The 57,671-nt window shown below is 49.0% G+C and carries 50 protein-coding genes and 1 pseudogene; 21 read left to right on the top strand and 30 right to left on the bottom strand.

Annotated elements, in window-relative coordinates:
* Positions 1 to 352, top strand: a 352-nt coding sequence (locus tag J5I83_RS08440) for a Bax inhibitor-1 family protein (protein WP_304054937.1), incomplete at its 5' end; no start/stop codon positions are given.
* Between the two features lie 92 nt (positions 353 to 444).
* Positions 445 to 624: a hypothetical protein gene (locus J5I83_RS08445; RefSeq protein ID WP_304054940.1), complete on the top strand. Its 180-nt coding sequence runs from the start codon at positions 445 to 447 to the stop codon at positions 622 to 624.
* 531 nt (positions 625 to 1,155) lie between these two features.
* Here the strand turns inward: J5I83_RS08445 and J5I83_RS08450 are convergent.
* From J5I83_RS08450 to J5I83_RS08460, 3 genes are all read right to left on the bottom strand, one after another.
* Complete coding sequence (locus J5I83_RS08450; RefSeq protein ID WP_304054943.1) at positions 1,156 to 2,655, bottom strand: carboxypeptidase M32; 1,500 nt, start codon at positions 2,653 to 2,655, stop codon at positions 1,156 to 1,158.
* A 264-nt stretch (positions 2,656 to 2,919) separates the two neighbouring features.
* A complete protein-coding gene (locus J5I83_RS08455; protein ID WP_304054945.1) occupies positions 2,920 to 3,606 on the bottom strand; it encodes a Kazal-type serine protease inhibitor family protein in 687 nt (228 codons plus the stop codon).
* Positions 3,607 to 3,906: 300 nt separating this feature from the next.
* Positions 3,907 to 4,509, bottom strand: a complete 603-nt coding sequence (locus J5I83_RS08460; RefSeq protein ID WP_304054948.1) for a DUF4202 domain-containing protein — start codon at positions 4,507 to 4,509, stop codon at positions 3,907 to 3,909.
* Between the two features lie 187 nt (positions 4,510 to 4,696).
* Here J5I83_RS08460 and msrB point away from each other — a divergent pair, with 187 nt between their 5' ends.
* From msrB to J5I83_RS08510, 10 genes and pseudogenes are all read left to right on the top strand, one after another.
* Positions 4,697 to 5,215: a peptide-methionine (R)-S-oxide reductase MsrB gene (gene msrB / locus J5I83_RS08465; protein ID WP_304054951.1), complete on the top strand. Its 519-nt coding sequence runs from the start codon at positions 4,697 to 4,699 to the stop codon at positions 5,213 to 5,215.
* A 53-nt stretch (positions 5,216 to 5,268) separates the two neighbouring features.
* Positions 5,269 to 5,352 (top strand): annotated as a pseudogene (locus J5I83_RS14540) (transcriptional regulator); the annotation flags it as partial.
* 154 nt (positions 5,353 to 5,506) lie between these two features.
* Positions 5,507 to 5,791 (top strand): NadS family protein, encoded by a 285-nt coding sequence (gene nadS, locus J5I83_RS08475; RefSeq protein ID WP_304054956.1) that lies wholly within the window; start codon positions 5,507 to 5,509, stop codon positions 5,789 to 5,791.
* A 155-nt stretch (positions 5,792 to 5,946) separates the two neighbouring features.
* Positions 5,947 to 7,071 carry a hypothetical protein gene (locus J5I83_RS08480; protein ID WP_304054959.1) on the top strand — a complete coding sequence of 375 codons (1,125 nt, stop codon included), beginning with the start codon at positions 5,947 to 5,949 and terminating at the stop codon, positions 7,069 to 7,071.
* Between the two features lie 24 nt (positions 7,072 to 7,095).
* Positions 7,096 to 7,464, top strand: a complete 369-nt coding sequence (locus tag J5I83_RS08485; RefSeq protein WP_304054962.1) for an STAS-like domain-containing protein — start codon at positions 7,096 to 7,098, stop codon at positions 7,462 to 7,464.
* Positions 7,457 to 8,083, top strand: a complete 627-nt coding sequence (locus J5I83_RS08490; RefSeq protein WP_304054963.1) for a hypothetical protein — start codon at positions 7,457 to 7,459, stop codon at positions 8,081 to 8,083. Before J5I83_RS08485 ends, J5I83_RS08490 begins: the two co-directional genes overlap by 8 nt.
* Before the next feature lie 366 nt (positions 8,084 to 8,449).
* Positions 8,450 to 8,716: a type II toxin-antitoxin system Y4mF family antitoxin gene (locus J5I83_RS08495; protein WP_304054965.1), complete on the top strand. Its 267-nt coding sequence runs from the start codon at positions 8,450 to 8,452 to the stop codon at positions 8,714 to 8,716.
* Entirely contained in the window at positions 8,709 to 9,980 is a 1,272-nt protein-coding gene (locus J5I83_RS08500) for a type II toxin-antitoxin system HipA family toxin (protein WP_304054968.1), read from the top strand. The genes J5I83_RS08495 and J5I83_RS08500 overlap by 8 nt, the downstream gene beginning before the upstream one ends.
* 633 nt (positions 9,981 to 10,613) lie before the next feature.
* Complete coding sequence (locus J5I83_RS08505) at positions 10,614 to 11,762, top strand: HD domain-containing phosphohydrolase (protein WP_304054970.1); 1,149 nt, start codon at positions 10,614 to 10,616, stop codon at positions 11,760 to 11,762.
* A 525-nt stretch (positions 11,763 to 12,287) separates the two neighbouring features.
* Positions 12,288 to 13,712 (top strand): hemolysin family protein, encoded by a 1,425-nt coding sequence (locus tag J5I83_RS08510; RefSeq protein WP_304054971.1) that lies wholly within the window; start codon positions 12,288 to 12,290, stop codon positions 13,710 to 13,712.
* A 111-nt stretch (positions 13,713 to 13,823) separates the two neighbouring features.
* Here the strand turns inward: J5I83_RS08510 and J5I83_RS08515 are convergent, their stop codons facing one another.
* From J5I83_RS08515 to J5I83_RS08590, 16 genes are all read right to left on the bottom strand, one after another.
* Positions 13,824 to 18,041, bottom strand: a complete 4,218-nt coding sequence (locus J5I83_RS08515; RefSeq protein WP_304054975.1) for a DEAD/DEAH box helicase — start codon at positions 18,039 to 18,041, stop codon at positions 13,824 to 13,826.
* A 48-nt stretch (positions 18,042 to 18,089) separates the two neighbouring features.
* Positions 18,090 to 18,281 (bottom strand): hypothetical protein, encoded by a 192-nt coding sequence (locus J5I83_RS08520; protein ID WP_304054977.1) that lies wholly within the window; start codon positions 18,279 to 18,281, stop codon positions 18,090 to 18,092.
* A 613-nt stretch (positions 18,282 to 18,894) separates the two neighbouring features.
* Positions 18,895 to 19,728, bottom strand: a complete 834-nt coding sequence (locus J5I83_RS08525; protein ID WP_304054978.1) for an NYN domain-containing protein — start codon at positions 19,726 to 19,728, stop codon at positions 18,895 to 18,897.
* A 325-nt stretch (positions 19,729 to 20,053) separates the two neighbouring features.
* The gene (gene ycaC / locus J5I83_RS08530) at positions 20,054 to 20,680 is read right to left on the bottom strand and encodes an isochorismate family cysteine hydrolase YcaC (protein WP_304054979.1); all 627 of its coding nucleotides are present in this window, start codon (positions 20,678 to 20,680) and stop codon (positions 20,054 to 20,056) included.
* A 125-nt stretch (positions 20,681 to 20,805) separates the two neighbouring features.
* Complete coding sequence (locus J5I83_RS08535) at positions 20,806 to 21,672, bottom strand: pirin family protein (RefSeq protein WP_304054981.1); 867 nt, start codon at positions 21,670 to 21,672, stop codon at positions 20,806 to 20,808.
* A gap of 159 nt (positions 21,673 to 21,831) precedes the next feature.
* Positions 21,832 to 23,496 carry an MFS transporter gene (locus J5I83_RS08540; protein WP_304054982.1) on the bottom strand — a complete coding sequence of 555 codons (1,665 nt, stop codon included), beginning with the start codon at positions 23,494 to 23,496 and terminating at the stop codon, positions 21,832 to 21,834.
* Complete coding sequence (locus J5I83_RS08545; RefSeq protein WP_369683407.1) at positions 23,463 to 25,472, bottom strand: amidohydrolase; 2,010 nt, start codon at positions 25,470 to 25,472, stop codon at positions 23,463 to 23,465. The genes J5I83_RS08540 and J5I83_RS08545 overlap by 34 nt, the downstream gene beginning before the upstream one ends.
* A gap of 86 nt (positions 25,473 to 25,558) precedes the next feature.
* Positions 25,559 to 27,049, bottom strand: coding sequence for a glucose-6-phosphate dehydrogenase (zwf, locus tag J5I83_RS08550; protein WP_304054983.1), 1,491 nt, complete (start codon positions 27,047 to 27,049; stop codon positions 25,559 to 25,561).
* A 1-nt stretch (position 27,050) separates the two neighbouring features.
* Positions 27,051 to 27,959 (bottom strand): phosphogluconate dehydrogenase (NAD(+)-dependent, decarboxylating), encoded by a 909-nt coding sequence (gnd, locus tag J5I83_RS08555; protein WP_304054985.1) that lies wholly within the window; start codon positions 27,957 to 27,959, stop codon positions 27,051 to 27,053.
* Positions 27,960 to 27,984: 25 nt separating this feature from the next.
* Positions 27,985 to 29,802, bottom strand: coding sequence for an adenosylcobalamin-dependent ribonucleoside-diphosphate reductase (locus tag J5I83_RS08560; protein ID WP_304054986.1), 1,818 nt, complete (start codon positions 29,800 to 29,802; stop codon positions 27,985 to 27,987).
* Between the two features lie 290 nt (positions 29,803 to 30,092).
* Positions 30,093 to 31,793 carry a multicopper oxidase family protein gene (locus tag J5I83_RS08565; RefSeq protein ID WP_304054987.1) on the bottom strand — a complete coding sequence of 567 codons (1,701 nt, stop codon included), beginning with the start codon at positions 31,791 to 31,793 and terminating at the stop codon, positions 30,093 to 30,095.
* Positions 31,794 to 32,024: 231 nt separating this feature from the next.
* Entirely contained in the window at positions 32,025 to 33,380 is a 1,356-nt protein-coding gene (locus J5I83_RS08570; protein WP_304054988.1) for a nicotinate phosphoribosyltransferase, read from the bottom strand.
* On the bottom strand, positions 33,377 to 33,961 hold the full coding sequence (locus J5I83_RS08575) for an isochorismatase family protein (RefSeq protein ID WP_304054989.1): 585 nt from the start codon (positions 33,959 to 33,961) through the stop codon (positions 33,377 to 33,379). Before J5I83_RS08575 ends, J5I83_RS08570 begins: the two co-directional genes overlap by 4 nt.
* A 66-nt stretch (positions 33,962 to 34,027) precedes the next feature.
* Positions 34,028 to 34,468 carry a universal stress protein gene (locus J5I83_RS08580; protein WP_304054990.1) on the bottom strand — a complete coding sequence of 147 codons (441 nt, stop codon included), beginning with the start codon at positions 34,466 to 34,468 and terminating at the stop codon, positions 34,028 to 34,030.
* Positions 34,469 to 34,487: 19 nt separating this feature from the next.
* Positions 34,488 to 35,915 carry an RtcB family protein gene (locus J5I83_RS08585; RefSeq protein WP_304054991.1) on the bottom strand — a complete coding sequence of 476 codons (1,428 nt, stop codon included), beginning with the start codon at positions 35,913 to 35,915 and terminating at the stop codon, positions 34,488 to 34,490.
* 17 nt (positions 35,916 to 35,932) lie between these two features.
* The gene (locus tag J5I83_RS08590; RefSeq protein WP_304054993.1) at positions 35,933 to 36,358 is read right to left on the bottom strand and encodes an archease; all 426 of its coding nucleotides are present in this window, start codon (positions 36,356 to 36,358) and stop codon (positions 35,933 to 35,935) included.
* A gap of 203 nt (positions 36,359 to 36,561) precedes the next feature.
* Between J5I83_RS08590 and J5I83_RS08595 the strand changes: the two genes are divergently transcribed.
* Entirely contained in the window at positions 36,562 to 37,683 is a 1,122-nt protein-coding gene (locus J5I83_RS08595; RefSeq protein ID WP_304054996.1) for a 3-deoxy-7-phosphoheptulonate synthase, read from the top strand.
* A gap of 180 nt (positions 37,684 to 37,863) precedes the next feature.
* Complete coding sequence (gene ispH / locus J5I83_RS08600; RefSeq protein ID WP_304054999.1) at positions 37,864 to 38,847, top strand: 4-hydroxy-3-methylbut-2-enyl diphosphate reductase; 984 nt, start codon at positions 37,864 to 37,866, stop codon at positions 38,845 to 38,847.
* Here the strand turns inward: ispH and thiO are convergent.
* The gene (gene thiO, locus J5I83_RS08605) at positions 38,844 to 39,956 is read right to left on the bottom strand and encodes a glycine oxidase ThiO (RefSeq protein ID WP_369683408.1); all 1,113 of its coding nucleotides are present in this window, start codon (positions 39,954 to 39,956) and stop codon (positions 38,844 to 38,846) included. The genes ispH and thiO overlap by 4 nt on opposite strands.
* 243 nt (positions 39,957 to 40,199) lie before the next feature.
* Between thiO and J5I83_RS08610 the strand changes: the two genes are divergently transcribed.
* The 6 genes from J5I83_RS08610 (at position 40,200) to J5I83_RS08635 (ending at position 46,668) form a co-directional block, all read left to right on the top strand.
* Positions 40,200 to 40,715 carry a GspH/FimT family pseudopilin gene (locus J5I83_RS08610; RefSeq protein WP_304055001.1) on the top strand — a complete coding sequence of 172 codons (516 nt, stop codon included), beginning with the start codon at positions 40,200 to 40,202 and terminating at the stop codon, positions 40,713 to 40,715.
* Entirely contained in the window at positions 40,709 to 41,149 is a 441-nt protein-coding gene (pilV, locus tag J5I83_RS08615; RefSeq protein WP_304055003.1) for a type IV pilus modification protein PilV, read from the top strand. The genes J5I83_RS08610 and pilV overlap by 7 nt, the downstream gene beginning before the upstream one ends.
* Positions 41,150 to 41,151: 2 nt before the next feature.
* Positions 41,152 to 42,171 (top strand): PilW family protein, encoded by a 1,020-nt coding sequence (locus tag J5I83_RS08620; protein ID WP_304055004.1) that lies wholly within the window; start codon positions 41,152 to 41,154, stop codon positions 42,169 to 42,171.
* Between the two features lies 1 nt (position 42,172).
* Complete coding sequence (locus J5I83_RS08625; protein ID WP_304055007.1) at positions 42,173 to 42,709, top strand: PilX N-terminal domain-containing pilus assembly protein; 537 nt, start codon at positions 42,173 to 42,175, stop codon at positions 42,707 to 42,709.
* Positions 42,710 to 42,721: 12 nt separating this feature from the next.
* Positions 42,722 to 46,108, top strand: coding sequence for a pilus assembly protein (locus tag J5I83_RS08630; protein WP_304055008.1), 3,387 nt, complete (start codon positions 42,722 to 42,724; stop codon positions 46,106 to 46,108).
* A 95-nt stretch (positions 46,109 to 46,203) separates the two neighbouring features.
* Positions 46,204 to 46,668: a type IV pilin protein gene (locus tag J5I83_RS08635; protein ID WP_304055010.1), complete on the top strand. Its 465-nt coding sequence runs from the start codon at positions 46,204 to 46,206 to the stop codon at positions 46,666 to 46,668.
* Positions 46,669 to 46,694: 26 nt separating this feature from the next.
* On the opposite strand, the gene ppx is transcribed toward J5I83_RS08635, so the two are convergent.
* The 3 genes from ppx to rpiA all read right to left on the bottom strand — a co-directional run bounded on the left by ppx (position 46,695) and on the right by rpiA (position 49,705).
* A complete protein-coding gene (gene ppx / locus J5I83_RS08640; protein WP_304055013.1) occupies positions 46,695 to 48,218 on the bottom strand; it encodes an exopolyphosphatase in 1,524 nt (507 codons plus the stop codon).
* A gap of 46 nt (positions 48,219 to 48,264) precedes the next feature.
* The gene (gene phoU, locus J5I83_RS08645) at positions 48,265 to 48,972 is read right to left on the bottom strand and encodes a phosphate signaling complex protein PhoU (RefSeq protein WP_304055015.1); all 708 of its coding nucleotides are present in this window, start codon (positions 48,970 to 48,972) and stop codon (positions 48,265 to 48,267) included.
* A gap of 73 nt (positions 48,973 to 49,045) precedes the next feature.
* The gene (rpiA, locus tag J5I83_RS08650; RefSeq protein WP_304055018.1) at positions 49,046 to 49,705 is read right to left on the bottom strand and encodes a ribose-5-phosphate isomerase RpiA; all 660 of its coding nucleotides are present in this window, start codon (positions 49,703 to 49,705) and stop codon (positions 49,046 to 49,048) included.
* Positions 49,706 to 49,904: 199 nt separating this feature from the next.
* Between rpiA and mutL the strand changes: the two genes are divergently transcribed.
* A complete protein-coding gene (mutL, locus tag J5I83_RS08655; protein WP_304055020.1) occupies positions 49,905 to 51,683 on the top strand; it encodes a DNA mismatch repair endonuclease MutL in 1,779 nt (592 codons plus the stop codon).
* 85 nt (positions 51,684 to 51,768) lie between these two features.
* On the opposite strand, the gene J5I83_RS08660 is transcribed toward mutL, so the two are convergent.
* From J5I83_RS08660 to sugE, 7 genes are all read right to left on the bottom strand, one after another.
* Positions 51,769 to 51,957 carry a hypothetical protein gene (locus J5I83_RS08660; protein WP_304055022.1) on the bottom strand — a complete coding sequence of 63 codons (189 nt, stop codon included), beginning with the start codon at positions 51,955 to 51,957 and terminating at the stop codon, positions 51,769 to 51,771.
* 208 nt (positions 51,958 to 52,165) lie between these two features.
* Positions 52,166 to 52,525 (bottom strand): cytochrome c3 family protein, encoded by a 360-nt coding sequence (locus tag J5I83_RS08665; RefSeq protein WP_304055024.1) that lies wholly within the window; start codon positions 52,523 to 52,525, stop codon positions 52,166 to 52,168.
* A gap of 3 nt (positions 52,526 to 52,528) precedes the next feature.
* The gene (locus J5I83_RS08670; protein WP_304055027.1) at positions 52,529 to 53,113 is read right to left on the bottom strand and encodes a hypothetical protein; all 585 of its coding nucleotides are present in this window, start codon (positions 53,111 to 53,113) and stop codon (positions 52,529 to 52,531) included.
* A 48-nt stretch (positions 53,114 to 53,161) separates the two neighbouring features.
* A complete protein-coding gene (locus J5I83_RS08675) occupies positions 53,162 to 53,344 on the bottom strand; it encodes a hypothetical protein (RefSeq protein ID WP_304055030.1) in 183 nt (60 codons plus the stop codon).
* Between the two features lie 36 nt (positions 53,345 to 53,380).
* A complete protein-coding gene (gene lon, locus J5I83_RS08680) occupies positions 53,381 to 55,753 on the bottom strand; it encodes an endopeptidase La (RefSeq protein ID WP_304055031.1) in 2,373 nt (790 codons plus the stop codon).
* 182 nt (positions 55,754 to 55,935) lie between these two features.
* Complete coding sequence (locus J5I83_RS08685) at positions 55,936 to 57,219, bottom strand: DUF2130 domain-containing protein (protein ID WP_304055033.1); 1,284 nt, start codon at positions 57,217 to 57,219, stop codon at positions 55,936 to 55,938.
* A gap of 65 nt (positions 57,220 to 57,284) precedes the next feature.
* On the bottom strand, positions 57,285 to 57,596 hold the full coding sequence (sugE, locus tag J5I83_RS08690; RefSeq protein WP_304055089.1) for a quaternary ammonium compound efflux SMR transporter SugE: 312 nt from the start codon (positions 57,594 to 57,596) through the stop codon (positions 57,285 to 57,287).
* Positions 57,597 to 57,671 lie beyond the last annotated feature (75 nt).

The raw sequence follows: 57,671 nt of genomic DNA on the forward strand, positions 1-57,671 counted from the left end.
TATCATTACATTGTCACTAGCGGGCACAGGTGCGATATTCATGGGATTATCCGCGTATGCCCTTGCCACACGAAAAGATTTTAGTTTTCTGGGTGGATTCTTGATGGTAGGCTTTTTGTTAGTTTTACTTGCTGCTCTGGCAAATATTTTCTTACAAATACCTGCAATGTCATTAGCGATATCAGCGGTAGTTATCCTCATCATGAGTGGTTTCATTTTATATGACACGAGTCGTATTATTCATGGTGGCGAAACTAATTATGTGTTAGCAACAATCGGGCTATATATGACAATTTTCAATATCTTTATCAGCTTGTTGCAAATTTTAGGGATTATGGGTAACGATGATTAATTGTCGGCTACTTTAAATAGCTATTCAAAGCCCCGGCCAAACCGGGGTTTTGTTTTTAGAGCGGAATAAACGGAAGGGAAAGAGGTCTGGATATGGATTGGATGCAAATTGCCTCTGCATTAGCGTTAATAATGTTCTTAATAATTTTATTTCCTGCAGCGCTGGAAATGATGAAAAACAGCCCTAAAGCTACCTCCTCGGATTGGAAGGCTGTTATCGTCCCTCTGATAATAATTATTTTGTTTATTATGTTGTTAATTAGGTTGGTTTAAGTCAAGTTTTTCTGGTAGGAGCTTAAGCTTGTCAACCATTCTCAGCTGACTTTTTTATTGTCAGTTCTCGCGTGTTCTCTGGGCGTATGCAAATTCCTGCGAACTTCGAGGCTTCACTAAATCCCACAAATTCGCTCATTTTCTCCCTCTTTACCTCATTATTCTCTCCACCCCTACTCACCATTCAGGGATGAAGTCCCCAAGTTGATGTTTTTATTTAATTCAATATATTACGCACGGACGAAAATCAAATGGCTTATTTTCAACATTGATCCAGATACGGAGAGGAAACACTTCAGCTCAAAAATGGAGATTGGTGCGTCTTGGTTGGTTTCGGCGGATGTGCATGGTCTCGGGGGCCCTGGAGTTGCTCACTTTTTTTGATCCGTGCAGATTATTATGATTGGCCGTGGGTGCTGGATTTTGCCAAAATCTTGGCTGAAGAGTTAGGTCGGGAATACAACAGCCGGATCTGCCGAGGTAGAAGCTTTTGAAGTTGAGTGCATTCATCGCTCTCATTGGTACGAGTCTCTATAAATATTTCCGCTTCAAGTATGCAAGAAAGGGGCTCGACGACAGGTCCTGGCCAGTCACGCGTCGGATCAGCTCCTGCGGGAAAAGACTTGAACCGTACTGATAGATATTTTCCTTCAACCATGAATGCATGGTACTGAAATTTCCGTGCGTCATCGCCTCTGTAATTTCTGGATGAACCTTAAGAGCAGCGTCGTAACACTGCGCGCTAAAGAGATTTCCAATCGTATAACCCTGAAACATGCCACCGACACTTCCGTAATACCAATGGACATCCTGAAGGCAGCCCTGTGCGTCGGACTCTGGACGTACGCCGAGATCGGACTCGTACCGGTCGTTCCACGTGCCAGGCAGATCCATCACCTTGAGTGAGCCGTCCAAAAGCTGCGATTCTATGTCGAAGCGAATCATGACGTGCAGATTATAGGTCACTTCATCGGCCTCAGTTCGAATCAACGAGGATTCCACGTGATTGATGCCGCGATAGAATTCATCCAATGAAACATCCCGCAGCGTATCGGAAAAATGGGCTTGCAGGTGAGGATAAAAATATGTCCAAAACTCACGCGACCGACCCACCAGATTTTCCCACAGCCGGCTTTGACTCTCGTGAATTCCGGCGGAAGTGCCGTGACCCAGAATGGTTCCGTCCAGGCTTGGCGAAAGTCCCAGTTCGTAAAAGGCATGACCGGACTCATGAATGGTACTGAAAATGCCGTCACAGAGATTCGTCTCATCGACCCGGGTCGTGATGCGAACGTCCCCGGCGCCAAGCTTTGTCATGAACGGGTGATGGGTAAGATCCTGGCGTCCACGATTGAAGTCATAACCGATACGCTTGGCCAGCCAATTCAAAAACTCCATTTGCCGGGACTTAGGATAAACCCGTGATAAAAAATCGGTACGCGGCCTCTCGCGAGACGACAACTCTCGCACCAATGGCACCAGATCCTGTCGGAGGTCGGCAAAAAGCGTCTTGAGACTCGCAGTAGTCATGCCGGGATCAGCGTCTTCGATGTGCGGGTCCATGGGATGGGCCCATGCGGTTTCACCGGAGTTGAAAAAATCCGAGATGGTCCGTGAGTACGTGACAGTCTTTTCCAGAAATGGCGCCACAGCATCGAAGTCATTCGCTTTCCGTGCGTGAACCCAAACGTCGTAAGTCTCAGCCATGTGTTGAAGAAATTCAGCCTTGAAAGCAGAAGGGATTTTCGACGCCCGGGCAAACTGCCGACGGGCCAGATGTAGGAACGCCTGGTCGTCTGCAGACAACGTTGCATCTGGCAATCCTGACGCGGTTTCCAGAAGCGCGGCCACAGCCGGGTCGATCAGTTTTTCATGGGCGGCTTTTTCGACCGTGGCGATCATGCGACCGCGTGACGCTGTTCCACCCTGAGGCATGTGAGTAGACATGTCCCACTGGAGCACGGAGCCTGCCCGCCGCAGGTCATCGATTTCGGCAAACCGTGCCTTCAAAGACTGGAGAGCTGGATGCATGGAAATATTGTCCTCTCTGAAATGAGCAGTGAATAGGAAAAACAAAAGTTCTTGTTCATAGAAAATGAAAGTACCACCATCAAATATTATCGGCCATCTATCTAACCGGTTTATTTGTATCTACTCCGGTGTATCTGGGTAGGTTAATGAGGATTCAAGCGGACTCCACGCTTTCAAGAAATCCAGCGCATTTATTTTTTCTCTCTTTGCACCATTTTTCTCTCTAGTGTCACCACCAAGAAACGTGTGAAGTCCGCCGCAGGCTTATGGTTGAGATAGTTTACATTCACCCACATAATCAATGGAAACACCTGCTGCTGCCGCCTCGCATGGATTACCATAGGTTATTCCATCGCAACCACAGACTGGTTCATACTGTCTTGTGCAAGCTGTAGGTTTGTCCTTGCAGACGCCCTCTATGTCGGCAATCTTGCAATGACCGATACCGAAATCACAGTATTGTTGCGTGCTTGCACACTGCTTCCCTTGGATTCCACCACAACTTTGTGGTTGATGATTAACATCAATAGGTTCACAAGCTTTGGTTAATTCTACGTTGTAGAAAGTACCAGATGGAGGATGAATAGAGTTTAGCCTATGTATAAAATTATTGAATTTTTCTGTCGTCGCACTAAAACCCGCCTCTGCACATAAAGACAAGCCACCTTCAATAAAAATAGGTCCTCCTGCTCTAGGGCTATATACATACAACGTATCGACAGCTCCATCCTTAAACGCATGCCCGATAACCTTGCGAACTTTGTGTTCAGAAGCATCATCAACAGCGCCTCCAGTGCCCCCAATGCTAACATTAACGGCACGATGTTCCGCAAAGACGGATACTGTATTAAGCAAGAGTGTTCCAACGATAAAGACATATGCGAGTCCCTTTATTTTTCTACCACTTATTAAAACACAGGAACTCATTAACCAAGTTAGGAGCGTGTTCATAGTATTACCTCCGCAAGTTGAAAAAGAATCTATTTAAATGTAAATTCCTCAACGAAGAAATATTGATACATCTCTCTATAATCTCAAAGTCTGCACCGCTATTCCGATTGGCAATTACTGCAGTATTTCTTTATTTATCCATCCATTAATATTAATAAGGATTGTTTAGCTTACCATACCAGCTAAATCCGATCCTTTTTTGATGCTGAATTGCTGTCATAACCTTTCACTTTCATCTCATTTCCTGCTGCATGGCGGAACCACTTGGGTGATGTCTTATTATCAGATACGACAAGTACGTTATTCAGATACTGCCTTCTTGATTATTGCAGCCAGTGAATCTGGAAATTTAATGTGCCCAGAGAGCGCGTACTGACGAGCCCGGACGGACATCTTGTTCCAAATCTTGCGAATGATATCAAGCCACTTCTGTTCGTCGTATTCAGGGTGTTTATTAGCGAAGTCGAGCAGGTAGTGTTCGAGAAAAACCAGTCCGGCAACATCTTCCAATAGCTGGGTATCCGGATTGGCCTTAAGCGATTTCTTACCAACAGCCTGGGTTACACGCGCAATAAATTCATTTTCATATCCCGCCTTGGCAAGCAAATCGGCAATTGTGTCAGCATGAAATTTGTATAGCCCAGCACGCCATTGATGATAACCTTTACGATTTATCGGATAATCGCTGCGTGGCGATTTCCAGCGCTGGATGTGTTGCGCGCTTGCCGCCAGTCTCATAGCGTCATCGGCATCGGGTGCATAGCGTTCGAGCATGTCTGACATGCGGTGCGAATAAAGCAATTCTTTCGGCCAAGCTTTTCCTTCGCAGATTTCCTGGTTCGGGTCTTCACTATTGGCCGCATCTATCAGTTCTTTCGCTTTATCGAAGCATTGCTTTGTCATATGGTTAGCTTGCCGATCCGGTATTCTGTTAGCGATGAAAGATTAAAACATATTTACAGCGGACAGTTAAAAAACAATGCACAGATAGATGCATGCGCTATTGAAGCTATGAATAAATTATAATTGAAACAAGCGGTTCTTACTGGAACCATCAAAAAAGCACTCTTGCAGATTTAGAGAAAACTTCATGAAACGACGCACTTTGTTACAAACACTCGGCCTAGCAGCCGTATTTCCGCTAATGCCCGCATGTTTTCGCGCACAAGTGGTGGGAGAAGCAACCAATCCTATTGCGCCCCTCAACAAACCCCATGAGGAATGGCGCAAATTACTCTCAGCCAGGGCTTATCAAATACTGTTTGAAGAAGCCACCGAACGCCCGGAATCCAGTAATCTGGGTTATGAGGATCGTGACGGCACCTTTATTTGCGCCGCCTGTTATCTACCATCGTTTGAAAGCGCCAATAAATACGAAAGCTGGACGGGTTGGCCAAGTTTTACCCAGCCTATACCCGGGCACGTAGCGACTAAAATCGACTTCAAGATGATCTGGCCACGCACGGAATATCACTGCGTGCGCTGTGGCGGTCATCAAGGCCATGTATTTAGTGATGGCCCGCCTCCACGTGGAGAACGCTGGTGTAATAATGGGATTGCGCTAAAGTTTGTGCCAAAAGACGAGCCACTGCCAGCGCTTAGAAGCTGATAAGGTCAACCCTCTCGGTTTGATGCACAAACTATTTAACACCGAAACAGATTATGGACATCAAACCAATCAAAACTGATACTGATTATCGCGCAGCATTGAAAGAAGTTGAAACACTCATGACGGCTAAGCCAGAAAAAGTAGCAGCGTTCGAGTTATATGCTTTTTGGCCACCGTTGAGATTATTCATCTGGCACTTGCTTACCCTAAGAATGTAAAAGACAACTTAACCAACGCTGAAAAGGCTGAGCTGAAAAAATTGACCAAATTACTCAAGGATGAGGTTTGAGCATGAGCGTTTTTAACGAATTAAAAACTTCTCTGCAGGAGGCTGTCGATATTAAACAGGGTGTGAAATCACCGTCTCGTGTGGCTCGCTTTGAAGTCGTCGATGTAAAAGCTCTGCGCTCGCAACTGAATGTCTCTCAGCAAGAGTTCGCCGCGGCACTGGGTACCAGTGTCGACACCATCAAAAGCTGGGAAAACAAGCGACGCAATCCGACTGGCTTAACAGCAAAGGTACTCGCAACTATTCAAGATCACCCCAAATTCTTTTACGAGCTGGCATCACACTAAACTCTGATCTTGGCGCCGCCTTTCAAATGACGCCGGAGTTGGTGCTCGCATCATCCAATCTTGACCTGGCCCCAATATGGAAACTCGACTGGAATCCTTAATTCATAAATGTAGTTTTTTAAAACCATGTTTATCAACATAAGAAACAAATTCTTATGAAAAAACTTTCAAGAAAGCAGCGAGAGATTGATGTAAAGAATGGCATAAAACATCGCCAGGGAATGACTAAATCAAAAAAAAGAAAATCAATTAATTACTCAAACGGTTCAGAAGTTAATGATTGGATTGATAGTCATAGAGAAAAAGGGCTGAATGTCGAAATTAATAAAAATAGAGTTACCATCATTTTGCCGGAGCGATTAAACTTTTTTCATGATTACAAGTTAACAGTTCTCCATCTGAATGCTATTAGAAAGCTGATAACAAACAAATCTACATCACATAAAACCTATAAATTAGATAAAGTTAAATTTGATTATTTGAAATCTGTATCGACTTCGGCTTCATTGGTTTTAACAGCAGAATTATCTAAGTGGGATGATGCCGTTAGAAATAATCTGAAACCAAATATAAAAAATTGGAATCCAGATATACTGGTTAATTTTAATGAACTAGGGTTCTTTGATCTATTTAAGAATAAACCAAGCAACATTAGCCAGTTTGAAAGTAATGCTTCACATAATAGAAAAATAATCAAATATACAAAAGGTCGGTGTGGCGACAATGAACAGACAAGAGTTTTGAAAGAAAATATCACTAATATTATTGGTGATGAAATTAAGAAATGGAGGTTCTTACATAGTGGATTATCAGAAGCAATAGTTAATGTGACTCATCATGCATACCCAAAAGAGTATGGATTTTCTGAAATTGATAGGAATTGGTATTATACAGCGTCATACAACACAACTAAGAAAGAGCTAAAGGTTGTGTTTTATGACCAAGGTATCGGAATTCCAAAGTCACTGCCTGCCTCAGATTTATGGGAAAAATTATTAGAGTTCTTATCGATATTTCCCCTTGCTGACAGAAAAAAAGACGAAGTGCTTTTGAAAGCAGCTGTTGAGCTTGATAGAACAAGAACAGAAGACTCGGACCGAGGAAAAGGATTACAAGATTTGATGGAGTTTATTCGTCAGCGCGGTGACGGCTATTTATCTATTCTTAGTTTGAAGGGTTTGTACAAGTTGCAGATTAATAATGGTATTGAATCAATAAAATCTGAACGCTTTGATTATCCGGTTCATGGCACTTTAATAATTTGGTGTGTCACAGTATGACTATAAATTTGAATGGACGAAAAAATGAAAACACTTAATATTGGAAAAGATTTTTCCCCAGATCCAATAGGACGGTATAGGTCAGACGGTAACAGAAGCGGCGAAACATTCAGAGAAGATTTTCTTAAACCAGCGCTTCAAAGCCTTGAGTCTGGTGAAAAATTAGAAATAATTATTGATGATGGAGTAGAGAGTTACGGTTCATCCTTCTTGTCAGAAGGATTCGCTGGTATGGTGAAATATGGATTTATTACAAGCGATGAACTTCTCGAAAAAATTAAAATTACATATACCAATGATGACTTTGAATTTTTCAAAAACAAGATATTGGAATATATAAGCAAAGCAAAATATAAATCAAGAATCTACAAGCCGACAAAAAAATATGAGTGAAGACAAAGATACTGAAAATCCTGCTTTTACCTCAACGTTCGATCATATATTTTCTTTTTCACGATTAAATCACGACTGCCAGGCTATTCATGATGTTATAAAAGAAAATATTTTGGCAAATGAACACCTACATACCTCAATTGAATTGCTCAATTCAACTCTAGTTTCTCAGTCAGAGAATAACTCTTTTATAAAACCATTCATACCTATTATTTCGGTAATAATAGGGGTGATTCTCGGATTTATTTCTACCCGCTTTCACTGGGAATGGACTGAAAAAGAGAAAAAGAAAACAGATTCATTTACTAAAATTTCCACTTTAATTAGTGAGCTTGAAACATTATCAGTGGAATATTGGACAAAAGACCACTGCGAAGATGATGAAAAAACCGAGATCTACATAAAATCAAAAATCAGACTTCTAACCAAATATGTGAAATCTATTGACGCAAAACAAAAAACAATAAAACAAGAGCTTGATAATTTCACGTCTGACATATTCGATCTGGTTACAGGAGATGAATTCGAATCAAAAGATAGAAGAGCATCTAAGAATAAAGCGATCTCCATTTCATATCGATGCACAGACATTAATGCCGCTGTCGCAAGTCATTGTTAAAATTTGATCAAGTAGATGATCAAAACCACGCACGGGTTTTATCTGGCAAATATGCGTAATAGTCACAGTAGTGTTACTTTCTTCTTTTGTACATAATGTACGATCTCGTGGTTACATCCTACCTTCCGAACGAGTTGGCAGGCGTCGCGCTGTTTCGCCCGCGAGTCAAGCGATATCACTGGCTAAATCAATCTCCGCGCCTTTTGCATCGATTAGATAGCGTATTCTCCGCAGCATGTTTGCCACATTCCCTATCGGGAATAATTTGATAGAATATCGACTGGCTCCTTAGTAATTTTCCCGATCAGGTAAATTTCCTTGCGCTGAAGCGTCCTTAATCTTATAATTTCCCGAACGGGAAAGTTATTGACCAAAACCATGATTCCTATCGATTCTACACAAGCGCTCGGTGCAGCGCTGAGGGCAGCACGCAAGCAACTGGACCTAACGCAATCCGATCTGGCACTGGCTGCTGGGGTGGGTTTGCGTTTTGTAGTCGATCTGGAAGCAGGAAAACCCTCTGTGCGGCTAGAGCAGGTGCTCCGTGTGATCGATGCCCTGGGTGGCCAAGTACAGATCGCCGGATTGCCAGATTTACTGACAGCAGCCAAGGCAGCACGTCATGATGCATGAACTCGAAGTCTGGTTGCTCGCTGATAAGGTCGGTACCCTGTCACTGGCGGGCGGGCGGCTGAGCTTTTGTTATCACGCCAGTTGGTTGGCCAACTGCGACGCGGTAGCACTATCGCGCTCATTGCCGCTTCAGGCGGAACCCTTTGATGACATCCATACCCGACCTTTCTTTGCCGGACTGTTACCGGAAGGACATTTGCGGCGATTGATCGCGCAGCAGTTTCAGGTATCGGAGCAGAATGATTTCGCTTTGCTGAATGCGATTGGCGGTGAGTGCGCCGGAGCCATCACGTTCTTACCAAAAGATGCAGCCCCTCAAATGGGCGGCAAGGGAGAAGTGCAGTGGCTGGACGATCAACGGCTGGCCGACATCCTGGATGAGTTGCCCCGTCGCCCGATGCTCGCCGGTCAGCACGGGCTGCGCTTGTCACTCGCAGGCGCTCAGGACAAGCTGCCGGTGGTGTTTGATGGGCAGCGCTTTGGCTTGCCCCTGAGAGGACATCCCAGCACACATATTCTGAAACCGCCGATTCATGCCATTGAGAGCAGTGTGGTCAATGAAGGCTTCTGCCTCGCGTTGGCCCATACGATGAAGTTGCCGGCCGCCGAAGCACAGGTTCATCAAGCTGGTAACCGCCGTTTCCTGCTGGTCACGCGCTATGACCGCCAGCTCGATACAGAAGGCAGGCCGACGCGCTTGCATCAGGAGGATTTCTGCCAGGCACTCGGCGTAGTGCCGGAAATGAAGTATCAGAACGAGGGGGGGCCCGATTTGAAAGCCTGCTTTGATCTGCTGCGGCGTGTCACCCGCCCCAGTGCGCCCCAGGTGCTACGCTTGCTGGACTACGTGGTGTTCAACGCACTGGTCGGCAACCACGATGCACACGCCAAGAACTTCTCGCTGCTGTATGTGGCCCCGCCATCCAAAGTTTCGCCAACTCTGGCACCACTTTACGACGTGCTGTCGACTGCCATCTACCCGAATCTCACTCCAAAGATGGCAATGAAACTGGGCAGCAAGTATAAGTTCAGCGAAGTTCAAGCCCGGCACTGGGAACAATTTGCCGAGGCTGCCGGGTTGGCACGCGCACTGACCCGTAAGCGCATTCTTGGTATAGCGCAGGCACTGCCAACGGCTGCGCGCGCCTTGCAAGCTAGCCCCAAGTTCGCGGGGGAGCCCTTGCTTGATCAGATCGTCACTCTGATTGAGCAACGCGCAGCGCTGACTGCTCGAGGCCTGACTGAAGGTGATGATTCCGCCTGACGAACGCGTGTTCGATTCAGATTCGGGAATTGAACTGAACTCGGAAAGCAACTGAGTTTGAAGCCCATTTCCGGCGAGCAATCCAGCCAGAAAACCTGCTTGATTGCTCGCTCCCATGTCGCATGGTTTGAGTACTTTTCGATCGAATTCACAATGGTTCATACCAGCCCACAACGCTTCGATTCCGTACTTTCAATAGAGGTTTGGTGCGGGTTCCGACCCCACCATCACCAAAGACCAACCCTTCATCTGGTTGGTTCTTTTCGCCTACTCTCGCGTATTTGCGCGGGCTCATGCGTATTCTTGCGGACTTCTAGGTTCCCCAAAATCCCACAAATTCGCCCACTTTTTCTCTCTTTGCGTCATTATTCTCTTCACCCTTACCCGTCTTGCAAGTGCGAAGTCCGCAAGTATCTAAAATAACATTCATATATATGATAGCTTACAATCTGGCTAATCAACTCAACTGTTTTTTTTAGCATTGGTAGACGAAGGAAACAGCTTATATTTCAGTAAATGGAAAATTCTGGAAATCGCCTGATCATTTCTACTCATACTAGTGTATAGGTTGCATGGTAAATCGTTTAGAATGTTTTTCAAATCAACCGAAAAATCTTCCTTACCAGAAATTTTATGCATCAGCAAAAAGATCTTTTTACGCATCAGGATACCCTAGCTAATTTGCACGAAAATATCCCACTAACGGAAAAACTGCGTTTCTTGCATCAAATTATTCGCCAGGATTTTCCATTCCTTGATCGTTTGGCAATAGCACTATTTGATGAAAAAACGCAAATTCTCAAAACTTACACGCACAGCACTGACGGAAATGATAGCCCGGTAACAACATATGAAGCGCCACTCAGCTCGGCGCCTTCGTTGCACGCCATCATCGCGCATCGCCGTCCTCGTTTGGTGCAGGATCTTAATATTTTTTCCCAAGGCACGCATGAGCACACCAAGCGCATCGCTGCCAAAGGGTACAAATCCAGTTACACCATGCCGCTGTATCAAGGCAGAACCTTTATTGGTTTTTTGTTCTTTAACTCGTTGCAGGAGCATCCTTTTACACCACAATCGTTGCGTCAGATTGATATTTATGGGCATTTGGTCGCACTGATGGTGATCAATGAACTGACGGCAATCCGCACACTAATTGCCGCAGTTCGCGCAGCACGCAGCATGACGCATTATCGTGACTTGGAAACTGGCTCGCATATCGACCGCACCGCGCACTATGCACGCCTGATTGCTCGCGAACTTGCCAGTAACTATGACATTACAGATGAGCAGATTGAGCATATTTTTCTGTTTTCACCGATGCATGATGTGGGCAAAATCGGCATTCCGGATAATATTCTGCGCAAACCCAGTCGGCTTGACGACAGTGAACTCGATGTAATGAAAACACATCCGGAAAAAGGCCGCGAAATTATCGACGCCGTGCTGAAAGATTTCAGTTTAGGCACTTTCGGTCATGTCGATATTCTGCGCAATATTGCGGAATATCATCATGAAGCGATGGATGGTAGCGGCTATCCCAAGGGTTTGAAAGGCGATGAGATTCCAATTGAAGCACGCATCAGCGCGGTTGCGGATGTGTTTGACGCTTTGACATCGCGCCGCGTGTACAAAGCAGCGTGGACAAATGAAGAAGCTTTTGCAGTCTTGCAGAAAATGTCGAATGTCAAACTGGACCGCGATTGCGTCAATGCATTGATCAACAATCTCGATAAAGTAATAGCGATCCAGCAACAGTTCCGCGATGAAGAATTGATTTAATGGTTTTGTCGCATTAACCGCAAAAAAATGTATGTTTTGGATGAACGGATTTAAATCTACGCCTTCAAAACTAGGCGCGGCCTCTCATCTGTTAAATATTCATTAGTCAAATAGGTGCAGTAAATCGCTATTATCTTTGCATCTATTGTCATTGATCCCAAGAAATTCTCAACTTTCCGCAATTGCTAGCAATCTTCCGCACCCGTGTTCACCTCCCTTAATCTCCACCATCAAATATTATCAACCATCTATCTAACTGATTTTTTATACCCACCTCTACGTGTCTACGCAGGTTATTGGGGGTTCTTACGGGCTTCAAAGTTTCAAAAAATCTTACAAATTTGCCCACCTTTTCTCTCTTTACCTTATTTTTCTCTGACCTCGCTGTCAATAAATTATTGAAGTTCGCAAGCGTCTAATATAACATCCATACAGATCAATAGCTTACAAGTGGACTAATCAATTAGTTTTTGTTGGCATAGGTAGGCGAGGGAAACAAGCTCGCATTCAAAGAATGGAAAGAGCGTGGAACGCCTTCAACCAAAGCCGATTGTATTGAAACTTGGTCAAGCTAATAAATTAATAATTTTTATTAATACCCGAGCGCAACTGGGCGCTCTAATTATGGAAATTGCGCTACTTCTTGGACTTATTATTCTTAACGGCATTTTTGCCATGTCTGAGATTGCTTTTGTCATGGCACGCAAGGCACGCCTACAGAAGCTTATCAATGCAGGTGATAGCGCTGCCAAGGCTGCTTTGGAACTAGGCAGCGACCCTAACAAGTTTCTCTCCACCGTGCAAATCGGTATCACTTCGATTGGCGTTATGAATGGTATTGTCGGTGAAGCAGCACTAGCCGGACCTTTGAGTGCCTGGCTCACTACACTAGGCATACCCTCGCCCCATGCCGGCTATCTAGCTACTGGCCTCGTGGTCGTGAGTATCACTTACTTTTCTATTGTACTGGGCGAACTTGTTCCTAAACGTTTAGGGCAAATTAACCCTGAACTACTTGCACGGCTAGTGGCTCGCCCCATGATGTTACTTGCGACCCTAACGAAGCCTTTTGTATTTCTACTCTCGACTTCGACGCAACTCTTACTGCGTCTATTCGGTATTAAAGACACTAACCGACAAGTGCTGACGGCGGAAGAACTGTATCTGATGCTGGAAGAAGGCTCGGAAGCTGGTATTATCGAGCGGCAAGAACACCAAATGGTAAAAAACGTATTCCGCCTGGATGATCGCCAGATCGCATCGCTCATGGTGCCACGTAGTGAAGTCATCTATTTTGACGCTAACGAAAGTCTGGAAGAAAATCTGCAACGCTTTGAGATGAGCCCGCATTCGCGCTTTCCAGTAGTGCGCGGTAACTGGAGTAATATCTTAGGAGTAGCAAGCGCACGCCAAATGCTGGCGCAGACCTTGCGTGGCGGACAACCGAATCTGACCGAAGGCCTGCAGCCCGCGGTCTTCGTTCCTGAGTCACTCACCGGCATGGAACTGCTGGAAGAATTTAAGAATTCCGGTGTGCAGATGACTATAGTCGTGGATGAATACGGCGAAGCACAGGGTATCGTGATGTTGCAAGATGTGATGGAAGCGATTACCGGTGAGTTCAAGCCGCGCAGAATTGAAGAATCCTGGGCGATATCCCGCGATGATGGCTCGTGGCTAATCGATGGTCTGATTCCGATTCCTGAGCTTAAAGATCGGCTCAAGATCAATCAAGTGCCGGAAGAAGAACGTGGTCGCTACCACACGTTAAGTGGTATGGTGATGCTGCTTTTGGGCAAAATCCCGCAAACCGGCGATCGGTGCGAGTGGGAAAACTGGATCTTTGAAATCGTCGATCTCGATGGCTTGCGTATTGACAAAGTGCTGGCAATGCCTAAAACCGCTCTTGATGAAAAAAATGATGCGGACAAGACGGGACGCGCTGAATGAGGTATGCAGTGTAGTTTGGAGTTCTTCCGGAAAATGCGTATCTGGTGAGTGGGTCCTTCTTGAGAGAACTCAAGAGCAGGAATTACAGCCACATCTCCAGAGCAACCAAACTTATCCGAGTTGAATCAAGTTCAGCAACTCCTGGGCGCTGATCTTACCGCTGATTTCACCGCCTTCCAGGACGCTGTCGGCAAGATCGCGCTTGTGCTTGTGCAGCGACACGATCTGCTCCTCAATGGTGTTTTTCGTCACCAGCCGGTATACGGTGACGGGGCGTTGCTGGCCGATGCGGTGGGCGCGATCGGAGGCTTGATCCTCGACAGCCGGATTCCACCAGGGATCCATGTGGATGACATAGTCCGCCGCCGTTAAATTCAGGCCTACGCCACCGGCTTTTAGGCTGATGAGAAAGACATCGCCCTGTCCTGCCTGGAAGGCATCTACCCGCTTCTTGCGTTCCGCTGGCGGGGTTTGGCCGTCCAGGTATTGATAGTCGATGCCTTTTCCATCCAGATAGCTACGAATAAGATTGAGATGGTCGACGAACTGACTGAACACTAAGGTTTTATGGCGATTATCGAGAAGCTCATCCACAACTTCGCCAAACAACGCCAGCTTGCTGCTGGGAAGACCCAGATCCGGCGCTACCAGCTGCACATTGCAGCAGGTCCGGCGCAGCTTAGTGATCGCTGCTAATACTTTGAAGCGTTTATCTTCCTCGGATCCCTGAGTTTCATTCAGTTCGTTCAAGAGCTTGCGGCGCAAAGCTTCGTAAAATACTGCTTCCTGCTCGCTCAACTCCACTTGCAGCTCGATCTCGGTGCGCGGCGGCAGCTCATCCAGCACTTGTGCCTTGGTTCGCCGCAGGATGAAAGGTTGAATCATACGTTTAAGCCGCTGGCGCGCTTCACGATCCTGGTTGCGCTCGATAGGCCCTGCGAAGCGGCGGTTGAAGCTTTCCAGAGAACCGAGCAGGCCAGGGTTGATAAATCGGAATAGATTCCAAAACTCACCCAGATGGTTTTCCACCGGTGTTCCGGTGGTGATGATCTTGAACAAGCCCTGAAGGGCCATGGCCTGCTGGGAACGTTTGGTGGCCGGATTTTTGATGAGTTGAGCCTCATCCAGCACGATGGTTTGCCAGGTGGGTACGGCCAGAAGCTGACCGACGGATTCCTGTTGCAATAAGGCATAACTGCAAATTAAAAGGTCCATTGGGCGTAAACCCTCGATCAGCTTTTGCCGATCACCGCCACCCAGGATTTGAACGTTGAGAGTCGGCGCAAAACGTTGCGCCTCGCTCTGCCAGTTCGTGCAAACCGAAGTCGGCGCAACCACCAGAGCAGACCCCTGGTTGGCCCGGCTCAGGATTATAGCCAAGGCTTGCAAGGTTTTCCCCAAGCCCATATCATCGGCTAAGCAGGCACCCACGCCCCAGGCGGCCAGGCGGGACAGCCATTCGAAGCCGTCACGTTGATAATCTCGCAACTCCGCCTGCAAAGTGGACGGGAGCTTCGCTTGGATTTGTTCTGCCTGACGCAATCGCTCCAATTGCGCTCGCCAGGCGGAATCACCTTGAAACTCACCCACTTCTTCAGCGATTTCATCCATGACCGGCAACGCCAACGCATGGAGTCGCTGTTCCTTGCCGTGTTTTTCCGAATAAGCACGTAGATCGCCCAAACGTTTTTTGAACGCTTCCGTCAGGGCCAGAAAGCGGCCTTCATCGAGGCGGATGAATTTACCCCGAACGCCTTCCGTCAATTCCAACAGGCGCTGCATATTCAACACCTGTCCGTCGTCCAGCTTGAGCTCACCGCTGACGCTGAACCAGTCACGTTGCTGTTTGACCTTAATGCTGAACTGACTTAATCCAGCCTGTCCCAACGCCTTGAGTTTCTCGCCTTGTGGCCATTCGATCTGGGCCTTATCACCTGCCTCCTGCAGTTCCAGCAAAAACTCCAGGCTACTTTCTGTATCTGCCAACAGCCAGTGAAAAGCCGTCACCTCTTGCGCTTGATTGCCGAGACTGGGGCAGAGCGCGATGAGTTCGTTCGCTAGTTTCCGCTCGAGCTTGAGATCGCGCAGGGTTTGCAGGCGCTTGCCACCGATTTCCGCAATCAAGCTGGAGCCACCGGAACCGGGGGTGCAATACGAACCCTGTTCGCCAAAGGGGCGGGTCAGGATAGCGACGCGTAGTCCCTCGCCTTCTGGAATCAGTTGCACGTGGGGACGCGCATGCGCCACAACTGTCTCGGCGGCAGCCAGTTCTCCGCCACCGATGTCTGAATGGATGGTCACCAGGGCGGATACTGAACCCAGGCTGGCCAGAATGCGCTCCTGGGCGGAGACCGGAGCTTCGATTCCCTTACCGATGATTTCCGCGAGACGATGGTGCTCCGGTTTCAGTTCGACAATCTTAAGGCGGGTCAGGCCGTCTTCAGCCAGCACCACGCTCTCTTCCTCATCGCACAGCGGCCAGAATTCGACTTTGACTTGCTCGCCCCTGGGCTTTTTCCTGACCCGTAATTCCGGCTCGGCAGCGACCAGCTCCACGGCGACGCCACTATCCTTCCATGACACGTTGGACGCACCCACCATCGCTAGCCAACCGCGGTTGGACAAGGAATAACTCCCTGTATACCGGTCGGAGGCGATATGCGCGGCCACGCGACGATCCTGTGCGGAAAAATAGCTCGTCGATTCAGCCATTTCGGCAACCTTCTTCATCGACAATGACTTGCCCTTACTCCAGCCGCCACTGGCGTTGCGTTTCTGTTCCCGCGCCTCCAACGCAAAGCCAAGATAGGCGCGCTCGCGCGACAGCAACCAGGCCAGGCGATATTCGGCTGTTTCGTCCCTCTTGCCTGCAGCTGCACCACGCACCACGGTATTCTTGATGGCGTTCAGGGCGCGTTCCCAAGGCTCCTCGTGTTGGCTACGATTGACCAGCAGTCTAATACTCTTGGCGTGCTCGAAGGCATCGACTGCTCTTTTCATATCGGCCTGCTTTGGTTCGATCCGCGCGATCAATGCCGCTAGCTCTGCTGCAAGCCACCCGTAACCGCAATGGGCGGCTTGTTGCTGATAAGCTTTCGTCTGCGACAGATAGTGTGATAATTTTGTGGCCTGCTCGTATTGGTGGAGCAACCACAAGCCGATCCAGAAAATCCAGGGATTCATAGGACCGTACCGTAAGATCTGCTCAAAACGCATGTTCAATTGTGTCAGAGCGCCGGGTTGATTTTGTTCCAACGCTGGAACGAGCCTCATCAGCATATAAACAGAGCCAAAGGAATGATCTTCAGTAATCATCTCCAGAAGTTTTTGGGCCTCTTCCAGGTCGCCCGCTTGGTTGCGCTGAAACAAACCCAGCACGAAGAAGAACCCCACAACCCCTGGAAAGAATGCCCTGCGTTTGCCTTGCTCCTTGCGCAACAAGCTCAGCCCTTCCCGATAATACCGCAGCGCATTGTCATGATCCCCTTCCAGCAGCAAAAGCAATCCCCGAGAAGCACGTTCATGGTAACTGACCGGGCAATGGGACAACGCGGCCTGTGCAGCCTGCATCTCACCCCTTAAAATCGAGATCAAGGTCATGCTGAGTTGCCAATCTTCGGGCACAGACGCAGCTGCTCCCTCACATGCTTCGCGCAACAGATCGAAGGCCGCTGCATCCAGTTCCCAACCTCCTGCCTGCCGCAATAGGATCAACGGCAAGGCAGGTTCTCTGATTTTCGCGGGTAGGCGCACAAACCATTCGCGCTCGAAGGGGTTGTCGCAAACCATTGCGTAAATTGGCGCGGGTGCAGACCAGCGTTGTAGCGGACCGTTCCAGTAGGAATACTTCAGTCGTTCCAGCATCCCGAACAAGCGATCGATGTACAGCTCGTCCGCTCGGTAAATGCCAATACGTACTTCCCGAATCAGTTCGTCATCATCGTGAAACTGGATGTCATCCTTGGCGGTTTTCTGAGAGCCTACTTGCAAAGGCACGGCGAGACGCACCAGCTCGACATAACGTTCGAACGCACCGCTTGCGACGAGCTCGCGCGTCACCAGTTCGACAATCAACCTATTGCACCTTAGGCGTTGATTATTCCATGATGTTTTTTCTACTTCGAGCAGAGCGCTGCGCTGCAGGGATTCCAGTTTGATTTTGGCTGCCTCGCCTGCACCCAAAATCTTGCGCAATGGTGTTGTGATCTGCGATTTGCTAAGCCCACCCCAAGCTACCGCCAGCAAATTGACTGCAGCCTGTTCCGTCGGAGTACATTGCTGGTAACATTCAAACAGCTGTCGACGTTCCTCCTCGATCGAAGTTGACATGGACTGATCTCTAATAGATTTTTGCACCTTTGGCGCTGTCGATCACCATTAGGGCCGAATCGACGGTGGTGAGAATACGATAAGCATCCTCCAAAAAACCTCGTGACCAGGGATATTGCGCAGATTCAGGATGCATTTCTTGTGTCCGAATTGAATGACCGAGGTGGTGATAGAAATACCACTCTGTTTTTCAATATCTATCAAACCGGAAGTCACGTGACGAGATGCCTTGCGACTCATGGCCAAATCCACGCATTGGATAACATAGCCGAACAAGAGCAGATTTTGGGTGAAAAATGATGGCGAAGGTGTGCCAGCGACTCAACTCAGCAAGCAACTCAGACATAAATCATTGGGAGTAAATTGAAAATAATATCGCATCAGTTCGTTTACAGTTGAACTCATGTACAAGTTTGATTCTGTCTCATTATCAACAAAAGTGCATATTTCAGATGAGCAGATCTGCCGTCTTTAAAAAGCCAGGCGGATTTATTCTGCAAACGCATAAAATTATCCTGCAAAAGATATCTGATTTCCAGCGGTATAGTCGATATTTCATTTTGATGAATACATTCGATCCAAATCTGCTGCTCCCACATCGCGGTCAGCAATCTCTTTCAGCAATTTGACTTCTCCCAACGCCAGCATAGCCAGCCATCAGCGCTCTCTTGGTTAAGGCAAGCTGCAATGGCATCGCCGCCGTGTCCTAAGGTCGTGCAGTTGCAGTCTCTCCATTGGGCCATGTGACTGCTTATGCCCACTACAGTGATTAGTTTGAATTAGGGTTGGCGGAGTAAGTCTGTCGCTGCGAAACAAGACGACATTTCATCAGTTTTATTAACACGTCTCTCACTCATTTTTTCCTTTTATCCTTAATACGTTGATTCTGAGTGTCTACTTCGAACAGACCAATGGTCTTGATGAGGTCGCTGAATTTTGCGTAGCCATAATTGCGTGAATCAAACGCCGAGAAATTCTTCACGATATGTTTTTTTACTTCACCCATGTGAGCGAAACCATCTTCATCGGAAAGTGCTTCAATTGCAGAGCGGATCAGTGAAACCAGTTTGGTGTCCCTCGCCAGCTCCTTGGAGCTTTTCTTGGTACCAGGTATGGCGGCTCCCTCGCTCGAAGATGTCACTGATTTTACGGTTTTCTTTTCTGGGCTCGCTTTAGATTTGCTGGAAATGCCTTCCGTTTGTACCGAAAGACTGTTTTCACTTTCGAGCAGTTTGTTTTGCGAGAGAATTTCGAAGTATTTGAATTCGTTGCAGGCCGCTTGCAGCGATTCCGGTGTTTTTTTCTGACCAAAGCCGTAGACCAGTTTACCGGATTCGCGGAATCGGATTGCCAATCTAGTGAAATCGCTATCGCTGGAAACGATGCAAAAACCATCCAACGGAGCAGTGTAGAGCAGATCCATGGCATCAATGATCAGCGCGCTATCCGTTGCATTCTTACCCCTGGTGTTGGCATATTGCTGAATGGGCTGGATGGCGTGTTTGGGCAGGATTTCCTTCCAGCGGCTCAGCTGATTTTGTGTCCAGTCACCATAAATACGTCTGACACTCGCATCTCCAAATTTTGATATTTCCTCGAACAATTCATCAATGAGGTCAATCACCTTAAAGGTGTTGTCTGCATCAATCAATACCGCTAATCTAGGATTGTTGCTGTCGATACTCATAGATCTCTGTCCGAAAATAATCAAGGTTTGTGGCACACATGTTTATGGGAAAATTCCTGAAGTTATTTGAAGCTAAAAGTATACAGAATATAGATACCGTCCTTTCCGACTCACTCACATTCTGATAGCCCAGTGTTTGATAATGTCGCAGGTTAGTCTGTATATAGAAAAACTGAAGTTTAGAATAAACCACCTCCCACAGTTGAAATTTTCTCCAACTTGAATGATGTCCAAGCAGAAGAAAATGTAATAAGGATGCATCAATTAGACATTGAGAGTGACTGACCCACCATGTGCCTAACGAATAGCGTTTATCTCAATTCACTTACTTACTCGCTTTGATTGCAGTATAAGCCGTGAAAAGATTACGGTAATCGGGAATATGATTGGAAAAAAGCGTGCCAAGACCCTCCACGTCATTTCGCCAGTCACGATGCAGTTCACAGGCCACCGCAAACCAGCTCATCAACTGCGCGCCCGCTGCTACCATGCGGCTCCACGCCGCCTCGCGCGTCACCTCATTAAAAGTGCCTGAGGCATCCGTCACCACAAATACCTCAAATCCCTCTTCCAAAGCAGAAAGCACAGGAAATGCCACACAAACCTCGGTAACGACGCCAGCGATAATCAACTGTTTTCTACCCGTTTGTTTGACTGCTTTAACAAAATCTTCGTTATCCCATGCATTAATTTGTCCTGGGCGTGCGATGTAGGGCGCATCCGGAAAGATTTGTTTTAGTTCCGGCACCAGTGGGCCATTCGAACCATCTTCAAAACTAGTAGTTAAAATGGTTGGTAATTTAAAATACTTGGCTAAATCAGCTAAAGCCAGCACGTTATTCTTGAATCTATCTGGCTCAAAATCACGCACCAATGACAGTAACCCGGCCTGATGATCGACCAGTGCGACAAGCGCATTATTTTTATCGAGACGATAATAAGTTTTACTCATTTTATTCCTCCTTATGCTGAATAAAAGAAGACAACATTAGCGCTGAGAATTTACCCATTTATCCTCTGTTACCAGAGGCAACAGCTAGTATGAAAACTCTGTATCCATCATTAACCAGGCATAGCCTAATGAGATAATTGTCCGAAATGTCCGCTATTAAAATCTGCAATCGCCTGATCGATTTCAGCCTGGCTATTCATGACGAAAGGACCTTGCCCAACAACCGGTTCATCAATCGGTTCGCCACTAAGCAAAAGCGCTACCACATTCTCCTGGGCATTAATCGATAGCATTTCACCCTTGCGATCGAGTGACACCATTTGCGCTGCTTTCACTTGCGCTTTCTCATTGACCACTACTGTTCCATGCAAAACGATGAGTGCTGCATTCCAGCCCTCGGGTAACGATAATTCGGCTGACTTTCCATGGTGCAAGCGCAAGTCCCAAACATTCATGGAGGTAAACGTGCGCGCAGGTCCTGCATGGCCTAGGTAGCTGCCGGCAATCACGCGCACGATACCTGCTTCCTCAGGTAGCATCACCACTGGAATGTCTGTTTTGAGGATCGTCTGATAGTGCGGCGCAGTCATTTTGTCCTTGGCGGGCAGATTGACCCAGAGCTGCACCATCTCCAGCCGGCCACCCGCACGGGTAAATGACTCGGAGTGAAATTCTTCGTGCAGAATGCCGGAGCCTGCAGTCATCCATTGCACATCACCCGGTCCAATCACTCCACCCTGGCCGGTTGAATCCCGATGTGCCACTTCACCATGGTAAACAATGGTGACCGTTTCAAAACCACGGTGCGGATGTTGCTCTACCCCACGCGGCTGCTCGGCGGGCGCAAAATCGGTTGGACCCGCATAATCCAGCAGCAAAAACGGACTCAGTAATTTTCCATGGTTACGATAAGAAAACAGCGATCGTACTGGGAAACCGTCGCCCACCCAATGGAGCGGAGGCGCATCATAAATACCTAGAATCGTTTTCATCATCCTCTCCTTACACGATTTATCCGATATTTGGATAAGACCCAGTGTACAACCAGCATAGCCATCTGAATAGCCCACATTATCAGCCGTCATTGTTCTATTTAGAGAACAATAAGCCATCAATGCCTGAGCCCTATCAGATAACTCGCTACTTTTTCATCAATCATGATGGGTTTTAGGAATTGCTTGTAAATGATTGCTGGCAAAGGGTGTGACAGCGTGTGTCACGCGCGGCGGCGTTGCGCCACGGTGCAAAGCAGCGATTTTGTCTTGCAGGATTTTATCGGCGGCAGAAACACGGGCATGCTGGCGCAGATGCGCAAGCCAGGATTCAACCGTGAACATCTCGATAAATCGTCCATGATCCTCGACATCTTCAAAAAATCCCCACTGAATAGCGCCGTCGCGGCGGCGAATGATCCCCAGCTCCCGCATCAGGGAATAAAACACATCACGATCCGTATCGTCGATACGATATTCCAGCAATACAAGAACAGGGCCGTGATCGTGCGAAACGAACGTGGTTGGAACTGGTTCTGCCCAATGACCAGACGGTGTATAGTCATGATGTTCGCCCATATTAAGTTTGAATTGCGCTGTCACAGGAATCAGAAAAAGCGCCAGCAATCCTGACATCGCTAAGGCCAGCGGCAAGCCGATAACCCCTGCCACTTGCCCCCAGCCCAGCGATCCTGCCGTCATCGCGCCAAAAAGCACCATCTGAAAAATGGCCAGGCCACGGGCGCGCACCCAATCCGGTAACGCCATCTGTGCTGAAATATTCAACGATGCCACCGCTATGATCCATGACACGCCGCTTATCAATCCGGCGGCGATACCAATGCCTGTGTGCTCACCATAGGCGAACATCAGCGAGCACAGCGCTGTTCCTGCCGTCGCCAGCATCATGATCTTATCCGCACTCACCTGTTTTTTCATCACCGGCAGCAAAAATGCGCCTGCCACCGCGCCAATTCCCAGCGCGGTCAGTAAAATACCATAAAGGTTGGGACCGCCCTGTAATATCTCCTTTGCCACCAAGGGCAGCAATGCCCAGTAAGCAGAAGCGCAAATGAAAAAGGCCAGTGCGCGGAACAAGGTATGACGTAGCGGCATGCTATGCAGTGCGAATCGAACGCCTGCGCGCATGGCACCGGACAAGCGCTCTCTCGGCAGCATATCAGCTTGCGTCACGGCAGCACGCCACCATACCAACGCTGTTACCACGGCAAGATAGGAAACGGCATCAAGCAACACCGTCATCACGGCACCCGCCGCTGCCAGGATAAAGCCGCCCAACGCCGGACCGATAGCTCGGGCGATATTGATACTCACCCCATTCAAGGCGATAGCAGGAGCCAGTGTATCCCGTGGCACGAGGCGCTGGACGATCGCTTGCCACGCGGGTGTGGCGAAAGCCGATCCCACACCGGTTATGAAAGTGAACAACAGCAAGACCCAAACATTGACACCATCCTTCCATAGTAGTCCTGCAAACAGAAACAGTGCCACGGCAAGGAGAAACTGTGTCCATAGCAACAGCTTACGGCGATCAAAGAGATCTCCCAGCGCTCCCGCAGGAAGCGCAAACAGGAAGATCGGCAAGGCTGTCGCTGCCTGCACCATCGACACCATCAACGGTGATGGCGACAGCTCTGTCATCACCCAGCCAGAAGTGACATTGAACATCCAGGTGCCGATATTCGAGATCAGCGTCGCGGTCCACAACACCGTGAAAACGCGATGCTTGAATGGAGAAAATGCCGATCCCCCCATTCCGCCTGACATGATCAATAGGCAAAGCAGCCGCAGCCGGTAGCCCACGGATGATTAAAGCTGGGTCTCTTCTGTTGCCCTTGTTGTCCACTAAGGCCCAGCCAGCAGGATAGCTTGCCGTCATACCCATGGACGTGATCATGATGACATCCTGACGCCATGGAGGTTCTAGCAACGACAGACACAGAACTGACATTAGCCTGTTGATAGCCACCAAAATGGTGCACCGGCGACCAGTCGAGGCTGACTGGCGGTAAAGGCGTGTCATGTGACTTGAATTCGGCATCGGCATAGACGATTTTACCGCCCACCACGGTCATGACAGCAGTGATGTCCTTGATGGCTTCCTCCGGCACCGTCATAAAGTCATGTGACAGTACTGCAAGATCGGCATATCTGCCAGGCAGCAAAGCGCCCTTGGCCTTTTCCTCATTAGATTTATAGGCACTACCCAGTGTCCAGAGACGCAGGGCTTCTTCGCGCTCCAGCCGGTTAGCCTCGCCATAAAGTGGCAGGCCGCCGACCGTCTTACCGGTCACCAGCCAGTAGAGCGATACCCAGGGGTTATAGCTGGCCACGCGCGTCGCATCGGTGCCGCTACCCACCGGGATGCCCATAGCAAGCATTTTGCGGATTGGCGGACTATGCTCTGCGGCCTGCTTGCCGTAGCGATCAACAAAATACTCACCTTGAAAAGCCATACGGTGCTGCACGGCCACACCGCTATGCAAACGCTGAATGCGTTCCAGATTTTTTTCACTAATGGTTTCGGCATGATCGAAGAACCAGCGCACATCACCAAATGGGGTATCGCGGTTGATTGTTTCGAAAACATCCAGAGCGCGGCCGATGGTTTCGTCATAGGTCGCATGCAGGCGAAACGGCCAGCGATTTTCCACCAGGAAACGCACGACCTCACCCAGTTCTTTTTCCATATTGGCTGCCATATCGGGGCGCGGTTGCAAGAAATCTTCAAAATCGGCAGCCGAAAACACCAGCATTTCACCCGCGCCATTATGGCGCAGATACTCATCGCCGCTGTAGGGCTTGACCATTCCTGCCCATTTTTTGAAGTCCGCCAGTTCGCCACCCTTATTCTGCGTGAACAAATTATAGGCAATGCGTACCGTGATCTGCCCGTCTTCGTGCAGTTTCTCAATGACTTGATAGTCTTCCGGGTAGTTCTGATAGCCACCGCCTGCGTCAATGCAGCTCGTCACACCCAGGCGGTTCAATTCACGCATGAAATGGCGGGTTGAATTGATTTGGTCGCTCATCGGCAGCTTGGGCCCCTTGGCCAAGGTCGCATACAGAATCAGTGCATTCGGCTCGGCGATCAATATGCCAGTCGGATTGCCTTTCGCGTCACGCTCGATCCGGCTGCCGGTAAAGTCAGGCGTATCCTTAGTGATCCCTACAGCCCGCAGCGCCGCCCTGTTTAGTAACGCACGATCATACAGATGCAGGATGAAAACGGGCGTATCCGGTGCAACGGCATTAATTTCCGCCAGTGTCGGCATACGGCGCTCTTTGAACTGAAATTCGCTCCACCCCCCGACGACACGCACCCATTGCGGCGCAGGTGTGCGATCAGCCTGAATTTTCAGCATTGCCAGAGCATCCGCCAGACTGCGTACCCCATCCCAGCGCAACTCCATATTGTAATTCAATCCGCCGCGGATCAAGTGCAAGTGGGAATCATTGAGACCGGGAATAACGCGCTTGCCCCTCAGGTCAATCATTTTCGTATCTGGCTTCGCCAGCGCATGGATCTCCTTATCTGAGCCAATAGCTGACACAAATCCACCTGTCAGCGCAATCGCAGTTACTTCAGGATGGCGCCTGTCGAGGGTAGTAATTTTACCGTTGTAGAAAATCACGTCAGCTTCGCTGTTGGTCATGGCATGGATCTCCTTTGGAAATCGGTTGAGATAGCGCTCGGCCAGCAACCCTGTACCCAGCAGCAGGCTGCGCTGTATGAAAGTCCGTCGTTTCAGGTTGCCGATAAAAGAATTTCTTTTCATAAGCCATTCCTCCTAAAACCAAGAGGTAGATAAAATGTAATCAACTCTGAGTGCCAGGACAACTGACTCAGATTACCTCCAAACATTCACAGCTCATTGCGCCAGGTCTGATCGTCGCTATCGAACAGGCGGTTAGCTTCTGCCGGCCCCCAACTTCCGGCCGGATAGGTTGGAATAAATTCGCGCTCGACCAGCCAATGTTTCAGAATGGGATCGACAACCCGCCACGCCCATTCCACCTCGTCAAAACGGATAAATAGCGAACGGTCACCTTCGATCACGTCGAGTAATAGCGTTTCATAAGCATCGAGCGCCTGCTCGTCAGTTTTGAGGAAACTCGCGTTCAGCTGCATCACGCGCGTATCCATGTCGAGGCCCGGCTGCTTGACGTGAATTTCCAAGCGCATCGATTTTTCGGGCTGGATCGACAGCAACACCCAGTTCGGTGCGATGGATTCCAGCGGCGTCTCGCGGAAAAGCTGTTGCGGTGGATGCTTGAAGCGGATTGCGATCAGTGAAGTCTGCTTCGCCAGTCTTTTGCCTGTGCGCAAATAAAACGGCACGCCACGCCAGCGCCAGTTGTCGATGTAAAACTTGACGGCAACAAAAGTTTCGGTGAGGGAATTGGTCTCGACATTCTCCTCCTGCTGATAGCCCACCACTGCCTGTCCGTCGATATTGCCACGCGCATATTGTGCGCGTACGGCATGCGCATGCACCGCGCGCTTGGCAATCGGCCGGATCGAGCGCAATACCTTGACCTTCTCGTCGCGCAGCGCATCCGCCTCGAGCGCGGGCGGCGGCTCCATCGCCACCACAGTCATCAGTTGCATGAGATGGTTCTGCAACATGTCGCGCAAGGCACCGGCACGATCGTAGTAGTCGGCGCGCTTTTCGATGCCGATCGACTCAGCCACCGTGATCTGCACATGATCGATAAAATTACGATTCCACAACGGTTCAATCAATGTGTTAGCAAAGCGGAACACCAGCAGGTTCTGCACTGTTTCCTTGCCGAGAAAATGATCAATGCGGTAAACCTGTTCCTCATCGAAATGCTGGTGCAATAGACGATTCAGCACCTGCGCGGACTCGATGTCTTCGCCGAAGGGTTTCTCGATCACTACCCGGTTCAGGCCGCGCGGCTGGTTGAGTCCAACCGCTTCAAGGTTCTGGATCACCGCGGCAAATTCCGAGGGCTTAATTGCCAGATAGAACACCGTACGGGAGCACGCTGATTCGGGCGGCAAGTTGGCCGCTAGTGCGCGGTAGGATTCCACATCATTGAGATCGCCCTGCTGGTAATGGAAGCGGGCGAGGAAACGCTCGAATACTGGACCCTCCAGTCTGTTTTTGACTTGGTTAGCCAGCATGCCGCGCATATGTTCGCGCCAACTGTCGAGCGTCCAGTCGCGACGTGAGAAAGCAACGATAGTGAGGTTTTTCGCCAGCCGCTCAGCCACCTCCAGATGAAACAACGCGGGCAAAAGCTTGCTCGAGGCGAGATTACCGGTTGCACCGAAAATCACGAATGAACATGGCAAATTCTCCGATTGGCGCTCCTGCGGGCCATTCATCTCAATGCTCCTTGACCGCATGACCGCCGAAACCCTGCCGCATTTTAGCCAGCAGTTTTGCGGCGTAGTCGTTGTTACCTTGTGTGGCGAAACGCATCGCCAACGCGAGCGTCATGATCGGTGCCGGGATACCCTGCTCGATTGCAGCCAGCGCCGTCCAGCGGCCTTCGCCCGAGTCGGCCACGAACGGTTCAATCGTAGCGAGCATCTGATCTTCCGCTAAAAACTCAGCAGATAAATCGAGCAGCCACGAGCGTACCACGCTGCCGTGCCGCCATAGCTCGGAGATGGCCGCAAGATCCAGATTAAAACCGGGCTTATCCTTCATCAACGCAAAGCCCTCGGCAAAGGCTTGCATCATGCCGTACTCAATACCGTTGTGCACCATCTTCACATAATGCCCTGAACCGACTGGGCCAGTATGTAGCCAGCCGCTCGTCGGTGTCGGCGCAAGCGCCTGCAGGTACGGCTGCAAGCGTGCTGCAGCCGCATCTGATCCGCCAAACATGATGCAATAACCGTTTTCCAGTCCCCATACCCCGCCCGACACCCCGGCATCGACGAATTCGACGCCAAATTGCGCACAACGTGCAGCGCGCGGCATATCATCCTTGTAGTGCGCATTCGCGCCATCTACGAGCAAATCGCCTGGCAATAACAAGGGTAGTAATGCCGATAGCGCCGTTTCGGTCACTTCACCGGCTGGCAACATCAGCCATACAATGCGTGGTGCTTTGAGCGCAGCGATCAGCGCCGGGTAATCCACACAGGCAGTGTGTCCGGTTTCCTTGACCAATGCCTCGGTCACGTCGAAGGTGCGGTTCATCACTGCGATTTTTATGCCCTGCCGGGCGAGACGACGCGCCATGTTAGCACCCATTCGCCCCAACCCTACGATGCCGAATTCCATGCTTTCCTCCTATGATGTGATGAGATCAGTCCGCTTCACGTTCTAAACCACAACAGTGTGGTGCCGTTTGTTCTTCTGTTATTCTGCTCAAAATGGTGCCAGTTACCGGATTAGGACGAAAGGTGGTACAACCTTTCAAACCAAGGTCATAAGCCTGTTGATAGAGATTACGAAACGCGATGAAATCATAATCCGTCGGCACATTGATCGTTTTGGAAATCGCCTGGTCAACATAAGGCTGAATAGCTGCCTGCATTTGCAAGTGATCGCTTGGTGACAGCTGATGGGCACTGATAAACGCGGGAGGTAAAGACGCGTTACCGTGCATCTTGCGCCAGCAAGCAATCGCATAATCAACCACATGATATTCCGAGTAATTTCCATCCGACCCCAATACCTGTCGGCTATACTCACTGTCAAAAACTGGCTCCAGGCCGCTGGAAACATTATTGGCAAGCAGACTGATCGTGCCTGTTGGCGCAATCGCTGTCAGGTGACTGTTGCGGATACCATACTGCGCAATACCATTGCGGATAGCTTCGGGCAAGGTGCGGACAAAAGTGCCAGCAAGATATTTATCCGGATGAAAGGATGGAAATGATCCTTTCTCGCGGGCGATGTCCACAGAAGCCTGGTAAGCGGCATGGCACACGGTTTGCATGACTGATTGCGCAATCTGCAATGATGCTTGGCTGCCATAACGTAGATTCAACATCATTAACGCATCGGCCAGGCCTGTAATTCCCAAGCCGATGCGGCGTGAAGAACGCGCCTGCGCAGCCTGGCCGGCCAACGGAAAATTCGACATATCGATCACATTATCCAGCAAGCGCACTGCGCTTCTCGCGGTGGCGCCAATTCCTGTCATATCCAGCAGCGCCTGCTCCGAGAATGGCTCTCTAACGAATTGCGTGAGATTGATTGAGCCGAGATTACAGGCACCATAAGGAGGCAGCGGCACTTCACCGCAAGGATTGGTGGCATGTATCCTTTCGCAATAATAAAGATTATTGAGCTGATTGATCCGGTCAATAAACAGTACCCCTGGTTCAGCATAGTCATAGGTAGCACGCATGATCTTTTCCCATAGCATGCGGGCGCGAATGCGCTTGTATAGCTTGCAAGGTACAGGATGCTGGTAACCCGGCCAATCTCGCAGCACCACCTCACCTGCCACTGCATGCTCACCGGCTGGAAAGACTAATAACCAGTCTTCATCCTTGCCTACTGCAGTCAGAAAGTCATCGCTGACCAATACAGAAATATTGAAGTGCCGTAACTGAGTGCGGTCCTGCTTGACAGCAATGAATTCCTCAATATCAGGATGATCGCAGCGTAATGTCCCCATCATGGCGCCGCGGCGGGCGCCAGTAGAAAGGATAGTAGCGCACATGCTGTCCCAGATACGCATGAAAGAAACCGGACCGGATGCCACGGAACCGACACCGTATGCTTGCGTGCCGCGCGGGCGCAGTGTGGAAAAATCATAGCCGACACCGCCACCCTGTTGCATTGTCAGCGCGCCTTCCTTAAGTGCATTAAAAATGCCATCCATCGCGTCAGGTATGGCGCCCATGACAAAACAGTTAAATAGCGTGACCTTGTGCGTAGTTCCTGCCCCAGCCTGGATACGGCCTCCTGGCAGGAATTTGAAATTATGCAGAATGTCGTAAAAGCGTGCTTGCCAATATTCCCGACTACTTTCTCCTGCCGCCAGGGTAGACGCAATGCGCCGCCAGCTATCAGCAATCGTGGCGTCATACACCACCGCATTGTTACGATAGCGGTATTTAGTTTCCCAGACATGCCGGGCAATTGGCGTGGTGAAATAGGAATCATCCATGGTTTTTAGGATAACACCGATTTGGTTTAGTCAGATTATAAAGCTATGCTTGACTCTGTGTCCGTACATCACAGTTTGTCGGCTGTACTTCTAAAATTTCTATTCTATTAAGGCAGGACTGCTTAAGCGATACATCATGTAAGCACATGACGTATCAGAGCCGAAGCAGATGTCCGGAGAAGTGCACGCGTGAATACCGCGCACCATGGGATAAACGAAAAGCAATACGTTGATCCTGCAACCCTCTCAGGCAGGAAAAGGGTTGCATCAAAACTTCCTTGCTGTCGGGCCTAATGGGAATGCGAATTCGCAATTCCGCCCGCTACCGTGTTAACGACTTGCTGGACTTCCATCATGCCTAAATCCTCATGGTCCAAAATATGGCAGTGCATCACAAACTTGCCGATATAGTCCTGGTATTGCGTATAAATGTTGGTAACAGCAGGCCCCTGTACCAGTAACGTATCTTTCCATACCAACTCATCAGCGCCGTCTGGCCCTTTCCGCTCCCACTGAAATGGATTGACATGGATATGGAAAACATGCGGCAAAGGAGGGATAGGGTTTGACACGCCCGCTGGGTCGCCTGCTGTCGTCAGTGACCACATTTCGGTGGCACTCAGTGGCAATTGACGCACATGACTGGGACTGAAAGCGCGGTAATTGACTTGGAAGTAGTTTTTCTGACCATTCATGTCTTGGCCGAGCTTGAAGACGACCTCTTGCACACCCAAGGCTGTTTTTCTCAGATCAATATCGCCAAACGGCGCCAACGGTGCCATTTCCTCGCTGGTCGGCAAAGCCATGTCGTTGGTCTCATTAGTTACTCGCAGAATTGCCAGCAGATTCTCAGGCTCGTCTGCCTGCCGCAAGGATTTAGCTGCCACGGTAGGCCGATCGATGATGCGGTAATCACCCGCTTTCATACTCGCCTTGATCAAGACATCGCTGCGGTAGCCTGGCTGGAGATCGATCGGCGTTCCCGCCTGCCAACTGTCAACGCGGCCCAAATAATTGCCATCCAAGGCGATTTCATGCAGATCATGGCCCTCTACCACGAAAGCGATCGACTCACGGAAGGCGGTGTCAATCAAACGCCAGCGCTGGACTTCACCTCGTTTCATGCTGATGACAGGAACGATCTGCCCGTTGATGGTGATACGGCGGCGCGAACACGGCCAAGTGTCTTTATTACCAGCTGCGTGACAGTCTTTGGGTGTGGGCTTGGACGGACCCGGAAAAAGACTGGTTATGTTATTGAGTTCTCCTCGCTGGTCATAAAGAATAGTTTGCAGCACAAATATTTTCTCATTGGCATTGGCGGCAAGCAGTGACTTTGGTGCAGTCTTGGCATCATCTTCTATGACGATAGCGCCCGCCATGCCGCTACCTACCTGAATAGATGTGGAGCCATGGGCATGGGCATGATACCAGTAAGAACCTATCGGATGGCTAGCCGGCAACTTCACCTCATTCTGGAATTGGCTTTGCGGGGCAATATCCAGCAGAACATTATCGCTATTGCCAGTGGGGGAAACATGCAGGCCGTGATAGTGCATGTTGGTGGTGTTGAAAGATGCGGGTACAGTATTGAGATAAGCGTTTCTGCTCTCTTGTTCAAACTGCGCCTGAACTTCCTCAGCAGTCTCCTTGGGTAATTGATTGTTCAGCAACAGATTGATGACATCCCCCTGCCGGACGCGTAAAGTGGGACCAACCAGCTGGCCATTGTAGCTACGCAGGGTAACCGGGCATCCGCCGATGGAAGTAGCGGCAGGATCGGTGTACTGGACATTGAGACTGGTTGTCAGCACGCCGTTGCTGGAATGAATGTCCGGAGGATTCTGGAAGGGCACGTAGCCATATTTTTTAACATCGATATCCTGATAAGCACAAGCAGGAATGATAGGTTTGGATTCAGCCAAGGCTACGCTTGCGCAAACAGACAAACCAAATGCGATGAATCCAAGGGGGATGAAGTTGTATTGCATAATATTCTCCTATTATCAGTGCAGTCTTGCCCGGCTCCTTCGACCCCTTGCGGCATCGCACGCTCCCAAGCAAAATCTTCTACTTGATGCGCATGGTAGAGAGGGTAGCTAACTCAATCAGCAGGCAATGAGCCGTCCCAGAAAAAATAATTTTCAAGGCATCCATTATTTGCCGATTATCTAATTAACAAATTGGACGAATATCGCAGCTTTAATGCTTCTTTTCTTTTGTTACAAACGCGTCATCATCTCGGCATCAAACTGTTTTGCCAGATCCTGCAATGCAGTAGAAATGATAACTGGATAGGACGGTGCAGCATCAAGTGCAGTCGCAGGAGCAGTCATGGCTTTCGGTAGACGGCTATAACCTGCCACTGTCCGCTGACGGATGTCGTGTAAGGATATTTTCGATTGAATGCGTTGTCCTGCCAGCAGGACCGGCTCTAGCAGTGGTCGCCCATCACAAGGATCATTTTCCTCCAGTGCCACAACATCATGACTCATTTCGCCCTGTGTAGTGTAAAAGCGGTATACCTGCTTTCTTCCCGGCCAGGTTGCTTTGCCTTCTGAGCGTTTACGGCGCGGCTTGCCCGCATATTCCTGCAGCTTATAGGCACAGTCGAAAGCCGGTGCATCGCTGGAAATATCCAGTGCGGTACCGATGCCAAAACCATCTATCGGCGCCTGGGATGACAGCAGGGTTTGCAGCCGGTATTCATCCAGATTACCGCTAGCGAAAATAGTTGCACTCTGCAGACCGCCCTGATCGAGTATCTGGCGCACGTTGCGGGCATGGGCCGCCAAATCGCCGCTATCCAGGCGAACGCCCTTAATGTTGATATGCGCTGCCTGAAGTTTTGGCGCGAGCGCAACCACTTTACTGGCAGCTGCCTCGGTATCATAGGTATCAATCAACAAAACGACGTTATCCGCATTGGCGTGGGCGAAGTGTTCAAAGGCAGTCATCTCGTCTGCATGCGCCTGAATGTAGGAATGCGCCATGGTTCCAAACAAAGGAATATCGTAAAGCGCACCTGCCAGCACGGTAGCCGTGCCGGAAAATCCTGCCAGATAGCTTGCCCGTGCCGCCAGCAATCCTGCTTCGGCACCATGTGCGCGACGCATACCGAAATCAACCAATAACTTGCCCGGTGCGACCAATACCGACCGGGCGGCCTTGGATGCAATCAGCGTTTCGAAGTGAAGAAGATTGATGAGGCGTGATTCGATCAATTGCGCTTGCGGTAGCGGCGCGGTTATTCGCAGGATGGGCTCGTTGGGAAAAAACAAGGTGCCTTCTGGCATAGCGTGCACATCGCCGCTAAAACGAAACTGTTCAAAATAATCGATAAGCGGAGGGCGAAAGCGTGTGGCCAGCCAGGCGAGTTCCTCAGGTGAGAATTTCAAGTTTTCGAGAAAATCCAGCACCTGTTCCAATCCAGCTGCCACCATGAAATTTCGGCCAGGCGGCAGTTTGCGGATAAACAACTCGAAGACAGCTGTTTCCTGCATGTCCTGCTCAAGATAGCTTTGCAGCATCGTAAACTGATAAAGATCAGCAAGTAGCGGACTGGAAAACGGGTTCATGCAACGAGCGCCTCAAATTGAATCAGCATCCCGCCTAGCCGCACCATTTCCTTGAGTGCATTTAAACCGTCATCTGGCTGCAGATCGATGGCACAGATCGCATCTTCCAACACAAAAGTGGTGTAATGGTAGTGCAATGCATCTTTGACCGTATTAAGCACACAATAATCAGTGGCAATGCCGCCAATAAACAAGCGGCGAATGGCCAATGTCTGCAGTAAAGCATTGAGCTGTGTGTCAGTAAAACCGGAATAGGCATCTTTCTCTCGCGTTACTGCTTTGGAAATGACATGAGTATTAAGAGGAAATTCGATATCTGGGTGAAACGCCGCCCCTGCTGTAGTGGCAATGCAGTGCGAGGGCCATGGGCCGCCTTGTTGCTGAAAAGAACAATGATCCGATGGGTGCCAGTCGCGGGTTGCAAAAACCGGTAGGCCATGATCATGAAAAAACATCAGATAGCGATTGATCACCGGAATGATGGTATCACCCATCGGCACAGCCAGGCTGCCACCCGGCAGAAAATCATTCTGCATATCGACGATCACGAGTGCATCTCCGCTAGTTAACGTCACTTTCATATCGGATGAATTATTTAGTTATCAATATGCTGCATTTTGCTACAGCAACTTGTCCGGCACCGCGCGTTAGCCTCCTCGAACCAATAAAACAGGCATCGATGCCGTGCGTACCACCCCTTCAGCGACACTGCCCAATACCAGGCGACTGAAACCCGTCCGACCATGAGTGCCAATGACAATCAGCTCGGCCTGCCAACGCTCGGCTTCTGCCACAATGATGTTAGCAATCCGTTGACTTTTTGCTTCAAGCAATTTTGTTTCAGCTGTCAACCCCGCTTGCCGCACCAGCGCTTGTGCCTGAGTCAGTATTTTTTCCCCACTCGCCCTGATGGTTTCTTGCAGTTCAGCATAATTGATATAGCTTTCATCGACCCAGTAAAGAACATCTTCAAATACATGCACGAGTTCCAACTGCGCCCGCTGCTGTTGCGCCAGCCTGATGGCCTCCTGCAGCGCGCATTCTGAAGTGGTGCTGCCGTCAACCGGAACCAGGATTTTTTGATACATGAGACCTCCTGTGAAAAAATCATCCTTTTACACATGCCTTAGGTCGCAGAAAAGCAACCCTGCGGGCAAGTCCTGCCTGCTCTGTCGCTTCGGCGACCAAATCAACATCCTTGTAGGCGCCGGGCGCTTCCTCTGCCACCCCGCGCATGGAACGCGAACGGATTAAGATACCCTGCTGGGCAAGCTCGCTGATCAACTGCTTTCCCTGCCAACGTGATAGCGCCTGATGGCGGCTCAAGGCCCGACCCGCTCCATGACTGGATGAGGCGAAGGCAGGATTTCCACTGCTTCCCGCCAGCACGTAAGAGCCCGTCCCCATGCTCCCGCCAATAATCACCGGTTGACCTACCGCGCGATAGCGCTTCGGCAAGCTGGCATGCCCTGGGCCAAAGGCACGGGTAGCGCCCTTACGGTGCACATGCAGCAATCGTGATCGACCATCAACTTCATGTTTTTCTATCTTGCAGGTATTGTGCGAGACATCAAACAACGTCTCGAGTGCGCTGCTCGGGAAAACCTCCCTGAATGTTTCACGGGCCAAATGCGCCAAGATTTGCCGGTTAGCCAGCGCACAATTGATGCCAGCATTCATTGCACCGATATATTGCTGCCCTTCCAGCGATTTGATCGGCGCGCATGCCAGTTCACGATCGGGTAAATGAATACCGCAGCGGCCGGCAGCCTTGGCAAGCATGACAAGATAGTCCGTGCCAATTTGATGCCCCAATCCGCGCGAACCGCAGTGAATCGAAATAATAATCTGACCTTCCTGCAACCCAAAAGCCTCTGCAGCAGCAAAGTCGAAAATACGATCGACCACTTGAACTTCAAGATAATGATTACCCGATCCAAGGGTACCCATTTCACCCCGCTGGCGTTTCTTGGCTAATTCCGAAACATTTGCTGGCACAGCGCCTGTCACACAACCTTGTTCTTCGATATACTCTAAATCTGCTTCTGTGCCATAACCTTGCTGCACCGCCCAGCGCGCACCACCAAGCAGAACCTGATCAAGCTGTTTCGTGTCCAGCTTGAGCGCACCTTCCTCACCCACACCCGCCGGAATAGTCTGGAATAATCTATCAGCAAGGGTCGACAGGCGTGGTGTCACATCCTGTAACCTCAAGTTACTGCGCAAGCAACGAATACCACAGGAAATATCGAAGCCGACACCACCAGCGGAGATAATGCCGCCCTGTTCAGCATCAAATGCCGCGACCCCACCGATGGGAAAGCCATAACCCCAATGCGCATCCGGCATGGTTATGGCAGCACCCACCAAACCAGGCAGCTGCGCTACATTGGCTATTTGCTCAAGCACCTTATCATCCATGCTCACCAGCAAGGGAGCGCTGCCGTAGAGCAATACCTCTCCCCGCACCTCTCCGGGTTTAAGTGGTAGTGTCCATAGATAAGGCTGAATTTGATGTAATTGCTGCAAGTCCATCTTATGCCTCCTCCTTCTTATACGTCCACCACGCAACGCGCTTCCCACATTGCACCGATTTGCTTGACTGAAAGCATCGTCAAAGTTGCACCTTTAACTTCAACACCATGTTCTAAATCTGCATGCCATTTTTCACCTCGTACTTCAGCATGCCATAGCTTACCTTGGTGATGAACATGAAAGCGGCAAAAAATCATCCCCAATTCACGCGCTTTCCCCAACAGCAGATTTAGCCAAGTTACCAAAGCAAGTTCGAGATCGTCTTCTTCAAACTCAAAAGCGATAGAGACATCAGGCTGGACCGTATCAAGATTAGTTACAATGGCGAACATTGCTTGAGCGGCCACTTCAAATGCTTGTTCAATTGTCGAGCCACAGCCGATGATGCCGACATCGGCATCATGTTCGAAATAGTGTGGAACGGTTTTTGTATTTTTGGCCAAGACGTGCTCAATTAGCTAAATAATACCGTCGACAAATAAATAGCATCATTTAAATATAATGCCTTATAAAATACATCTTAACATTAGATAGGTGGGCCAGATCTATAGTTGCACAGATAATGGCAAGCCATTCTGTTTTCAGTTAGAATCAGCATCGAATCATTGTTACCTTTTCTTTTAAGAAACTATATCAGGCATTCATTATGATTCTTATTCTAAAACCGGGCACACTTTCTGACAGCCCTGAATATAAGCAATTGCTCGCTCACCTTGCTAATCTCGCAGGTATTACCATACGCGTCCACACTGAAGTGGGTACTGAACAGACACTGACGGAAGTCTATCTGATCGGCAATACCAAAGCATTATCAGTTGAAGACATGCAAAGTCTTCCATGTGTCGAACGGGTAGTGCGTATCTCTGAAGAGTATCGCATTCTTGGGCGACACGAAAATGATGATCGCCCGACCTATTTCGACTACAACGGCGTGCGTTTTGGCCAAGATACATTGAATGTGTTTGCCGGGCTATGCGCTGTCGATACACTAGAGCATGTAGAATTAATGATGAAGGTGCTACGTGATCATGGCCAGGTTTGTACCCGCATGGGTGCCTATAAGCCGCGCACCAGCCCTTACTCATTCCAGGGACATGGCAAAGCCTGCTTGCCTTATGTATTCGATCTCGCTGGCAAGTATGAGATCAAAGTGATTGCCATGGAGGTTACGCACGAATCGCATGTCGAGGAAATTCGGGAAGCGCTCTACCAGACCGGCAATTCAACTGGTGTGATGCTGCAAATTGGCACGCGTAATACGCAGAATTTCGAGTTATTAAAGATCGTTGGCCGCCAGCAGGATTTTCCAGTACTGATTAAACGTGGTTTTGGCATTACCCTGGATGAATCGCTTAATGCAGCAGAATACCTGGCGTCGGAAGGAAACCGAAAGGTGGCTTTTGGTTTGCGCGGCATGAAAACCAATATGGGTGACCCGCACCGTAATTTTGTCGATTTTGCCCACGTGCCTGTAGTCAGGCGGCTGACACGGATGCCGGTCTGTATTGATCCTTCCCATTCAGTAGGCACGCGCGCTGGCTCAGCAGATGGCATACTGGATATCATGCATGCTACCGCGCAGGGAATTATCGCAGGCGCCAATATGGTGCTGGTTGATTTCCACCCGGTACCCAGCAAGGCCCTGGTTGATGGTCCTCAAGCATTACTCCTCAAAGAATTACCCCTCTTTCTGGAAGATGTTCGCATCGCACGTACAGCCTATGAGAAACGGGTAGAGCAGGTCAAACGGCATCATGAGGCCGCATAAGCGCTAGATCGCACTACTTGAAATACGGTATGAATTACTAGCAGGGCACACGCAATGATTCCAGAAATTTTTTAGCAAGATATCTTATAATTACCTTAAAGTGTATAGGGTCAAATTTTTTGAAATATACCAATACCTACGACCGGTAATGCCAGATATTGTCTTCAGGGAGAATAACCAATGATCAAAGTTTTACTTGCAAACCCAAGGGGTTTTTGTGCTGGCGTGGATCGTGCCATTGAAATTGTCGAACGCGCATTGACCATGCATGGCGCGCCTATCTATGTGCGACATGAAGTCGTACACAATCGTTTTGTCGTGGAAGATCTGGAAAAGAAGGGTGCTGTATTTGTTGAGAATCTGGAAGAAGTTCCGCAAGAAAGCATTCTGATTTTCAGTGCTCATGGCGTTTCACATGCGGTAAGACGAGAAGCAGCTGCGCGCAAACTCAAGATATTCGATGCAACCTGCCCGCTGGTGACTAAAGTGCACGTTGAAGTTGCCAAAATGCGTAAAGAAGGAAAAGAAATCATCATGATTGGCCACCAAGGTCATCCCGAAGTTGAAGGCACCATGGGCCAGGTGGAAGGAAACGATAATGGCATGTATTTAGTGGAAACAGAAGAAGATGTTGCCAATTTACAGGTTAAGAATGAATATAACCTGACTTATGTCACCCAAACAACCTTGTCTGTCGACGATGCAGCCCGTGTCATTGAGGCATTAAAACGGCGTTTTCCAAAAATCATCGGCCCCAAAAAGGATGATATCTGCTACGCCACGCAAAACCGCCAGGATGCCGTCAAAAAGATGGTTAAACATTGCGATCTGGTCATTGTAGTGGGCTCTCCCAATAGTTCAAATTCCAATCGTTTATGTGAAGTAGCGCGTAATGCTAACGTTGAAGCCTATATGGTTGACCGTGCTGAGCAATTGCAGGATACCTGGCTGATTGGAAAAAGCTGCATTGGCATTACTGCGGGTGCTTCAGCGCCAGAGATACTGGTGCAGCAAGTTTTGGACAGACTCAAGCAGATTGGCGCCGAACAGACAGGCAGTGATGTCATGATAGAGGAATTAAGTGGTGTCATTGAGTCGGTGGTATTTCCCCTGCCTAAAGCAGAAGCAATCCCGATGGATAAGTATGTGCGTGAAGTGCATTAATAATCCCCCCACCCTTGCTGATAAGGACCAATATCAAAGGGTTGTGGTCTGCCCATAATCTCATTCAGCAAAATTCTGACGCTGCCTGGCGCCATAGTTACGCCATAGCGAAAATGTCCGCTATTAATGAACAGATTATTCAATAGCGGATGGCGCCCGATAGTGGGAATATTCTGTGGTGAAGCTGGCCTCAGGCCTGCCCAATGATTTATCAGTGGCATATTCTTTAACTGTGGCAGCAATCCTTGTGCGCGCTCAGACAAATACTCACGAGCGGCAAGCGTCACCTGTTTGTTAAAACCAACATCTTCCATGGTGCTACCGGCTAGCAAATAGCCATCACGTCGCGGGATTAGATATACATCTCTCTGCAACAGAATTGATCGCAGCGGCGGCTCTGCGAACTTGTATAACAACATTTGTCCGCGCATGGGCTTAATATCAAGACTGAACGCATGTTTTCCTAACACTTGCTTGCTCCATGCGCCCGCCGTGATGACAAAGTGATCAGCACGATATTTACCGCACGAGGTAGCAAGCACATCAAGTCGATTATGCTGCGTGATGATCTCATATACCTCACAATGCTCAATAATACGACCCCCCAGCTGCACGGCTAGCTTGTGTAACGCATACAACAGGCGGGGGTTGCGGACTTGCGCAATATGGGGAAGAAACAGCGCATTCTCCACGTTGAAATGAAGAGGGATGTTTTGTTTATTGCGTGAAAAGCACTCGCTGAATGCATTCTGTTCCACTTCAGCTGCATGTGAAATCCGCCATTTGTGCGCGGCCTCTGCATGATAAGGCGGCAGCACCAGCATTCCGCTTGCTTCGTATTCAGCATCAATTCCCGTTGCTTCACACAGTTCCGCCACCCATGCTGGAAACATGGCCGCACTATAATCAGTAAGGCGCGTTACCGCATCGGGATAATCCCAGGGACATAGCGGCGACAAAATGCCGCCTCCCGCCCAAGAAGATTCCTGCCCAACCTTGTTTTTTTCCAGGATGGTAACCGTGGCTCCTTCTGTCAGCAATCGCACTGCAGTCGCAAGACCAATGATTCCCGCGCCAATCACAATGAAATCTTGTGTCACTTCACTCATCTCTCAATCGTCGTTGCATGCCACGTGAGCAAAGCAACTCAATAGTTTTGCCAACTTTAATTAAAGTCGGTTAAAAAGCTGACCGTAATCATTAAGCATAGGGTTAAAAGCATAGAACCTCTCTAAAAATTCACTGTTACGGAAAATGTGAAGAGCCGGTGCATGAGCACACAAGCACTCGCTACAGCAATTGGCCGACAACATGGATTTTTAGTGATACACCTATAAGATAAAGGATTAAATATGCCCACCTGTAGTGGTTTTACCATGTTAGAGCTCATGATAACGCTGAGTATCGGCGCAATTCTGGCTACTATCGCTGTACCTAGCTATCAGTCGATAATGGTGCAATCACGCTTATCAACGCAAGCGAATGAGTTCCTCACTGCGCTTCATTACAGCCGTTCTGAAGCAGTGAAACGCGGCAGGCGGGTGACTATGTGCAAAAGTAACAGTGGCACAGACTGTACCAACGGCAGTAACTGGCAGGATGGCTGGATAGTATACAGCGATAGTGGAGAAGAGGGAAAAGTCGATGGTAGCGATCAAATATTGCGGGTTTCTCCTGGATTGAAAGGCAGCACCATGAGTAGCGGCAAAACTCATGAGCACTGGATCTCTTACTTACCTAATGGCAGCAGCGAAGGCAGTGGCGGATTGGCTAACGACTCTTTTACCCTATGTAATAGCGCCCAGGGACGCAAAATTATCGTGAATAAGACAGGCCGGCCGTATGTGACAAAGATATCGCCATGCTAACAATCAAAAAGAGCTTCCAGATATCGCCTCAAAAAGGCGTCACTATGATCGAAGTGTTAGTGGCAGTTGTGGTGCTATCCATCGGACTGCTTGGATTGGCAGGTTTGCAAACTGTCGGCCTCAGTCATAACCGGAGCGCGAGTTTCCGTTCGACTGCTACCATGATGACCTATAGCATTCTTGACAGCATGCGCGCCAATCGGACTGCAGCAATGAATGGCGGCTACAACATCGTCATTGGTGCTTCAGCAGCTTCCGGCAGCGCCATTGCCGAGCAAGATGTCAACACTTGGCTAAATGAACTGGCCTTGCGATTACCTGCAGGAACAGGTGCTATCAATGTAGATAACAACGTCGTCACAGTCACCATCCAGTGGGATGACAGCCGTGGTATTTCGGCTGCTCAGCGGTTTATTCTGACCACTCAGCTATAAAAATGAAGCAGGTGGTCATAAAACAGCATGGTTTCACGTTAGTCGAACTGATGGTTGCCATGACCATTGGACTTTTGTTGCTGGGCGGGGTAATCGCTATTCTGACAGCCACTCATCAAACCTATCGCGTCAATGAGGCGCTGGCCAGAATGCAGGAGAATGCCCGCTATGCTTTTCAGCTGCTTTCACGGGATATCCGTATGGCGGGCTATTTTGGCTGTGCAGGCAATGGCATCCCGACTGTCAACACCCTGAATAACGCCACAGACTTTTTCTGGCGCCTTGGTCAAGCGTTAGAAGGTTTCGAAGCAACCAGCATGACCGCATGGACGCCCGCCCTACCAGATTCAGGCGCTATTCCCAGCCCTCTGGGCGGGCGCGATATTATCGTGGTGCGTGGTATAGACGGCAAAGAGACCAAGGTGTTATCCCATCCGGGCGGCAATCCACCCGGCTCGGCTGATCTCAAAGTAACAGTGGGAAGCGGTCTCAAGGAAAATCACATTGTGTTGGTAACCGACTGTCAGGCAGCCGCCATTTTTCAAATCACCAATTTCAATACTTCTTCTGGTCAAGACAACATCGTTCATAACACAGGAGGCACTAATACGCCGGGCAATGCCACCAAGGAATTAGGTAAAGAATTTACTGGCGGCGAACTCATCAAGATCGCTACCCGCTCCTATTTCATTCGTATGATAGATGACTGGCCAGCGCTTTATCACAAGATTGGAACAAATGATGCAGAAGAGTTGGTCAGGGGGGTAGAAAACTTGCAAATTGAATACGGCGAGGATCTCGATGGCAACTGGACAGCAGACATCTATCGTACCGCAGATGCGGTTGCAGATTGGGGAAAAGTCGTCAGCGTGCGCATTAGCTTATTGATGCAGTCGATAGAGAATAATATCGCCAGCCAGCCCCAATCCTACACCTTCAATGGCACCACCACTACCCCCACTGACCGACGGCTACGCCAGGCTTTCACGACCGTGGTGGCATTGCGCAACCGGATGCCTTGATATGCTTTCGCACAGAATAGGCATCATGATCGCTCATGGAACCAAACCAACATCAAGACAGAAAGGCGTCGTGCTTATTACTGGCTTAATCTTTCTGGTCATGATGACACTGCTGGGAGTAACAGCGATGCAGACCACGATGCTGGAAGAAAAAATGGCAGGTAATTTGCGCGACGAGAACCTGGCTTTCCAGGCCGCTGAGGCTGCTCTCAGAGAAGGCGAACTATTTCTGCAACAAATTACCTTACCGGTATTTGATGGTGCAAATGGGCTTTATCACCATGCATCCTTTCCAGCGCCTGATCCACTTAGCTGGTCAGAATGGTCTACCAGCGGCAGAACAATCGCTACCACCATGCCAGGTGTAGCAAGCCAGCCACGCTATATCATTGAACAACTCGTCAGCGTTCCTTTAAGCGGAGAAAGTGTTCAGCAATCAGCCATATCATTGACATCAACCATGTACAGGATTATCGCAAGAGGAGTAGGGGGCACTGAATCAGCAATGGTTATATTACAAAGCGTTTACCGTAGATGAACGGAGGCTAAATTGAAACATCTGCGTGTTATTGGCGTAGCAATAATCGCCACACTGATCACCTTTATTCCATCACCTGTACAAGCTGCTCTTACTCTCTCAAATGTTCCCTTGTTTCTAACGACAGCAGTTGATCCTAATGTAATGTTTACGCTGGACGACTCAGGCTCGATGCAGTTTGAAATCATGCCGGAAGATTTGATCTTGCATGATGTGCGCTATATGTTTCCTCGCGCATCAAGCGTTTATGGGGCAGGCGACTATGATAACCGGGTGGTCGATTTCGATCCAGCCAACCCCTATGCCGCTGCCTTACGCTCCAGCCAGGCCAACAAAATTTATTACAACCCCACAGTAAGATACCAGCCGTGGAGCAATGCCGATGGCTCACTGATGAATAATGCCCCCCCTGCCTGCGCACCGCACAATCCCAAGAATACGGGCGCTGGCTGTCGCAATTTAACCGTCGACAATAGCCAAACCGCCCGCTGGCTAAATAGCAACGGCAGTTTATCCGATGAGAAATCAGAAACATTCTATCCCGCCGTTTATTTCAACTACCATGATGGAGATATTCTCGCGGCTGAGAGTTATACCAGAGTTGAAATCAAACCGGCAACATCTTCCTATACAGGGGGAGCTGGTCGCACAGACTGCACTGCCGTCCCTATTTGCAGTTACCAAGAAGAAATTCAGAATTTTGCTAATTGGTATACCTATTACCGCTCTCGTATCCTGCTATCCCGTGCCGGAGTGGGTCAAGCATTTGCGGCACAAGGCAGCAATTTACGGGTAGGGTTTGGTGCAATCAATCAGGGCAGCACGAGCATCGATGGCATCTCGACAGGCACCATTATCAGTGGAGTGAGACAATTTAGCGGCGTAAACAGGGAATCCTTTTTTAATAATCTGTATACCCACTCTATCCCGGCAGCAGGAACACCACTGCGCAGAGCAACCGATGAGGTAGGACGCTATTTTTTGCGTACCGACGATCAAGGTCCTTGGGGACAAACACCAGGCTCCACTGGCGGCACGCAATATGCCTGCCGCCAGAGTTACCATATTCTGATGACAGATGGTTACTGGTCTGACACTTTTACTGACATAGGCAACGCGGATAATACTAAGGGAAATACCATTGTCAATCATTTTCCCAATGCCACACCTGCGACTTACACCTATACCCCAGCATTGCCCTATGCCGATGGCTTTAGCAATACGCTCGCAGATATTGCCATGCATTACTGGAAGAATGATTTACGCCCCGACCTGAACAATAAGGTACTGACGAATGCTGCTGACCCTGCCTTCTGGCAACACCTGGTCAATTTCACAGTTGGTTTGGGAGCTCAGGGCACATTATCCTCGTTACCGACGGGAGCAGGCACATGGCCAGATCCAACTCTCAGTGAAGCAGCAAAAATTGATGATTTATGGCACGCTGCGATAAATAGCCGGGGGAACTTTTTCAGCGCACACGATCCCATCACTCTCGCCAGCAATTTGAGCAATGTACTCAGCAACATCACCCTGAGAGTCAGTTCAGCCGCCGCCGTTACCACGAACACCACCCGGCTTCATAACGGCACCCATGTTTATCAGGCCAGGTTTAATAGCAACGATTGGAGCGGACAATTGTTTGCATATGAATTGAGTTCGGATGGGTCACTGGGAGCGACGTTATGGGAAGCTTCAGCCGTGCTGCCAGCGCATGCCAGCCGTTCCATTCTTACCCATAATGGCACGAGCGGACTTGCATTTACATCTGCTAATTTTTCCCTGTTGTCGGACTCGCAACAAAATGCGCTGAATACCAACATCAGCGGTGCTAACGACGCTCTAGGAAGCAGTCGAATTTCCTGGCTGCGCGGTGACAAAACCACAGAATTGGCGCAAGGTGGGAGTTTCCGTAATCGGAACAATGGCCTGCTTGGCGATATTGTCAATTCCGACCTGTTATTCGTCCAAGCGCTTAATTTTAATTATGATGCATTGCCCAGCGGAACAGCAGGGCAAGATTCCTATGCCACCTATGTCCAGGCTAGCGCGAACAGGATGCCGGTTATTTATACCGGCGCCAACGATGGCATGCTGCACGCCTTTAATGCCGAGACTGGGGTTGAGCTATTCAGCTATATTCCCAGCGCAGTCTACCCAAAATTAAGCTCGCTAACTGCGCCTAACTACACGCATTATTATTTCGTAGATGGCAATGCTTATGCCGGTGATGCCTATATTGGTTCCACTCCGAGCTGGAAAACCATATTACTGGGCTCATTAGGCGCCGGCGGAAAAAGTATTTTTGCACTGGATATCACCGATCCAGTTAATTTTTCCGCTTCTAACGTGCTGTGGGAATTTTCTGACCCTGATTTGGGATTTGTACCAGGGCAGGCAAAAATCGCGTTATTAAAAAACGGTGTCTGGGCTGCCATTATCAGTAACGGATACAACAGCACCAGTGATCGCGCTTATCTTTACATCATTAATCTGCAGACAGGTGCGCTGATTCAGAAAATCGCCACCAACGATAGCGGCAATAATGGTCTTTCCGCGCCAGCGTTAGTCGATACCAATGGTGACAAAATCATTGATCTCGTTTATGCCGGCGATTTGCAAGGTAATGTCTGGAAATTCGATCTATCAACTAATCCAGGAAACTGGGATGTTGCCTATAAATCCGGTAATACAAAACTTCCTCTGTTTACCGCCAGGAATGCCAGCGATCAGGTGCAACCGATCACTTCCCCCTTGGAAATCGGACGTCACCCCAGTGGAGGCTATCTCATTTATTTCGGTACTGGCCAGTATATTGCTGCAGGGGACAATACCAATAGCAACACACAAACCTTATATGGCATCTGGGATAACGGCAGTCCAATATCCGCCACAGATCGAAGCACGCTGCAACAGCAGACCATTCTGACTGAAACCGCGCTGCCCCCGTTTGAGCGCACAGTATCAAACAATTTGGTTAACTGGCAGACCCAAAAAGGATGGTATCTCGATTTGCTGCAACCGTCCGGTACAAATTCGCAAGGAGAACGCTCGGTCATCATGCCGCAGCTCAGTTTCGGACGCATTATCTTTACCACGCTCATTCCTGCCAGCGATCCCTGCGCTGCGGGAGGTCATAACTGGTTGATGTTGCTAAATGCAGAAACAGGCGGCATGCTGACTGCCCCTCAATTTGATACTGACGATAACGGGGTGATCAACAATCAGGATCGGCTGATCGCAGCCATTGGCTCCGACGGCGTACGCAGCGAATCGATCGCCATCAGTGCAGGCAGTCTCATGCACTTGATCGCCGGTTCAACCACCGGTTTAATCGAGGCTGTTACAATCAAAGGAAATCCACGTAATCCACGCCATTCCTGGAAACAAATACAATAATCGAATTTAAATTGAGATAAGATCCTTCTGCTTATTTCTGAAGAATCTTCTAAAATTCAGAAAAAGAGTATTTGTAATTTGATTGGGACCAAACAATGAGAAAAATGAGTAATCAGGCAATACCACTAAAAAAGAGACTATCGGGTTTTACCTTGGTTGAAACGATGATGACCGTAGCCGTGATTGGTATTCTGGCCGCCATTGCCCTGCCTGCCTATCAAGAGCATGTACGCAGCACCAATCGGGCAGAAGCTAAAGGCATTCTGCTGGAGATGGCGCAGTTACTTGAGCGTAATTTTACTGAGTCGAACCGGTATGACCTGAAAAGCGATGCTACAAATTTTACCCTGCCTATTACCCAATCCCCCAAGACAGGTACTGCCAAATATATCATCCAGTTTGCAGCAGGCATGCCGACGCAAAATAGTTATACATTGGAGGCTGTTCCTACTGGCGCGATGACGAATGATGCATGCGCCACCTTGACGTTAACGCATACCGGTGTCAAGGGCGTCAGTACTAACGCCTCGCTAACGGCAATGGATTGCTGGCAACGTTAATGATGCCCGCATTGCCATACAAAAACTCAGACAAGACTCTTCTTTGTATAAGACGCCCGGATGGAGAAATTAATTTTCAGCTCTGCCCAGGCATCAACCTCAGCGCGCAGCAAGGTCTCTGTTAACGGGTTGCACTCCAGCCAGGCTTGCGAAATAAACAGTTTACAGCTACTGCTATTAGCTTGTATTTTTATGGGAGGCAATTCGATGCTGGTCCGGCTGCGGTAAAAAATGGCCGCCAGACGCAATGCAATTGATTGAGCCAAACTGATAGGATTAGCCAGAAATTCACTTACTTTACTTAGCGAACCCTGATGGACCAGTACCAGTTGGCTCAGCTGCATCTGCTCCATTTTGGAAAAGCCCGGTATGTCTGCATTGCCGAGAATATAAGCAGAATGCTTGTGATAGCCGGAATGAGCTACTGAAATACCAACCTCATGAAGGCGCGCTGCCCAAGACAATAAATGCAATGCGCTTTCTACTGCTTCCTCATCAGGATGATTAACCAGCAGCTGTTTTGCCAACGCCAAGGAAAGGGATTCAATACGTGCTGCCTGGGCAGAGTCGACACGGTAGCGTTGCATAAACTGCTGTACGGATATTTCTCGCATATCTTCATTATGAAACCGTCCGAGCATATCGTAGAGTACACCCTGGCGCAACGCGCCCGTTGTAAGCAGCATGCGCCCAATACCCAATTCTTTGAATGCGGCAAACATGATGGCGAATCCGCCTGCAATCACAGGCACGCGATCGGGATGTAAACCGGCGATCACAATCTTCCTGATATCACCCGCTTTAAGGAGGTATTCACGAAATCTTTCCAGCCCTTCCAGGGTAATCCCTTCCGTTTTATTGCTATCGCCATAGTTATTCAGCTTAAGGATACGGCCTAACGCGCGCGCTGTTCCTGAAGACCCATATGTTTCCTGCCATTGCTCAGCTGAGAATTCAGTTGTGATGCCTTGGATTTCAGTTTGCGCCGCCAGCTCTGCACGTTTCATGGCACCTTTAGTAATCTTACCATCCGGGAAAAAGCGCAAACTATGACTGACACAACCCATATAAAGGCTTTCCAGCTTAGTGGGCTCCAGACGGGAGCCAATAATGAATTCCGTGGAACCTCCGCCGATATCGATGATCAACCGGTTATTATCTGAAACTGGCAGGCTATGCGCGACCCCCAGATAGATGAGACGCGCTTCTTCATGCCCGGCAATGATTTCAATTGGGAATCCCAGCACAGCTTCAGCTTTTACCAGGAATTCAGCAGCATTTCTGGCAACACGCAGTGAGTTTGTTCCAACCACACGCACAGCATGAGTCGGAAACCCCCGTAGACGTTCACTAAATCGTTTCAGGCAGTCCAGCGCGCACGCCTGGCTTGCTTCGTCTAGCTTTTTGTCTATCGTGAGACCAGCAGCCAACCGAACCATTTCCTTCAGGCTATCCAAGGGATAAAGCTGCTTATCCACCACACGCGCCACCTGCAGGTGGAAGCTATTTGAACCAAGATCAACCGCAGCCAATGTGGAATATTCGCGCATAGCCCTATGCCTAAATCTCAAGGCACGCTTACATCAAACAAATGATTTAACCTCTAACTTCGCGTTCAATCTCATCGGCTGTAACATGGCGCACATCTTTACCTTTGACCATATAAACCACGTATTCAGACATGTTTTTCGCGTGATCGCCAATACGCTCGATTGCTTTTGCCACAAAAAGAATTTCCAGTGAAACCGAGATTTTACGCGGATCTTCCATCATGAAGGTAATGAGCTGCCGCAGGATAGCGCGAAATTCTTCATCGACCAGTTCATCCTGGCGCACAATATGCGCGGCAGCATTCAGGTCCAGGCGAGCAAAAGCATCCAGCGCCTGGTGTAACATGCCCAGGGCAATTTGTGCAACATGTTTAACTTCTACAAAACGTGGCGTATGTAAACGGTCAGCTGCATAAATGAGTCTTGACATACGTGCGATCTTTGCCGCCTCATCGCCAATTCGCTCCAGATCAGTAATCGTCTTAATAACCGTCATGATCATGCGTAAATCACTGGCGGTAGGTTGTCTGCGCGCAATAATCTGACTGCAAATCTCGTCGATGGATACTTCCATAGCATTGACGCGGTGATCATTGGCAATGACCTGATCAATGATGTTCTCATTGCCTTCTGTTAAGGCTTCTATCGCACGCTCGATCTGTTCCTCGACAAATCCCCCCATCTGTAACACACGGGTGCGCACTTCTTCGAGATCAGCGTCAAATCTTTTTGAAATATGTTCTTTAACAACCATATCGTACCTTCTGGTGAATCAGATGCAACTTTTATAGCCTATAATTAACGGAATTCTGATTGCAAACTGCATATCAAACAGTGATGGTTTCAACACCTTTGTCTGTGCCTAATAACAAAATGTTAGCACCTCTTCTGGCGAACAATCCGTTAGTAACGACTCCAACAATTTGGTTCAATGTCGTTTCCAGTTCAACCGGATTCAGGATTTGCAGACCATGGATATCAAGGATAACGTTGCCATTATCTGTGACAAATCCCTGACGTAGTGCAGGATGGCCGCCTAATAGTGTTATTTCACGAGCTACATAACTGCGTGCCATCGGAATGACTTCTACTGGAAGCGGGAAAGTACCCAATATATTAACCAATTTACTCTGATCAGCGATGCAGATGAATTTTCTTGCTACAGCCGATACGATTTTTTCACGGGTCAAGGCACCACCACCGCCTTTTATCATGTGCAGATGCCTGGTAATCTCATCTGCGCCATCTACATAAACGGGCAAATCTGTCACTGTGTTAAGGTCTAATACCTCTATACCATGTTGGCTTAAGTGTTGTGCAGTTGCTTCAGAACTGGCAACCGCACCTTCAATTTTATGTTTAATTTTAGCGAGCTCATCAATGAAATAGTTGGCAGTAGAGCCGGTTCCCACTCCAATAACAGCACCGATCGGGATATGCTGGATAGCGGCCTGGGCAGCCGCACGTTTTTGTTCATCTTGTGTCATGGTATTCCTATGTCGAGGTCAAATAATAGTCAACCATCAGGATAGTATTAACTGCATATTTAGACAATAACTATATCTCATCCGATGTCATGCTTAACAGTCCTGGATATAAATCCCCCTTTCTTGTACGTGACCTTCTATCAAGCGTATCATAACTGTAAGGTCAAATAATGACCATGGATATTCAATTTATTTTCATATGAATGCAATCAAGTTGCTGCCGGATGTACTTATCAACCAAATCGCCGCAGGAGAAGTAATCGAGCGGCCAGCCTCGGTACTGAAAGAAATCCTGGAAAACAGTATAGATGCTGGTGCAACCGAGATCACAGTCCACATCATGCAAGGCGGCCTCAAGCTGATCCGTGTCGCTGATAATGGCAAAGGAATCTCCGAAAATGATCTGGCGCTCGCATTAGCGCGCCATGCAACGAGCAAAATCAGCACACAGGAAGATTTGCATAAAATAGCCAGTCTGGGTTTTCGTGGCGAGGCACTTGCCAGTATCGGTGCGGTCTCTCGATTATCGTTAGTAAGTTATCAATCAGACAGCAGCCATGCCTGGCATATTCAAACGGAAGGAGGGCAAACTACTCATCCTGAACCAGCAGCGCGCAGTATTGGCACCACCCTGGAAGTACGCGATCTTTTCTTTAATCTGCCAGCACGGCGCAAGTTCCTGAAAACTGAAGCCACTGAATTTGCGCATTGCGAGGAAGTATTCCGGCGCATCGCCTTATCCCATGCCAATATCGCATTGAGTCTGCAACACAATGGCAAGACACGGAGCCACTTATCTGCAGCAGAGACGACTCAGCGGATTACCGCCGTCCTAGGAGAAGAATTCAGTCAGACTGCCGTGCCCGTTTCCGAGCAGGCAGCGGATATCAGTTTGCAGGGTATGGTCGCGCTGCCGACTTATTCACGTTCAGCGCGTGACATGCAGTATTTTTTTGTCAATGGCCGTCATGTCAGGGACAAGTTGATTTCTCACGCCTTACGCGAAGCGTATCGTGATGTGCTGCATCTGGATCGTCACCCTGTCTTCGTGCTCTATCTTCAAATCAATCCTGAAAACGTTGATGTGAACGTTCACCCAGCCAAAGCAGAAGTGCGTTTTCGTGATGCGCGCGCTGTACATCAATTTGTTTTCCATAGCATCAACAAGGTATTGGCATCACCCCAGCACAAATCGGGGACACAACTGCCCTCTGCTGCCGCTGCCCCGGCTACCACGAATTCTGAGCGCCTTCCGCTAAACTATAGCCGGCAAGTAAATTTACCGCTTAAAACTGTTGCCCAGCCACCGGCCTTTTATCAGGCTTTATTCGGCGGCACTTCGGCTTCGCTGGATACGGATCCGGGCAATCCACCTGTTCAGACCACGCAGCCAGTTCCACCACTGGGCTTTGCATTGGGGCAACTTCTCGGGATTTATATCCTGGCACAAAATGAGCAAGGTCTAGTTATTGTCGATATGCACGCAGCTCATGAGCGCATTGTTTATGAAAAACTTAAATCAGCGCTTGATCAACATACCTTATCAATGCAGCCACTGCTGATTCCAGTCACTTTTCAGGCTGACCAACTAGATGTAACCACAGTCGAGGAAAATCATACCGTTTTAACTGAACTGGGTTTTGAAATAGCCGTGCTTACTCCCACTTCATTAGTCATACGGGCGGCGCCCATGATGTTAAAAGATGCTGACCCAGTTAAGCTGGTACGCGATGTGTTAGCTGAAATTCGTGAATTTGGAGCAAGCCAGATATTAACTGCCAGACGTAACGAGCTACTGGCTACCATGGCCTGTCACGGCTCTGTCCGCGCCAATCGTCAATTAACGATCACGGAAATGAATGCATTGCTGCGTGAAATGGAAGCGACCGAACGCTCCGGTCAATGCAATCATGGCAGGCCAACCTGGTTTGAACTCAGTTTGACTGAGCTTGATAAGATGTTCATGCGAGGAAATTAGCATCGACAGGCAAGAAAGACAACTCCAGTGTTCTATAGCTTAACGCTCGCATAAAGCCCGTCAGCTATAGAACAGTAGCGAAGCTTTAGTAACCTGACTTCTCTTGTGTTGATCTGGCCTTCCCCCCCCCTTCCTGAGCATCTGAGGGTATTTGATGGAAGGGCTGAATAGTTTGCCCGTATGTCGAAGGATCGGGAGTTTCTGGCGCTGATGGCTTACCACAACCAATTAACATCAATACCGTTACCACGGCAGCCAAATATTTAATTTTCATACAAAATTCCTTTAACGTAAGCAGATAATTAACATTGTTTTTTTAAACTACGATTGGGATAGTAACCGTTATAACTATCTGCAATATTGATCTTGATCAAACTTTTAGATCTAATTGATGGTTCTTGGAGCAGTAGGCAAAATTTGCCAACGGAGTTGTTCAAGAGCATTCATGCCGCTCTATATCAACGTAAAAAATACAACCCATGCTAGAAACTATTTAGGATTGCAGTGGTAATCCAAGATGCTCCACCATGGTGTTCCGTATGGCAGCCGCTACAGCTTTTTCCTTGAGCAAGGTAGATATAGTGAAATTCGGCTACTGTTGTTGTAGCGCCTGCGAATTGTTCAGCATCATGGCAATTAATACAATTTACCGCCAGTGTCCCACGGAAAGGTGTATGGCAGTCGGTACAGTGCTTGATTTGATTATGGTAGTGACTAAGATGGCCTGGTGCCCAAAATGCCTCTGGCTGATTAAATGATCCCCAAGCAATCCAAGCGCCGAGGCATACAATGATCAAAGTGGTAATTCGGTAAGTATGACGGGGTAGCGGATGGAAAGCCATAATTTACAATCCAGCAAAGAAAAGAGCGCCAATAATGTGCAAAATAGTTAACACCATAAAGATAATTGCCAGCGGTACATGAATAACCTGCCACATACGAAATAGACTTTCCTGTGATGCGAGATCGTCAAGCGTTTGTTCAATCTGCTCTTGAGATAGCCCTTGTTCTGTCAGTTCGCGCCGTTGACTAATCAGCGTTTGCAATGCAACACGATGAATGGTTTTGCCAATAATGCCTGTGATTGCTACACCACCCATCGCTAGCAATGCCAGCACAGCCACGCCTGCATGTAAATGCCACCCAGAGTGCACCAAAATTAACAATGGCCCCAGAACCCCACACAGCATATGAATCATGAACCACTGTCTGGGCCAGTTTCCCGATGGAGCATGCCGCTTTTTCCAAGGGTAAACAAAAGTAAGTAAAATTATTGCTAATCCTAACCACCCCAGTATATGGCCTGGCTGACTATGTGCAAATGGCCAATGAGCAGAGAGGCTCAATAGAAACTCGACTACCCATGCAGAAATAATCGTAGCAAGAATAGTGATCGTAATCAGCAAGAAGCGGCGGTTCAATGGAGACATGGCGAGCTTATCAATATGAGGCAATCATTCTTGTTTGTATATTTGAATTTAGCCGAATCGACTAGTCTCGCGATAAGCTCTTTGCTTTGCCTTGGCAATGGCGATACGGATCGCCCGCCCCTCTTCCATTCCTTCAGCCAGTAAAGCATTAGCAATCGCAATGGCTTTCAGTCGGACAAACAGCGGTAAATTTTGCATAGCCGCTGGGTAATGTGTAGCAGTCCAGGGCATAGATTGCACTCATTTAACCCAAGCAGTCGCCAGGTTTTAAACAAGTTTGAATTCTGCCGACGCAGCATGGTTTGCCTGGCCCAGTGCCGCTTGAACCGCATCATCGGCTGTTTCCAAATAAATAAATTGTATGGCAGATTTTGCTGTTTCTGGCACATCGCGCAAATCCTTCTGATTGCGTGCTGGCAAGAGTACTGTCCGCAGACCCGCTCTTTGCGCAGCCAGTACCTTTTCCTTGATACCACCGACTGGCAGCACCAGTCCACGCAAACTAATCTCGCCCGTCATCGCAACTTCATGGTGTACCGGCCGGTTGGTAAACAGCGAAGCAAGCGCAATAAACATTGCTACGCCTGCACTCGGTCCATCCTTCGGTATAGCCCCTGCTGGAACATGTAGATGAACATCGATTCCATCGAACATCGAGGCCGGAATGTTCAGCTCATGAGCGCGCGCTTTTACCAAAGTCAGTGCCGCCTGCGCGCTTTCCTTCATGACATCGCCAAGTTGTCCGGTAAGAATCAGCCGTCCGCTACCGCTCACACGGGTAGCCTCAATGAACAGAATATCGCCTCCCACCGGCGTCCATGCCAGCCCAGTCGCTACCCCAGGCAGACTAGTACGCGAGGCGACTTCATGTTCATACTTGGCTGGCCCCAGGATGGTATCCAGATCAGACGCGTCAATGCGCACTTGCAGTTGTGCATCTTCTGCAATGTGCAAAGCAGTATGACGCATGACCCGGCCAATTTCACGTTCCAGCTGGCGCACACCTGCTTCCCGGGTATAGTTCGCAATGAGGCTATCCAGCGCCTCGACTGTCAGCTCGCATTGGTCTTCCCGCAAGCCATTGGCTTCACGCTGGCGCTGCACCAGATAACGTAATCCGATTTGAAGCTTTTCCTCGCGAGTATAGCCAGGCAGATCAATGATTTCCATGCGGTCACGCACCGGAGGAGAGACTTGGTCGATCACATTGGCGGTAGCAATAAAAATCACTCGACTCAAATCAAATGGGACGCCGAGATAATTATCGCGAAAAGTGGAGTTTTGCTCTGGATCCAGGATCTCAAGCAGCGCTGCCGCTGGATCGCCGTGCGCGCTCACTGTCATCTTATCGATTTCATCAAGCATCATCACACAATTACGCGCTCCTGCCTTGCGCAAGCCCTGCACGATGTTTCCCGGCATCGCACCTACATAAGTGCGGCGGTGACCACGCATTTCCGCTTCATCGTGTATACCTCCCAGCGATACTCGTACGAATGGTCGTTGCAAGGCACGGGCGATACTCTGCCCAAGCGATGTTTTCCCAACTCCGGGCGGACCGACAAAACAAAGAATAGGCGCCCGGCCTTGCGGTTTCAGTTTCTGAACTGCCAGAAACTCGATAATACGCTGCTTGACACGCTCCAGCCCAAAGTGATCAGCTTCCAGCACTGCGCGAGCAATATTAAGATCAATTGGCGTATCCTCCGGTAACCGCCAAGGCAATTCAGTCATCCATTCCAGGTAAGTATGAAGCATCGAGTACTCGCCTGAGGCACTCGGCATACGCTGCAGTCGCTGCAGTTCCTTGCGGACTTGTGTTTCGATCTCAGCAGGCATGCCTGCTTTTGTGATGGCTTCATTCAATTGGGCAATTTCCTGATCATGATCACCATTCTCACCCAATTCTTTCTGGATCGCTTTCAATTGCTCACGCAATAAATACTTGCGTTCGCGATCTTCCATCTGTTCCTTGGTACGTTCACTGATTTCTTTCGATAGCCTTAACACTTCGATCCGGTGCGACAATACTTTCAGCACTTTCTGGAGCCGCTCTTCGAGATTGATCGTTTCAAGTAGCACCTGCTTTTCATTGACTTCCGTATCGAGCAGACTGGCTGTTATGTCAGCAAGCTGCGCAGGTGCGCGCGTCGTTTGCAAGGCATGCCCAAGTTCTGCCGGGATGCCTGGTAATAATGACAGAATTTCGGTTGCACGCTCGCGCAGTTGTACCGCGAGGGCTTCAGCTTGAGTAGATGGCTGTGAAGTATCTTCGATATAACTTATCCGCGCAGCCAAAAAAGGATAGCCTTCAATCAATGCCTCAATCTGGAAGCGCTCCACTCCCTGACATACAATATGCTGCGTGCCATCTGCCGAAGTAATGTGGCGTACAATTCTAGCAACGGTGCCAATCGAACATAACTCATCCAGTCCGGGATCATCAGCTGCAGCATCTCGTTGCAAGACGATGCCAATGGAGGAGTTCAATTGCAGCGCATGCTCGACTGTGGCAAGTGACTTGATTCGCCCGACAGTAATCGGCATGAGGACATGTGGAAATAGCACCACGTTGCGCATAGGGATCAGCGCGATGACGTCATCGGGTAATTCGAACTTGGTTACGGCAGGCTGTTCCATGATTGCTTTCTCCATGAATGGGATAAATGACTGATTCAATTCCGAATTAAAGAATCTCCATCTGCACCATTTTTTCCGAGTCCAGATGAAATGTACTGAACACCCTATATGTTGTCAATTACATAGAAAGCAAGTCGGCAATCATCGCGCCAGTCAATAAATAAAATGGCAAAAATTTTTGTTTAAAGATCCAATTCTTTTATCTCAATAGCCTCAAACGCCAAACCTTCAATTTCTTGCAGCGATTTTCCAGCGATCCCTTGCAAGTCACCATACATACCTACTGTCGCAGCCATTACCCGCTCAATCTGCTGCTCGCGTTTAGCCCATTGCTTCAGGATGACTTTACGCTCTTTATCCAGGTCTTCCTGCATGGTGGTAAAGGCCTCGACAATCGCCTCTACCCGCTGACGAAAACGCGATCCAGTCAAGTACTGATAAACCAATTCGGTCTTGGTCTGCTGCCCTGCTGAAACCTGCCGTGCCAGATTGACCTGAAGTAGCGTATGACGCAAGATCGTCGCCACAGGCAATGCTGCCCGCGGATGCGTTACCCAGACCCCCTCTATGACATCAAAGGTTTCGACTCCCTTGGGTAACACCTGACTGATCAAAACTGATACTTCTGCTTTTGCGTTGCGTTGATCCTCACGCAGTTTTACCAACCACCCATCACTCCAATGCTTGGTCCGTTTGGATTCCCACAAAATTGCGCCATTTCGCTGACCACTTTGACTGAACACGTGATGCAATACATCCCCTCCGAAATCACCTTTTGGGACCGGCTCAACGGAATCCGATGGAAATTTGGCACGCAGCAATTCTTCCAGTGCCAGTTCCTGCACTTCACCCTGCAACTGCTGCGAACCCTGCTCAGCTTTCTGTTTGAGTTCTTCTATCTTTTGCTGCATGGCGACTATGGTTTGATCCTTTTCCATCACTTTCAGTTTGAGACTCTCTTCTGCTTCACGACGCGCATGAGAGCGCACTATAGCCAGATTTTCTTGCACTCGCTTCTCAACGGTCAATTCCAGTTCACGTTTAGCATCGTCCAGCTCGCGCTGTTTCTTGATGAGCTCTACTTGCGCATGCTGAGCTTCAGCCAGCTTCTGGTCGCGTATTTTGAGCAGTTCCTGAAGATCAGCCAGCTCCCGACCTTTTCCTTCCAATTCGGAAGCGACTGCCAATCTGGCTTTTCTGGATTCATCCTCAATTAAGCGCATGCGCTCAGTCTTAAGTTGAGCGGCGACCTGATCAGTGATGTGTTGCTCAAGATCTCGCCTGGCATCAATCAAGCGCTTTTCCTGCTCCCGGATTTCCTGTTCACGTTTGGAAACTTCATGCTCTTTTTGCGCGAGCAGTTGCTGATATTGCTGACGGGTAGCAGCCAGCAAAGGTGCAGCCAGCGATTCAGTGAGCCGAATTTCAGTGTGACAATTAGGGCAAGTGATGGTTGGTTCGTTCATAGACTACTTCCTTGTCGTGCAGTATGGAAAACGGTCACAGTGTATTTCCTGATAGAAAATAGCTGCTAAGTCAGCTTGAGACCAATGATGCCGGCAACAATCAACCCGACACTGACCAGCCGCATTGCATTAGCAGGTTCTTCAAACAACACAATGCCCAGGATAACGGTACCAACTATTCCCACCCCCACCCAAACACTGTAGGCAGTGCCAACGGGTAGCGACTTCATGGCAATGCCCAGCAGCCAAAGACTGACAATGATCGCAAGAACTGTTCCCAGAGTAGGCCAGAAACGGCTAAAGCCCTCGGTGTATTTCAATCCAACAGCCCAGCCAACCTCAAACATACCCGCCAAAACAAGAATGACCCAAGCCATATCGTTTTCTCCCAGACAAATGGGGTCGTCCCCGATGGATATTGGCTTAACGAGGTCGTCCTCGTTACCAATTAA

This window comes from Nitrosomonas communis, assembly GCF_024102715.1.
Lineage (GTDB): Bacteria > Pseudomonadota > Gammaproteobacteria > Burkholderiales > Nitrosomonadaceae > Nitrosomonas > Nitrosomonas communis_B.

Bases quoted from the DNA above. Each gene is read 5' to 3' on its own strand.
- J5I83_RS08445 (WP_304054940.1), top strand. From the start codon at position 445: ATGGATTGGATGCAAATTGCCTCTGCATTAGCGTTAATAATGTTCTTA.
- J5I83_RS08450 (WP_304054943.1), bottom strand. From the start codon at position 2,655: ATGCATCCAGCTCTCCAGTCTTTGAAGGCACGGTTTGCCGAAATCGAT.
- J5I83_RS08455 (WP_304054945.1), bottom strand. From the start codon at position 3,606: ATGAACACGCTCCTAACTTGGTTAATGAGTTCCTGTGTTTTAATAAGT.
- J5I83_RS08460 (WP_304054948.1), bottom strand. From the start codon at position 4,509: ATGACAAAGCAATGCTTCGATAAAGCGAAAGAACTGATAGATGCGGCC.
- msrB (WP_304054951.1), top strand. From the start codon at position 4,697: ATGAAACGACGCACTTTGTTACAAACACTCGGCCTAGCAGCCGTATTT.
- nadS (WP_304054956.1), top strand. From the start codon at position 5,507: ATGAGCGTTTTTAACGAATTAAAAACTTCTCTGCAGGAGGCTGTCGAT.
- J5I83_RS08480 (WP_304054959.1), top strand. From the start codon at position 5,947: ATGAAAAAACTTTCAAGAAAGCAGCGAGAGATTGATGTAAAGAATGGC.
- J5I83_RS08485 (WP_304054962.1), top strand. From the start codon at position 7,096: ATGAAAACACTTAATATTGGAAAAGATTTTTCCCCAGATCCAATAGGA.
- J5I83_RS08490 (WP_304054963.1), top strand. From the start codon at position 7,457: ATGAGTGAAGACAAAGATACTGAAAATCCTGCTTTTACCTCAACGTTC.
- J5I83_RS08500 (WP_304054968.1), top strand. From the start codon at position 8,709: ATGCATGAACTCGAAGTCTGGTTGCTCGCTGATAAGGTCGGTACCCTG.
- J5I83_RS08505 (WP_304054970.1), top strand. From the start codon at position 10,614: ATGCATCAGCAAAAAGATCTTTTTACGCATCAGGATACCCTAGCTAAT.
- J5I83_RS08515 (WP_304054975.1), bottom strand. From the start codon at position 18,041: ATGTCAACTTCGATCGAGGAGGAACGTCGACAGCTGTTTGAATGTTAC.
- J5I83_RS08520 (WP_304054977.1), bottom strand. From the start codon at position 18,281: ATGAGTCGCAAGGCATCTCGTCACGTGACTTCCGGTTTGATAGATATT.
- J5I83_RS08525 (WP_304054978.1), bottom strand. From the start codon at position 19,728: ATGAGTATCGACAGCAACAATCCTAGATTAGCGGTATTGATTGATGCA.
- ycaC (WP_304054979.1), bottom strand. From the start codon at position 20,680: ATGAGTAAAACTTATTATCGTCTCGATAAAAATAATGCGCTTGTCGCA.
- J5I83_RS08535 (WP_304054981.1), bottom strand. From the start codon at position 21,672: ATGAAAACGATTCTAGGTATTTATGATGCGCCTCCGCTCCATTGGGTG.
- J5I83_RS08545 (WP_369683407.1), bottom strand. From the start codon at position 25,472: ATGAAAAGAAATTCTTTTATCGGCAACCTGAAACGACGGACTTTCATA.
- zwf (WP_304054983.1), bottom strand. From the start codon at position 27,049: ATGAATGGCCCGCAGGAGCGCCAATCGGAGAATTTGCCATGTTCATTC.
- gnd (WP_304054985.1), bottom strand. From the start codon at position 27,959: ATGGAATTCGGCATCGTAGGGTTGGGGCGAATGGGTGCTAACATGGCG.
- J5I83_RS08560 (WP_304054986.1), bottom strand. From the start codon at position 29,802: ATGGATGATTCCTATTTCACCACGCCAATTGCCCGGCATGTCTGGGAA.
- J5I83_RS08565 (WP_304054987.1), bottom strand. From the start codon at position 31,793: ATGCAATACAACTTCATCCCCCTTGGATTCATCGCATTTGGTTTGTCT.
- J5I83_RS08570 (WP_304054988.1), bottom strand. From the start codon at position 33,380: ATGAACCCGTTTTCCAGTCCGCTACTTGCTGATCTTTATCAGTTTACG.
- J5I83_RS08575 (WP_304054989.1), bottom strand. From the start codon at position 33,961: ATGAAAGTGACGTTAACTAGCGGAGATGCACTCGTGATCGTCGATATG.
- J5I83_RS08580 (WP_304054990.1), bottom strand. From the start codon at position 34,468: ATGTATCAAAAAATCCTGGTTCCGGTTGACGGCAGCACCACTTCAGAA.
- J5I83_RS08585 (WP_304054991.1), bottom strand. From the start codon at position 35,915: ATGGACTTGCAGCAATTACATCAAATTCAGCCTTATCTATGGACACTA.
- J5I83_RS08595 (WP_304054996.1), top strand. From the start codon at position 36,562: ATGATTCTTATTCTAAAACCGGGCACACTTTCTGACAGCCCTGAATAT.
- ispH (WP_304054999.1), top strand. From the start codon at position 37,864: ATGATCAAAGTTTTACTTGCAAACCCAAGGGGTTTTTGTGCTGGCGTG.
- thiO (WP_369683408.1), bottom strand. From the start codon at position 39,956: ATGAGTGAAGTGACACAAGATTTCATTGTGATTGGCGCGGGAATCATT.
- J5I83_RS08610 (WP_304055001.1), top strand. From the start codon at position 40,200: ATGCCCACCTGTAGTGGTTTTACCATGTTAGAGCTCATGATAACGCTG.
- pilV (WP_304055003.1), top strand. From the start codon at position 40,709: ATGCTAACAATCAAAAAGAGCTTCCAGATATCGCCTCAAAAAGGCGTC.
- J5I83_RS08620 (WP_304055004.1), top strand. From the start codon at position 41,152: ATGAAGCAGGTGGTCATAAAACAGCATGGTTTCACGTTAGTCGAACTG.
- J5I83_RS08625 (WP_304055007.1), top strand. From the start codon at position 42,173: ATGCTTTCGCACAGAATAGGCATCATGATCGCTCATGGAACCAAACCA.
- J5I83_RS08635 (WP_304055010.1), top strand. From the start codon at position 46,204: ATGAGAAAAATGAGTAATCAGGCAATACCACTAAAAAAGAGACTATCG.
- ppx (WP_304055013.1), bottom strand. From the start codon at position 48,218: ATGCGCGAATATTCCACATTGGCTGCGGTTGATCTTGGTTCAAATAGC.
- phoU (WP_304055015.1), bottom strand. From the start codon at position 48,972: ATGGTTGTTAAAGAACATATTTCAAAAAGATTTGACGCTGATCTCGAA.
- rpiA (WP_304055018.1), bottom strand. From the start codon at position 49,705: ATGACACAAGATGAACAAAAACGTGCGGCTGCCCAGGCCGCTATCCAG.
- mutL (WP_304055020.1), top strand. From the start codon at position 49,905: ATGAATGCAATCAAGTTGCTGCCGGATGTACTTATCAACCAAATCGCC.
- J5I83_RS08660 (WP_304055022.1), bottom strand. From the start codon at position 51,957: ATGAAAATTAAATATTTGGCTGCCGTGGTAACGGTATTGATGTTAATT.
- J5I83_RS08665 (WP_304055024.1), bottom strand. From the start codon at position 52,525: ATGGCTTTCCATCCGCTACCCCGTCATACTTACCGAATTACCACTTTG.
- J5I83_RS08670 (WP_304055027.1), bottom strand. From the start codon at position 53,113: ATGTCTCCATTGAACCGCCGCTTCTTGCTGATTACGATCACTATTCTT.
- J5I83_RS08675 (WP_304055030.1), bottom strand. From the start codon at position 53,344: ATGCCCTGGACTGCTACACATTACCCAGCGGCTATGCAAAATTTACCG.
- lon (WP_304055031.1), bottom strand. From the start codon at position 55,753: ATGGAACAGCCTGCCGTAACCAAGTTCGAATTACCCGATGACGTCATC.
- J5I83_RS08685 (WP_304055033.1), bottom strand. From the start codon at position 57,219: ATGAACGAACCAACCATCACTTGCCCTAATTGTCACACTGAAATTCGG.
- sugE (WP_304055089.1), bottom strand. From the start codon at position 57,596: ATGGCTTGGGTCATTCTTGTTTTGGCGGGTATGTTTGAGGTTGGCTGG.